Below are 57,671 nucleotides of genomic sequence, written 5' to 3'. Positions count from 1 at the left end.
GCCGACAGTGCCTCCCCAACCTGTAACCAGACAGAGCGCTGTGGAAAAGGGGCAACTCTACTCAAGAGACCCTCAGCTACAGAATGAACAGGCTGAAGTTCGTCCGGTCCCGTCTCAGTTGGCGCTTGAGCCAGATGACGTTGCGAAGCAAGACGATATTGCAGCCAGAGGGGCTGAACTTGCCGGGCAGGCTAGTCGGACAGAGAATGGGTATCCGGGATTATCGGCAGCGCGTCGTTATTCAGACTATTCTCGGGAGCCTGGAACAACGTCTCAGACGACTGATGCAGCGAGAGGGCAGTCGGGGCGACGTGTTGATGTGCATGCGCAGACGGCGCTCCGATTTCGCGCCATTGAGAATAGGGCCGAAGCAGAATGCCAGCGGGCAGGGTACAACCTGCAGAATGGATCTGATGCTTTTTTGCGATGCATGAGCCTTCGTGTTCAGTCTTATGTTTATACGAGCGGTGACCAGGCGTTGATGGATTATTTTAACAGCCTGCTGCGCTAGTTTCCAAAGCTGCGACTCTTCTGATAAGTGACACGGACAGAAAAGGCCGTAAGTCAGTCTCCATGTTCACAAAAGTCCCTCTGAAGCAGTCTCTGAATTTCCTTAAGCAGAATAAAGAGCGCATGTTCTGGGCCTGGATGGCATATCAGGCCATCAAAGGCACGATCACGCTGACGGTGATCTGGATTCCGTTGTTTCTAGTCTGGAAAAATCATGGCGGCCTTAAGCAACTGGTTCCGGATTGGGGCCATTTCATGCTGGCCAATTTTCTATTCTTTGCTGGCCACATTGTCCTGCTCCAAAGGGGAGCAAGACGCTGGCTGACGACTCGGATCGGGCACAGCGGCTTCTGGTCGCTCTTTACGGTTATTTCGGCCTGCCTGTTTGGCTGGTCTGTCTATGAAGCATTACATGCCCCGAGAGTTGTATTGTGGGCTCCGCAGGTCTGGCAGGTGATCATAGCGCTCATACTAATCTTTGCAGGTGTCTGGATCGCGGCTCTAGGCTGCAAAATAGCAAATCCGCTTTCTGCCTTCGGAAGAGATGATGCGTTTGATCCCGAGCAGCCCGGTATTCTAGCGATCACACGCCATCCTGTTCTCTGGGGGATTTGGCTCTGGGGTGTTGGCCATGTGCTGGCAAACGGTGAATTGCCCTTCGTGATTTTCTTCGGTGCTCAGGCGCTGTTCGCGTTCTTTGGCATCCGGATCATCGATTGGCGCAAGAAAAAGCAGCTCGGGGGTGAGCGCTGGCATGAACTTGCTCAGCACACATCGTTTCTATTCAATCCTTTTGCGCTGTTCTTTCCTAGGTTTCGCCTAGGACAGTCGTCGTCCTATTGGCTTAAACGAACGGGTATTGCAGTTGCCATCTTCCTGTTCGTTCTGATCCTGCATCCGGTTCTGATTGGGATTTCCCCACTTATGCAGCTGGGCTGGGCACCATGATATGACGCAGGGCATGGTCCGCATTTTCTGGCTATTGGGGGGCTTCCTTTTCACAGGGCTCGCCTTTATCGGAGTTGCGCTTCCCCTGGTTCCGACAACACCGTTTCTGTTGTTAGCTGCGTTCTGTTTTTCCCGGTCATCCAAGCGGTTCAATGACTGGCTCTATAACCATCGGATGTTTGGCCCATTGCTGGTTAACTGGAACCGATACGGGGCGATCGGTCCACGCGCAAAAATCAGCGCCATTGCCTGCATGATCGCAACGCCGGTGCTGAGCTATTTCCTTGGAGCAAAATTGTGGGTGGTGGCATGTCAGATCCCAGTTTTGCTGGGATCTGCAATCTTTATTCTGACGCGCCCAAACGGGCCCTCGCCCGGCGCCGAAGCGCCGGACGAAGTTGACTAGGCCTCAGGTGTTTCGTGCGGCTCGGCTTCATGTGAATCCGTCGACGCAATCATGTCCCGCTGCAGGGTCCGACCTGCGATGAGGTAATGAATTCCAGCCCATGCGTAACCACAACAGAAGATAATCAGTGACCACTGCAGTCCACGTGCATTCGATGTGTCACATGCTGCAATCTCAGCAGCGGTTAGGTCGCCGACGGCCTTACAGGCATCGAGCGTTAGGCCGAGATCAGACCATGACAGGAACATGCCTTTCAGCCAGGTTGACAGCAAACCGATCAGAAGCGGTCCGAGGCCGTATCCAAGCAGGTTGACGATGAAGAGGGCGATCGCCACAGAGGTTGCCCGCGTACGGCTATCTACGACACCGCCAGCGACAGCATAGAGTGGCCCCAGATAGAAGTAATGGAGAACTGCAGCAGCCATCAGCGGTGGCAGCGCCAACCAGACATTGCCGGCCAGAAAGCCCATGGCATAAAGCGGAACAGACGCAGTCATGCCAAGTGCTGGCAGCCAGGCGAGGGCCGTCGGGTGACGCTTTGCCATCTTATCGGCAAGGAAGCCTGAACTGAAAACGCCAATCGAGGCCATCAGGCCGACCACAATACCAAAAAGCAGCGCGGCGGTTTGTAATGACATATCATGCGTTCGCACAAAGAATGATGTGCTGAACTGCGCTACGCCGTAACCAACGAAGGATGCAATGGTCGCGCCGATCACGACGTGCCAGTAGGTGGGTTTGCTGCCAAGGAGTTTGAGTGCAGCAGAGAAGGGCACCGGATCCAGCTTCTGCATGCTGGGTGGGTCCGTGTATCCGCGTGGTGGCTCTTTAACTGTTGTCCGTACGAGCAGGGCAACCAAGAGACCTGGAAGGCCAACGAGAACGAATGCGGCGCGCCAACCTTCAAAATTCTGCCAGTCAAAACCGTTTGCGAGCCCGGTCATGCCCCAGCTTGTTAGCGCGGCCTGAATGTTCGGACCATCAAGCTGCTCAGCGATTGAGCCGCCAAAGATGGCGGCGAGCATGCCCCCAAATGGAACGCCCAGCGCATAGACCGAAACCGCGGTGGCGCGACTGCTGGGGCGATAATAGTCGGCGATAAGGGATTGTGCTGGTGGTGTGCAGCCCGCTTCACCAATGCCCACGCCGATGCGGAACACCATCATCATGATGAAAGTTGGTGCAATACCACACAGGGCTGTCATCAAACTCCAGAGGGCGACAGAGCCGGTAATGATCCAGACGCGGTTAAAGCGTTCAGCAACGCGCGCGAGAGGAATACCAAGCACTGTGTAAAGGATGGCGAACATCGGCCCGCCCAGAAGCCCCATCTGCCAGTCTTCAACCTGAAAGCTTTCTTTGATGGGCTCGGTCAGGATGTTGATGATCGAGCGATCAATGAAGTTGAAGACGTAGACGAGCAGCAGTGCGCTCATCACATAGGATCGGTAGCCCTTCGAGCCGAAGCCAGAGTTGACGTCGACCGCCGGACCAGCCGAAGCTGCCGTTACAGTGCTCATATTTCCCTCCCCGGGAGTTTTGTATTTGTTTTTATTCTTTTATTTTTATTTTATTTCGGAGTCGCGCCGGTATGTGAGGCCCGCAAGCAGATAGCATATACCACCAACAGCAAAGAGGAAGGTAGCGCTTGCATTCGCCAGTCTGACGCCATGGGCCTTTGCTTCCAGGCAGACGCTACGGAAGGTTTCGCTCATCTCCGGATCAGCGAGACTGCAGCTTGCGCTCAGCTGGCCCGCGAGTTCGCTGGAATCCAGATAACCGGCGGTGAAGACATCAGCGAGAATACCCAGCACAGCCGGTCCGCCGCCATAGCCAATGATGTTTGCAATGAAGAGCATGATGGCGACGGATGTGGCGCGTGCGCGAACACTTACGACCGCCTGTGCGATATTATACTGAGCGCTCAGATAGAAGTATTGCAGGATCGCGCCCAGCGCCATCAGCACATACATCAAGGTCAGATTGCCGGTGAAATAGGCATACGCCTGCACCGGTGCTGCGAGCAAAAGGCCAATACCCGGAACCCAACAAGCTGCGGTCGGAGAGAATTTCGTGCCTTTCTCGGTGAGATATCCACCCAGAAAAGTGCCGATCGTTCCGAACAGAGCGAACACCGACATGAAGATCAGTGCTGTGTCGCCTGGCGAGAAGCCTTTGGCATATTGAATGAACAGTGGCTGGAAGCCGATCATGCCGTAACCAGCAAAGGCGACGATGGTCGCGCCAGCAGTCATCGTCCAGAATGTCGGCTTGCTCGCGATCTCTTTCAGGGCTTCGCCGATACCGGCTTTTTCCTGTTTCTTCGTACCTGGAGGGTCTGAATACCCGCGTGGAGGTTCTTTCACGGTGAAAAGCACCAGAAGACCGATCAGAATGCCGGGAGCGCCAACAAAGATGAAAGCCTCGCGCCAGGATACAAACTTCAGTAATGAGCCGCCAAAAATCTGTGCCAGCATGCCGCCAGCAGTCACGCCCATGGAATATATGCCGAGCGCTGTCGGGCGCGAAACCGGCTTGTAATAGTCAGAAATCAGGGAGTTAGCCGGCGGTGTACAACCTGCTTCACCAATACCCACGGCCATGCGGGCAAGCAGCAAGGTCATGAAGCCGACGGTAAAACCGCAAAGAACCGTCGCAAGCGACCAGAGGATGATACAAACGCCGATAATCTTTACGCGGTTGGCGCGTTCGGAGAAGCTCGCGATCGGAATGCCCAGAAGCGTGTAGAAGAGGGCGAAACCGAACCCAGACAGGATGCCGAACTGGAAATTCGAGAGCTGGAATTCGTCGATAATCGGGCGGCCGACAACACTGATCAGAATGCGATCAATGAAGTTCAGCGTATAGGTCAGCGTAAGTGTAAGAAGGACGTAACTCCGGTATCCCTTGGATCCAAAGCCCGTCAAATGTCCAGCGTTTGCAGCCGCAGTTGCGCCACCCATACAATACCTCCCTTGGCTGTAAAACGGTTTGTGATACCCGACTATTTTTGTACGTACGTTATCGGGTGTGACCTGTTTGGCAAGCGGTTTCAGGCTGCTTACGAAAACTTGATCAGATGAGGCCTGCAGCCTTCATGCTGGTGATCCCCTGACGCCCGACAATGAGATGGTCGTGTACGGTAATCTCAAGCGAATCCATCACATCGATAATCTCGCGCGTCATGGAAATATCTGCTCGGGAGGGCGTCGGATCACCACTCGGGTGATTGTGAACCAGAATGATGGACGAGGCCGAAAGTTCAAGTGCACGTTTCGCGATTTCCCGAGGATAAACAGGGGCGTGGTCAACTGTCCCTTTGCCCATCTCTTCGTCAGCCATCAGGCCGTTCTTGCGATCCAGAAACAGCACGTGAAAGAATTCTGTGTCCCGGTGCTGTAGGCGGAGTTTGACGTATTCCAGCACGGCAGACCATGATGAGAGGGACTGACGCTTGCCAACCAGCTCCTTAGATGTACGCACGTGTAATTCATACACGGCTTTCAGATAGACAGACAGCGTTTCGCCGACGCCATCAACAGCCTGAAGGGCCTTTGGTGTGGCAGCGAATATACCGGAAAGTCCGCCGAATCTGTCGATCAGAGCTTTCGCGAGTGGTTTGACATCTCTTCGTGGGAGAAAGCCGCATAACAGAAGTTCCAGCACTTCATAGTCTGCGAGCCCGGTGCCGGATGTTTCCAGGAATTTCTGGCGCAGTCGTTCCCGGTGTCCATGGTAATGCGGTTTCGACTGCGCGGTCTTGTCGGACGCAACCTCAGAATTGAACAGGGAAGGAGGCTGCGCTTCCTTCATTATTGGCCCGGGATCGGGATTTTTGCTCCGAGGTCCGGATTGTGCGGTGTATGCTGGCCAGTTGGAGAGAGCGTGAAGATTTCAACTCCGTTTTCGGTGACTGCCAGACTGTGCTCGAACTGCGCAGACAACGAACGGTCTCGTGTGGTCGCCGTCCAGCCGTCCGACAGGACGCCGCAATCTTTCTTTCCGAGGTTCAACATTGGCTCGATCGTGAAGAACATGCCGGGTTCCAGAACCGGCCCGGTTCCAGCCTTTGCAGAATGGACCACATTAGGTTCGTCGTGGAAGACTTGGCCGAGCCCGTGTCCGCAGAACATGTCCACGACGGAAACCCGGTTTCGCGCCGCTACTGCAGAGATGGCGCCGCCAATATCGCCGACGCGGGCGCCTGGCTTTACCGTTGCGATTCCCGCCATCAGGGATTCATAGGTCACGTCCATCAGACGCTCAGCTTTGCGCTTTACGTCGCCAAGGCCATACATGCGCGAAGAATCGCCATGCCACCCGTCAACGACGACGGTGACGTCGATATTGGCGATGTCGCCATTCTTGAAGCGTCGCTCACTTGGAATGCCGTGGCAGACGACATGATTGACGGAAATACAGCTTGCATGGCGGTACCCGTGATAGCCGATTGTCGCCGAAGAGGCGCCATTATCCATCACGAATTCGTAGATCAGTTTATCGACAGACTCGGTCGTGACGTCCGGAACCACATAAGGGATGATCATATCGAGGCATTCTGCGACAACGCGGCCTGCTTTGCGCATGCCTTCAAAACCCGCTTCATCATGAATGCGAATTTTGCCTGTGCGTGTGATGACCTCGGTGTCGGATGTCACGAAAAATACTCCTGATACTGGTTTTGCTTCTTATAACATGTCCCTCGTAAATGTCTTCCGGCCAGAAGAAAACAAGCTGTCGGATGAAAAATCGGGTGCTTTTCGACATATCAGTCTTTATGCCTGTAGGGGGATGAATTCTGTGGGGTGAGGCTTGACCACATCCTGCTTTCAGTCGGAAACACGCTGCATGAGTGATATTAAGACTGCTGCTGTTTTGTTGATCGGGGACGAATTGCTTTCGGGGCGGACCCGCGACATCAATCTGAAAAATATTGCAGAGTTTTTGGCGCCGCTTGGCATTCAGGTGCGTGAGGCGCGAATTGTGCCGGACATTCAGGAGAAGATCGTCGAGGCGCTCAACGCGCTCAGGGCGGAATATTCCTATGTGTTCACCACGGGCGGCATCGGCCCGACACATGATGATATCACGGCAGATGCCGTTGCGGCGGCATTTGGTGATCATATCGATGTGCGCCAGGATGCGCTCGCGATCATTCAGAAGCGTTATGAAGAAACCGGCGTTGAATTGACACCTGCTCGCCTTCGCATGGCACGCATTCCAGACAGTGCCAAACTGGTTGCCAACCCTGTTTCCGGTGCGCCGGGATTTCAGATCGACAATGTGTTCGTGATGGCCGGTGTGCCATCCATCGCTCGAGCAATGCTGGAAGACATCGAGCCACGCCTTGAAACCGGACAGGTCATCAAGACCGCTCATGTGCGGGGCGTGGGCTTGCGGGAAGGCGATCTGGCTGGTGCTTTGGCAGACATTGCAGAAAAACATGCGACGCTCTCTATTGGATCTTATCCCTGGTATGGCAGCCCGACCGATAGCGGTGTGAACATTGTCGTTCGAGGCGCTGATGAAGAGGAAATCCAGACCGCGATTGTTGATGTCAGTGCTCTGGTAAGGGCGCAGGGCGTCGAACCGGAGGTGCATGACATCAGTTAGAGGCCCCGGTTCGAACTGATGCATGCGTACAAAATATAAAGGGAGGAAACATTGTCAGAAGATTTGGTACTCGTTGAGAAGAAGGGGGCAGTTGCGCTCGTTACGCTTAATCGCCCGGATGCGCTCAACGCGCTGAGCCATGCGCTCCGCAAAGCCATTTGTCGTGCATTCGTGGAATTGAAAGATGACCCGGATGTGCGTGCGGTTGTCCTGACCGGTGCCGGCCGTGCGTTTACGGCTGGAGTCGACCTTAAGGAAGCAGGTGAGAAGGGCTTTGCGCTCGGCGTTGAAGACAAGGAAATCGACCTTGCTGAAGCACTGGCTGCTTATCCATGGCCAATCATTGGTGCAATCAATGGCTACGCCATCACCGGTGGTTTTGAACTCGCGCTCTGCTGCGATGTGCTTCTTGCGTCGACAAATGCGAAATTCGCCGACACGCATGCTCTGGTGGGCATTGTGCCTGGATGGGGGCTTAGCCAGAAGCTGTCTCGCTTGGTTGGTATTTTGCGTGCAAAAGAGATTTCCCTCTCCGGCAATTTCGTGGATGCCGATCAAGCCGAGCGCTGGGGGCTGGTCAATCACGTCTACGCGCCTGATGAACTTGTCCCGGCGGCCTTGAAGCTTGCTGAAGATATGACCAAGACGCAGCCTGTTCTCCTGAAAACCTATAAGGAGATTATTGATGATGGCTTTGCGACGACCTTTGGTGAAGGCCTGAAACTCGAGATCCGCAAGTCAGTCGAGCACGCAAAATCCGTGACGGCTGAGAGCGTGGAAGAAGCAAGAAAAGCGGTCACGCAGCGCGGCCGTACAATAAACAACTAAATCACGGAGAAACTATGAGAGACGTTGTAATCTGCGAACCATTGCGTACCGCTGTCGGTGGTTTCGGTGGAAGTTTCAAAACGGTTTCCGTCGACACGCTCGGAACCGCCGTCGTGAAAGAACTCATGTCGCGCACGAAACTTTCGGGCGACCTGGTTGAGGATGTGATTTTCGGTAATTGCTATCCGAGCATGGACACGCCTGCGCTTGGCCGTGTTGTAGCCCTGAATGCGGGACTTCCGGTCACGGCAAATGGTTATCAGATCGACCGTCGCTGCGGCTCTGGCCTCCAGTCTGTGATCAACGCGGTCATGCAGGTCAGCTCCGGCGCCATGGATTGTGTCATTGCAGGTGGCGCAGAGTCTATGAGCAACGCGCCTTTCTTCAGCACGACTATGCGCTGGGGTGCAGGTGACCCTGGTGTTTTATTCCATGATGGACTGACACGTGGCCGCTATACAGCTGGTGGCGTCAATCATCCGGTTCCGGGTGGCATGATCGAGACCGCTGAAAACCTTCGCAAAGAGTATTCCGTTACTCGTGAGGAACAGGACGCATTGGCCGTGCGCTCTCATATGCGCGCCAGCGAGGCTCAGAAGTCTGGAAAGTTCGCCAAGGAGATCGTGCCGGTGACCGTTTCGCACCGCAAGGGTGATGTCGTCGTTTCTGAAGACGAACACATCCGTCACGATTCCAGCATGGAAAAGCTCGCAAAGCTGCGCCCGCTACGTCAGAAAGTAGATCCGGACGCGACGGTAACGGCGGGCAATGCAAGTGGCCAGAATGATGGTGCAGCCGCTTGTCTCGTTGTGACGCGGGAGTTTGCCGAAAAGCACGGCCTGAAGCCAATGGCGCGTCTCAAAATGTGGGGACTGTCTGGTTGCGGTCCAGAGGTGATGGGCATCGGACCTGTGGTATCGACGCAAAAAGCTCTGGAGAAGGCGGGGCTGACTTTGGCAGATCTCGATCTCATTGAGCTGAATGAAGCCTTTGCCGCTCAGGCGCTCGCTTGCACCAAAGCGCTGGGCCTGACCGATGAGGACCATGAGCGTATTAATGTGAACGGGTCCGGTATTTCGCTTGGTCACCCGGTTGGTGCGACCGGAGTTCGGATTCTCACGAATCTCCTGAACGAGATGGAGCGCCGCGAAGCCAAATACGGTCTTGAAACCATGTGTATTGGCGGTGGTCAGGGCTTGGCTGCGATCTTCGAACGTATCGCATCTTAAGTGATAAGGCTGCGGAGCAAAAAAAGTGCTGCGCAGCCTAACCGACTCCGCTAAGAGGAGTTTTGTTGCGGGCATGGCGGAATTGGTAGACGCAACGGATTTAAAATCCGTCGACCGTTAGGTCGTGCCGGTTCAAGTCCGGCTGTCCGCACCAGTTAATTTCAGCAATCCATAATCTCACCGGCGTATCAGCGCTGATCAGCAAGGCAGCACGTTCAGGGCTTCCAGCCGGTTACCGAGCGGAATGCGTTTCCATTCTGCATGGCGGTTTCTCTTGCATCGAGCGCTTTCATGGCCATTTCGCGCGGATCGGTGCCAGATTCACAGTTCGCTTCGACGGCGGGCGGCAACGGATAGTAAGTCCGATCGAGTGACTCGACCTTTTTCATGAAAGCCGCGGCAAGCGCGTTTTCTGTTGCTCCGGCCGGGCCCTCGATCATTTCTGAAAAATAAGACACGCCGTCACCTGTGACATCACAGACAAAGAAAACCGTCGGTCCGCTCTGTGCTTTTGGCGCTTTCTTCGTGTTCTCGGTTTCTTCGTCGCCGCAGGCGGTAAGCATGCAGAGGCTGGCAACCAGCAGAGCAATTCGGTTCATTCTGAGACTTCCTTATGTTCGTCAAAAGGATCACGCCGAAAACGAACCGATATGGACATGAGAGCGAACAAAGAAGCGCCCGGTTATTGAGCGGGCGCCTTGGGAAGCTTGGTTTATGGTTTCGATCAATAACCGTTGGCGGATCCATCCTTGCGCAGTTCGGTCGCGGCAATCCAGGTGCCGTGCTCGAAATCGCGCATGATGGCTTGATAGCCTCCATAGCCGCCATCCGCCGTGTATTTCACTTCATGGCCACGTTTGCGAAGTTCATCGGCGATGGATTGCGGAATGCCGCTTTCCAGATTGACGGTACCAAGAGACGCCTCACATGAACCGCCTTCCAGTGCGTCGGTTGGCTGACATGAACCATCATGGCGCCAGCGTGCAGCGTCACCCGCTTCCTGCAGCCCCATATCGTAGTCTACCAGGTTCAGAATGATCTGTGTCTGGCCTTGCGGCTGCATGCCGCCGCCCATAACGCCGAAGGAGAGCCATGGGGCATCTCTGCACGTCTGTTCGTCCTCGCAGACTTCCCTGAAAGCGAAACCGGGAATGATCGTATGGAAGGGCCGCTTGCCTGGTTCAAAGACGTTGGGATGTGCAGGATCCAGTGAAAAGAGCTGTCCGCGGTCCTGAAACATGAAACCAAGGCCATCTGCGACCAGACCAGACCCCATGCCGCGATAGTTCGACTGAATAAGAGACACCATCATGCCGTTCTTATCTGCGACCGTCAGATAGGTTGTATCACCTTCCTTAAGCTTCGCTTCGGCGTCGTTAATCAAATCGCGGAGCGTTTTCTGTTCGCAATTTTGGCCATCGTCCGTGCAGACATTGAGGTCCATGCTGATATTGTCGCCGGTGAGCTTTTCCAGTGTATCGAGCAGAACCGGCATGCATTGTTCGGAGCCTTCACATTCCACATTGATGTTTTTATCTAGCGCATTGATTTCTTTGTTATTCGCAGCTTGCTCTTCGCCAAGCGCCTTCCATTTGTCCCCAAGCGGATTGAGGGAGCTGGCTTTCGAGATATCGATCTTTTCAATATATTCCGCAGCGAGTCTCGGTTCGATGAAGGCTTCGGGCGGAACATTTGAGAATGCAGGATCAGCATAGCCGCGCGCACGATCTTCAAAGGCAAGGCGTTTGGCTTCAATCTGCGCCATCAGGCTGTCAGCGCTGCCAAATCCATATTCGCGCATGGGGAAAGCCTCGAGCATTTGCAGCATCTGAAGTGTTGCTACGCCCTGTGTATTGGGAGGAAGTCCGCAGACTTTTGTCTCACGATATGGGACGCATAGTGGTTCGACCCATTCGCCATGATGTGCAGCGAGATCCTCATATCGAAGATAGCCACCAATTCGTTTGAAGTAAGCGTCTATTGTTTCGGCGATCTCGCCTTCATAGAAGGCCTCCCGGCCGCCTTCCGCAATCAGGCGAAATGTGTTGGCGAGATCGGGATTCTTGATCAATGCTCCTTCTGATGGGGGGGGAGAGAAATAGGTTTCCCTCGCATTATCGAATTCCTCGAGAATGCCCTCTTCATAGACCTGCTGGAAACGTTCCGCAGAACGTTGCCAATAATATGAGATGACCTGTGGGATCGGCGCGCCGTTCTCTGCATAGGATATGGCGGGTGCCAGTATTTCTGACATCGGTGTTTTGCCGAATTTGTCATGCATCATGAACCAGCCGTCGACAGCGCCGGGTACGGACACGGGCGCGGAGCCATATGCAGGAATTTCCTTTCCGTCCATATGCTCATCAGCCTCGGCCTGCATATCAGCGAGTGTCGCGCCGAGCGGAGAGCGACCTGATGCGTTCAGGCCATAGAGCTTCTCTGTTTCCGGGTCCCAGATGAGTGCGAAAAGATCACCACCCATGCCATTGCCGACCGGCTCGACAAGGCCGAGCATCGCATTCGCTGCAATTGCCGCATCAACAGCACTTCCACCCGCCTTGAGGATCTCCAGCGCTGTAGAGGTCGCTAATGGATGGGCTGTAGCCGCAGCGCCGTTTGGTGCAACGACAGCGCTTCGACCCGCAAAGTTCAGGCCTGGACCAACCCGGTCACCGCGCATGGATTCGATGGATATTTCAGGCGCTGTCTCTTGTGCGAGCGCGGGTGAGGTGCTGATCAGGCAAGTGGCAGCAAAGACCTGGCTCAATAACCGGATATGCATTGCGAATTCCTCTCTTCAACTTTTCACCTGAGCATTGCATTTCAGTCGGAAAAGGAAAGAGCCGCACCGCGATAAATGAAAGGGTGTTCTAATCTTGTGGGGTATTGAGTGCAGACAGGTTGTCGGCGAGTTCACGCCCCCGCTTCGTTAATTCGCTGAGCTCTATCTGAGCGGGCTGATTGCAAAAGGAGAAGCGAGCCTGTTCGCCTGTATAGCCTGCATTGAAGGCTTCAACGAGGCTGTTGCGTCGCGGGCCTGGCTCGCTCGCTTCAAGCTCCAGAAGCACCCACATATAGTCGCGCCAGTACTGATCTTTCTGGCCATTGCAGATGACATGAATGGCATGGGACTGCCCCAAAACGCCAGCAAGCTCCGATAATGTAGATTCGTACATTGGCGCATCCGGATCGAACTGCGCCTGGGCCGCCAACCATGATGGGACCGTTAGTGCAGACAGGAGGAGAGTTCGAATCAAGTTCATTGCGATCGTTGGTGATTGAAATGCAGGCACCTATTATACGGGGAGTGAGTTTCGCATCAAACAGAAAGGGCGCCTCATGCGAGACGCCCCTTTTAGTGAATATGTTCGACTGAAATATTGAACTTCAAATTGGTTGGATCTGGTCTCGATTAGCTGCGGCGGCTGCCAACTTTTCCGAGACCAATCTGCTTCGCGAAATCCGAGCGTTTCTTCGTGTAGCTAGGCGCAACCATTGGATAGTCGGCAGGCAGGCCCCAGCGTTTGCGATATTCGTCAGGTGTCATGCCGAAGTGCGAACGCAAATAGCGTTTCAGCATTTTCAGCTTCTTACCATCTTCCAGGCAAACAATGTGGTCATCCGTGATGGATCGGCTGACAGGAACAGCTGGTTTCGGGCGTTCTGACGTCTGTGCTGGTTCAGGGGATGCCAAAGAAGACACAGTTTTATGTACAGAAACAATAAGTTCTGACAACGAATCGCTAGGAACTGGATTGTTGGCGACGAATGAAGACACAATATCTGTCGTCATTCTCATGATTTCGTCTGCTTCTAGAACATTCGTTGGGTTTTCAGTATTCATTATACCCTCGGATAAATTGGATAATCGACGAGCGTATTGCAAAGCTTTTCTCGAAGTTCAAGTATAAACAAAAAAAAGAACAGTGAATCTAAATTGCGTTGAATAAATTGCTCAACGCGTCATTCAACTTGCCTCAAATCTGTCAGATGGTTACACCCGTCAAAAAAACCAACGGAGTTTGAAAAATGGCAGGTGCGTTTGAAGGTGTGACCGATACAAGCGCTTTCTTTTCCACGCCACTTTCGGAAGCAGATCCAGACATTGCTAAGTTCATTCGTCAGGAATTGCTTCGTCAGTCGCAGAAGATTGAGCTGATTGCATCAGAGAATATTGTTTCGCAAGCGGTAAAATCGGCGCAGGGCTCTGTGCTGACCAACAAATATGCCGAAGGCTATCCTGGCCGTCGCTATTATGGTGGCTGCGAGATTGTCGACGAGATCGAAACGCTGGCGATTGAGCGCGCGAAAGCACTTTATAACTGCCAGTTCGCGAACGTTCAGCCTCACTCAGGAAGTCAGGCTAACCAGGCTGCCTTCATGGCGATGATGAAGCCGGGCGATACATTCCTCGGCATGGGGCTTTCCGAAGGTGGTCACCTGACACACGGTGCGACCGTGAACCAGTCAGGTAAGTGGTTCAACCCTGTCCATTATGGTGTGACACCGGATACGCACCGCATTGACATGGATAATGTGCGTGACCTCGCAAAAGAGCATCAGCCGAAAGTCATCATCGCAGGTGGTTCGGCTTATTCCCGCATCATCGACTTCAAGGCATTCCGTGAGATTGCTGATGAAGTTGGTGCGCGCCTTATGGTGGATATGGCGCACTTCGCTGGCCTCGTTGCTGGCGGCGAGTATCCGAACCCGCTAGAGTATGCCGACGTGGTCACCACTACAACTCACAAGACGCTGCGCGGACCTCGCGGTGGTATGGTTCTCACGAATGATGAGAAGCTGGCGAAGAAAATCAATTCAGCGGTTTTCCCGGGTCTGCAGGGTGGTCCACTTATGCATGTCATTGCAGCAAAAGCGGTCGCATTTGGCGAGGCGCTTCAGCCTGCTTACAAGCAGTATGCCAAGCGTGTTGTTGCGAACGCCAAAGCGCTTGCGGGTGCAATTCAAGACAGCGGCCTCGACGTGGTTTCCGGCGGTACCGATACGCATGTTATGCTGATCGACCTTCGTCCAAAAGGTGTGAAAGGCAATGCAACTGAGAATGCGCTCGGTCGTGCCAACATCACCTGCAACAAGAACGGTATTCCTGCCGATCCGGAAAAGCCGGCGATTACATCCGGTATCCGCGTCGGTTCTCCTGCCTGCACGACGCGTGGTTTCGGTGAAAACGAATTCCGTCAGGTCGGCGGCTGGATTGCCGAAATCGTTGACGCGCTTGCATCGGGCGAAAGCACTGAAGCTGCAGAAGCCAAAGTGAAAGAGGAAGTCGTCGCTCTGACTGGCGAGTTCCCGATCTATCCTGGCGTGGAAGGTCTCTAAACTTGCGCTGCCCGTTCTGTGGATCTGAGGAAACGGCTGTTCGGGACTCGCGTCCGGCAGAAGATAACACCGTTGTTCGTCGTCGCCGGTCGTGCGGGGAGTGCGGTGCGCGTTTCACAACCTTTGAGCGGGTTCAGTTGCGGGAGATAACTGTGGTGAAGCGGGACGGTAAGCGCGTCCCGTTCATCCGCGAAAAACTGCTGCGATCCGTTCAGATTGCATTGCGCAAGCGCCCCTTCGAATCCGAGCAGATCGATCAGCTTGTCTCAGGAATCGTAAGACGGCTTGAGAGCAAGGGAGACGCTGAAGTGCATTCTGCTGAAATAGGTGGAATGATCATGGAGGCGCTCGCAAATCTCGATCCCGTCGCTTACGTGCGATATGCTTCGGTTTATCAGGATTTCCGTGACGCGAATGATTTCGCGCACTTTATAGAAGACTTCTCGCAGGACCATGCGGGCGATGCCGCAAACAAGCTCGACGACTAAGCCATTTGTGACGTTAAAGCTTGCGACCACCCTCGATGGTCGTATTGCGACGCGTACCGGAGAATCGCAATGGATCACCGGCGCGGAGTCGCGCCTTTCGGTTCATGGTTTGCGTGCTCAGCATGACGGTGTTCTGGTCGGAATCGGAACTGCGCTTGCGGATGACCCGCAACTGACCGTGCGTGGCCTGGCTTTGCCGGGCAATAGTCAGCCTCATCGCATTATTCTCGACACGCATTTGCGTCTTCCTCCTCATGCTCAGGTTTTTGAGCCCGATAGTGGCTCGGTATTTGTATTGTGTGGATTGGAAGCGGCTGCGAGTGAGAGACGACGCGTGCTCGAACAATCCGGTGCCGTCATTCTGTCCTGTCAGCTCGATGCGGATGGGCATGTGGAAATTGAAAGCGCCCTGGCGCAGTTGGCCGCGCAGAGGCTGACGTCCATATTTGTTGAAGGTGGTGGCTCTGTCGCATCAGCGTTCTTGCGCGCAAGACTGGTCGATCGGCTAGAATGGTTCCGCGCGCCACTGATCATTGGCGGCGATGGTCTGGCCGCTGTGTCTTCCCTGGGTGTTGATCAACTCTTGGACGGCATTCGTTTCAAACGGATGGGTGTACGAAACTCGGGTGCTGATATATGGGAAACGTACGAATTGGAGGCGTAACGCATGTTTACTGGACTTGTTCGAGATTTTGGAACCATAGAGGCACTTACGGATGATAATGGTGTTCGTCGGCTGACTGTGTCTGGAAATATGGCTGAACAAGATCTGACTCTTGGTGCATCTGTCTGTCATTCCGGCGTTTGTCTGACGGTGGTTTCGTCAGACTTGTCCGGCGATAAGCCGACATGGGATGTTGAGGCTGTTCCTGAAACGCTCAAACTCACGAGCCTGGGTGCGCTCAAGGCCGGAGATCGTGTCAATCTTGAGCCGTCTCTTCGATTGGGTGACGAGCTCGGCGGACACCTTGTTTTTGGTCATGTTGATGGACTTGCTGAGATCGTTGCAATCGAACCGGAAGGCGATAGCAAGCGGGTCACCATTCGTCCGCCGAAAGACCTTGTGCCGCTGATCGCGCTGAAGGGGTCTATTTGCGTTGATGGTATCTCATTGACGGTCGCGGGAACGCTTGAGAATGGCGATTTTCAGATAGCTGTCATTCCCCACACATGGGACGTGACCTCCCTCGGATACTCAAAGGTCGGCGATAAGGTGAACCTCGAAGTCGATATGCTGGCGCGTTATGTCGCCCGCCAGATGCAGTTTGCGAAAACCGATCATTGACGCCGTACGAAAAGTTCGTACATTCCGCCCATGAGTACGATCACTAAAATCGTTGATGCGTTTGGCGGCGTCCGGCCTTTTGCGCGCGCCCTCAACAAATCTCCATCAACGGTTCAATACTGGATCGAAAAAGGTGGCTTGCCGCGCAATGCCGGTGACCTGGTCATCAAGGCAGCCGAAGAGCTGGGCGCGGGAATTTCCCGCGATCAGATCCGCAGTGCCATTCTTTCACCCCAGACAGATAACGAAAGCAGTATCAGCATGAGTGAGGACTGGAGCGACGCGATTTCCCCAATCGAGGAAATCGTCGAAGATGCGCGTAACGGCAAAATGTATATTCTTGTCGATGCGGAAGATCGCGAGAATGAGGGTGACCTGATCATTCCGGCTCAATTTGCCACGCCATCAGCGGTGAACTTCATGGCGACGCATGGTCGTGGGCTCATCTGCCTGTCCATGACGGCAGAGCGTGCCTCGACGCTGAACCTCGAGCCAATGACGCGCAACAATCGTGAAAGCATGAGTACGGCGTTCACTGTTTCGATTGAAGCTAAAGATGGCGTGACCACCGGTATTTCTGCTCAGGACCGTGCGCGGACCGTGGCTGTAGCAATTGATCCGACCAAGAATGAGAATGATATCGTTTCTCCGGGACACGTCTTCCCGCTGGTTGCGCGCGATGGTGGTGTTCTTGTCCGCGCTGGTCACACGGAGGCCGCTGTCGACATTTCACGCATGGCGGGTCTCTATCCGGCTGGCGTGATCTGCGAGATCATGAAAGATGATGGCACGATGGCCCGGCTGCCAGACCTCGTTTCTTTCGCGCAGCTGCACAATCTGAAGATTGGAACGATTGCAGACCTCATCGCATATCGTCGTCGTAATGACCGTTTCCTTGAGCGTCGTATCGATGTGCCTTTCAAGAGCGATTTTGGTGAGGGTTTCCGTGCGATCGTCTTCAAGAACGCCATTGATGGCGCTGAGCATATGGCTCTCGTGCATGGCAAGATCCACGCAGATGAGCCAGTTCTGATGCGTGTGCACCGCGTTGATTTCATGAGTGACTTTCTCGGTGAGACTGGCAATCGGTCTGGTTTGATCAAGTCTGCTATGCAAGCTATTGCGGAAGCAGACGAGGCCGGCGTTATCGTGCTCGTTAACACGATGCGAAAAGACGTGCTCGCGGAAAGTCTCGGGGCCGTATCCAGTATGCCGGCTGACCCGTCGGCGCCGCTTCGTGAATACGGCGTGGGCGCGCAGATCCTGAAGGATCTCGGTGTCCGCAAAATGATCGTTCTTTCAACCAGCAAACCAACACGTCTGGCTGGCCTTGATGGCTATGGACTGAGTGTTGAGGGCTGGCGCCAGCTAAAAAAGGATAATTAGGGATGGGCTTGCGAGTATTGTTGATTACGTCTCGTTACTACGAGAAAATTTCACTCGAGCTGGAAGCTGGTGCGATGGAAGTGCTTGAGGCGGCGGGCGCCGAAGTCACCTTGCGTGAAGTTCCTGGCGCGTTTGAAATTCCCGCAGCGGTCGCAATTGCCGCTGATAGCGACACATTTGACGCCTATGTCACGCTCGGTTGCGTCATTCGCGGCGAAACCACACACTATGATTATGTTTGCGGAGAGTCTGCTCGTGGTCTAATGGACCTGACAGTTCAGCGACGGGTGCCAATCGGATACGGTATTCTGACCGTGGAGAATGAGGCGCAAGCCTGGGTTCGAGCTGACCGTAAACAGAAAAACAAAGGCGCAGACGCAGCGAATGCTGCACTTCAAATGCACGCCTTTCGAAAGGAATTGCTTCGCGGATGACGTCGAAACAGAAACTGCCACCTGAAGTATTACGCGCGCGCCGTTCGGGTGCGCGTCTGGCGGCTGTTCAGGCCCTTTATCAAATGGAAGTGACCGAGCGTAGCGCGAAGAGCGTCATACGTGAATTTATGGAAGACCGTCTCGGATTGGATGACGACGGTATGCCGGTAGAAGACGCGGACCCGGATTTGTTCAAGGCAATCGTGAATGGAGTTGTCGAGCGTCAGGCTCTGATCGATGACGCGATCAAGGCCCGCCTGGCAGACAACTGGCGGCTTGACCGGATCGATTCCACATCGCGCGCCGTGTTGCGATGCGCTACACAGGAACTGGCAACACGTGCCGACCTCTCGAATGCTGTGATCATCGAAGAATATGTCGGCATCGCGCACGCTTTTTTTGAGGACAAAGAGCCGAAATTCATCAACGGCGTTCTGGATAAAATTGCGCAGGATGTTCGCCCCGATGGCGTGCCGATTGGTTTTCTCGATCAGTGAATGAGTTCGACTTCATCGCGACACATCTGAGGCCTCTGGTCAAAGCGCCGGAAGCAGATGGGCTTCGCGATGATGTCGCTATTCTGCCAAGTCGCGTCAGGCCAGCCATCGTCACGACCGACACAATTGTTGAGCGCGTGCATTTTCGAGCGGAAGATCCGCTCGATACGGTCGCTAAAAAGCTCATCCGAACAAATGTATCCGACTGCCTAGCAAAGGGCGCCAAACCCTTTGCGGCGACGCTGAACATAGTCTGGTCGCGCGGGCGTTCTGAGGCGGATCTGATGACTTTCGTTTCGGGCATGTCGGAAGATCTTGAAACGTTTCAGATCGATCTCCTGGGTGGCGATACGACCTCGACACTGGGTGGGCTGGTCTTTTCCCTGACCCTTTACGGTGAGTGCGTATCCGAAAGCGGCCCCGTCCGGCGCTCAGGAGCTCAGGTAAATGATGATGTCTGGGTGACAGGAAGCATTGGTGATGCGGCGCTCGGCCTCAAAATGCTGAAACAATCTACGGATAGCGCCGAAAGCTGGCTGTGTAATGCCTATCTGGTGCCAAATCTGCCGGCCGAAGGTGTGGCCGATCTGGTCAATGCGTATGCAAATGCGTCCATGGACGTCTCTGACGGCCTGATCGCTGATGCTACGCATCTTGTGGAAGCGTCTGAGAAGGGCATTGAGCTCACATTGGAGCGGGTTCCTGTTTCGGAGGCGGCGAAAAGCGTTCTCCAGCAACCGATGTCTGCTGAGAATCTATTGAAGTTGTGTGCTGGTGGGGACGACTATCAGGCGCTGTTTACAGCACCCCTGGCTCATCGTGAGGCTGTTCTTAAAAAGGCGCTGGCTGACGGTATTGCGCTGACGCGTATCGGATCTGTCGTAAACGGTCCTGCAGAACTTTTGCTAACGTTTGAAGGAAGGCGCGTGGAACCACCTCAGGCGGGTTGGCAACATTTCATGTTTTCATAAACTTTCCAAAAACAAGTTCCGCATAAAATGGCAGGCATGAAACTGTCTTCTGTCCTGCTGTCCTGTCTTGCTTCCACTATCTTTACGGTGGGCTCGCCTGCATTTGCCGCTGAGGAAGCTGCTGCCGAGGCTGGTTCCCCCAGCGATGACAATCGCACGCTGGATATGACCGGGCTTGTCATTCCGGTTAGCGATAGTGAAGGCCATCTCATCAATTATCTGTTTGTGAGTGTGCTGGTTACACTGTCAGAAGGCGTGGACCATTGGGATGTCCGTGAGCATGGCCATGTCTATCGCGATCTGGTTCTGAAGGAAGCTCACCGAACCAATGTCGGGATAGCAACCGATCCTATGAAGTTGAACAAGGAAGAGTTTGAGGCTCTGATCCATCGTGTTTTCGACAAGGAGCTCGGCGCTCATTCTGTCAAAGCGCTTCAAATCATGGGTGTTGATTCACAAAAGCTTTTCGTGGACGGGTAATCGGGCGGACGCCTTTACGTCACCTTGAAAGAATTCAGAAATCCAGTCCCGAAGGGGCTGGCTTTTTTATTTCAGAAAAAATCACTTTGATTTTGTTCGCAAACTGTCCTTTGCTTGCATTCGTCCAGTTTTGTTTTGCTGTCCCTTTGAGTTGGGGGGAGCTGTTCAGAGCGGGACTCTCAGGGAGGCTGTGAAAAGACCGGAAATTGGCAGTTCACAGGCAAAAAATAAAATAAGGGGCATCAAATGGATATGATCATTGTCCTTGTTGCAGTCGCGGCCATTGCCGCCATCATTTTCGGTTTTATTCAAAGTCGCGCCATTGCGTCCGCTTCGCCTGGCAATGAGCGAATGCAGGAAATCGCGCGGGCGATTCAAGAGGGCGCGGATGCGTATTTGCGTCGCCAATACACAACCATTGCTATTGTCGGGGTTCTGATCGCCATCGCGATCCTGATTGCTTTCAAATTCAACATAGTCATTGTTGCAGGCTTTCTGATTGGAGCCATTCTGTCTGGCGCTGCGGGCTTTGTCGGTATGAAAGTCTCGGTTCAGGCCAATGTTCGGACAACAGAAGCATCCAGAACCGGTGGGCTCGGTGCCGGGCTCAATATGGCGTTCAAATCCGGCGCTGTGACAGGCCTTCTGGTCGTCGGTCTCGCATTGCTCGGAACGGTCGGTTACTACGCAGTTCTGACCGGTCCGTTGGGCTTCGCCACCACAGACCGGACGGTCATAGACGGGCTCGTGTCGCTTGGATTCGGAGCGTCTCTGATTTCCATTTTCGCGCGCTTGGGCGGCGGCATTTTCACGAAAGGTGCCGACGTCGGAGGCGATATGGTCGGAAAGGTCGAAGCAGGTATTCCAGAAGACGATCCGCGAAATGCAGCGACGATCGCAGACAATGTTGGCGATAATGTTGGCGACTGTGCAGGTATGGCTGCAGATCTTTTCGAAACCTATGCGGTTACGCTCGTGGCGACGATGGTGCTCGCCTCCATATTCTTCTCGGCCGAGGCCGTAACGCAGATGATGACATTGCCGCTCGCGATTGGAGGGATTTGTATTATCGCTTCCATTCTTGGGACGTTTTTTGTCCGACTTGGAAAAAGCAACAATGTCATGGGCGCACTCTATAAGGGCTTTATTGCCACGGCTTTGTTTTCAGCCATGGGACTGGCCGCAACCATCTTTATTGTCATGGGGAGCTTCGAAGCGGTCGTCGTATCTGCCGCCGGTCTGGAGATTTCTGCCCTCGACCTTCTGCTTTGCGGTTTGACGGGACTGGTTGTGACGGGCCTGATCGTCTGGATCACTGAATATTACACCGGGACCGATCACCGACCAGTAAAATCCGTGGCACAAGCTTCGGTTTCAGGTCATGGCACGAACGTTATTCAGGGACTGGCGGTTTCATTGGAAGCCTGCGCCTTACCGGCGCTCGTGATTATTGCAGGCATTATTCTCACGTTTAATTTCGCGGGTCTGTTTGGCATTGCCATTGCGACGACAACGATGCTCGCACTTGCTGGCATGGTGGTTGCGCTGGATGCATTTGGACCTGTCACCGACAATGCCGGCGGCATTGCTGAAATGGCAGGGCTCGATGATAGCGTCCGAAGCACGACGGATACGCTGGATGCTGTTGGCAACACCACAAAAGCGGTGACGAAGGGGTATGCAATCGGTTCGGCTGGTCTGGGGGCTTTGGTCCTTTTCGCAGCTTACACGGAGGATCTGAAATATTTCGTCGCTCGGGCGGAAGAGGGCACGTTCTTCTATGGCGTTGTGGCCGACTTCTCGCTGTCAAACCCTTATGTGGTGGTCGGTCTGCTGTTCGGCGGTTTGTTGCCATTCCTCTTTGGCGGCATGTCAATGATGTCAGTCGGACGGGCCGCTCAGGATGTTGTTGAGGAAGTGCGTCGCCAGTTCCGGGAAATGCCCGGGCTCATGACGTTTGATCAGCGTCCGGATTACGGACGAGCCGTAGACATTCTTACGCGGGCGGCCATTCGGGAAATGATTGTGCCATCGCTGTTGCCGGTGCTGTCGCCGATCGTTCTGTTTTTTGTGATTCTCTTGATCGCGGGCAAAGCTGCAGCCTTCTCGGCAGTCGGTGCCATGTTGCTTGGGGTTATCGTTACCGGTCTCTATGTCGCGATCAGCATGACGTCTGGCGGCGGCGCCTGGGACAATGCGAAAAAGTCTTTTGAGGATGGTTTCATCGACAAAGATGGTGTGACGCATGAGAAGGGATCTGATGCGCACAAAGCTAGTGTGACGGGTGATACCGTTGGTGACCCTTACAAGGACACTTCTGGGCCGGCGGTAAATCCGATGATCAAGATCACCAATATCGTGGCACTTTTGATGCTGGCAGTGATGGCGCACTGAGCCAGTAGATATCCGAATAGAAAGCCGCAGTCCGGCAAGGCTGCGGCTTTTCAGCTTTGGTGAGTATCCGGAAATGTTTTATCACTAGGCTGACTCCCGATAACATTTCAGACGAATCAAATCGGGCAGGGTCTCATGACACGTAAAAAGGCGATGATAACCGGGGTGACGGGCCAGGATGGCGCTCACCTTGCGCGGCTTTTGCTCGACAAGGGCTATGAAGTGCATGGCGTGAAGCGCCGTTCATCCTCCTTCAATACCGAGCGAATTGACGAACTGTATGTCGATACACATGAGAGTGAGACCTGCTTTTTCATGCATTTCGGTGACATGACCGATTCAACGAACATGATCCGACTTGTTCAGACCATTCAGCCCGATGAGATTTACAATTTGGCGGCACAAAGCCACGTCGCTGTGTCCTTCGAGACGCCAGAATACACGGCGAATGCTGATGCAATCGGTCCATTGCGTTTGCTGGAAGCAATCAGACTGCTCGGTCTGACTGAGTCCATTCGATTCTATCAGGCATCGACCTCTGAGCTATTCGGCAAGGCGCAGGAAGTGCCGCAAACAGAAACAACGCCATTCTACCCGCGCTCGCCATATGGTGTGTCCAAACTGTTTGGCTACTGGGCAACGGTGAACTATCGCGAGGCTTACGGCATGTATGCCTGCAATGGCATTCTCTTCAATCATGAAGGGCCAATGCGCGGAGAAACCTTCGTAACACGCAAGATTACGCGCGCGGTGTCCGCCATTCACCACAGGCTGCAAAAGACACTTTATCTTGGCAATCTCGATGCGCAGCGAGACTGGGGTTATGCCGGTGATTATGTCGAGGGCATGTATCTCATGCTTCAACAGGAGGTGCCGGAAGATTTCGTGCTTGCGACGGGTGAGACGCATTCTGTTCGGGAGTTTGTTGAGCGGGCCTTCTCAGAAGTCGATATTGAAATCGCGTGGCGCGGTCAGGGCGTTGAAGAGGAAGGGATCAACGTTAAAACCGGTGATGTCCTGGTGAAGATCGATCCCCACTATTTCCGCCCGACCGAGGTCGATCTGTTGCTCGGAGATCCGAGCAAAGCGCGAGAGAAATTGGGCTGGAAACACAAGACCAGCTTCGAAGAGCTGGTCTCAATGATGGTTCAAAGTGATTTGAAGCAGATCAAGGTGGAAGAAACTTACCGAAAGAACATCTTCACCTGATTGGACTAATCGCGGCCGATATCACCCGGTGCGCGCGTGTCCTGAGGAAGGGCGACGCGTCCGACATTGCCAAAGATCTGCTCGAGCAAGCCAAGTTCACGGCCACGCGTTGGTGTTTCGCGTGATGCGTATTGAATCACCCGGCCTTGAGTCTCATCGTATTCGAGCACTTCTTCGACGATATCATCTTCGCCGAATCGAATCGCGACAATCGTGCGATCAACGACTTTCGGGCGATAGAAGGCAAAACGCTCACGAGTGGAGCTCATATAAATCCATGTCTCATCACCAAACACACTGCTGGTCGATGGGGAGCCGAGCGTAGTGAGTACAGAAGAGCGTGTGTCTTCGCCTGGTTTTACATCTGCTGGTGCCGCATCATCGACGACATAGCCCTGAAAATCACGGCTGGCACTTGCGCATGCAGACAAAAGCGCAGCAGAAGCGATAACAGTAAGGAATTTGCGCGCCATGTGTCCTCTCCTAGGTTGACGACTGAACTAACGGGTCAATGGTGCATTTGGCAAGCGGGGACCGCAAACATGTTGTTTTTGTCACGAATATTCGGGCGAAAAAAGCAGTTGAGACAGGCTGCTGAAAACTGGCTGTCTTCAATCATCGGCCAGTCCCGATTGCCGGTTTTCTATTCCGAGCGCGGCGTGCCTGATACACTAGATGGGCGATTCGAGCTGATGACGCTGCATGCGGTTCTTGTTCTTCGCAGGTTGCGCGACCTCGAGCCAGATGGTGCGAAGCTCAGTGAAAGACTGTTTGATCGCTTGTTTTCGAATTTTGATTACGCCCTTCGTGAAAGCGGTGTCGGCGATCTTATGGTCGGAAAGCGCATGCGTCTGTTGGGAGAAGCCTATCTGGGACGCGCCCGGGCCTATGATGAGGCTTTGCAAAAGAGCCCGGAGGCCTTAGAGGCTGCCATTCATCGTAATTTGCTGGATGAGCGGGATGGCACAATCAGCACACAACTCACTGAATATGTCCTCCATCTAGTTCAGGAACTGGACAAAACGCCGGATACGTCCTTGATGGAGGCAGATATAAACTGGCCGGATGCGACGAAGTTTTTGTCATAATCATATCATAGCCAACAGGTTACACTCTGTGATGCGCACATGTACAACGCGCCAGAATAAGTTTCGAGGATAGTCTATGTCCCCCGATGAACCCCTAGTTCTCTCCATTGATGCGATGGGTGGAGACCACGCACCGGATTCGGTGCTGGGTGGTCTGGCGCTGATCGCGAAGGATGGTTTCAATCTTCGCTTCCTGATTCACGGCGACGAGGCGAAAATTCAGCCCTGGCTAGATCAGCATCCGGACGTCAAGGCCATCACCGAGCTACGTCATACGGATAAAGCCATCGCCATGGACGCCAAGCCCAGCCAGGCTGTTCGCTCCGGTAAGAGTAGTAGCATGTGGAACACACTCGCTGCCGTAAAATCCGGTGAAGCAGCGGTTGCGGTTTCTGCGGGGAATACGGGGGCGTTGATGGCCATGTCGAAGCTGGTTCTGCGAACCGTTGAAGGTGTACACCGTCCTGCAATTGCCGCGAGCTGGCCAACGCCGCAGGGCCATTGTGTGGTTCTTGATGTCGGCGCCAATGTGGAAGCAGATGCCGAGCAACTCGTTGAGTTTGCGATCATGGGCGAGGCGTATTCGCGTGCGATTCACGACAAGGCAGCGCCATCAGTTGGACTTTTGAACATTGGTTCAGAGGAGCTGAAAGGCGTTGAGTACGTTCGTCAGGCTGCCGATCTTCTGAAGAAGGACGAGCTTGGCCTGAATTATATCGGTTTTGTCGAAGGCAATGACATTTCGATGGGCACGTCGGACGTGGTGGTTACGGACGGATACACCGGCAATATCGCACTGAAGACAGCCGAAGGTACAGCGCGCCTCGTATCCGGGTTCGTGAAGGATGCGCTGACATCGAGCCTCCTGGCTAAGCTCGGTGCCTTGCTCGCCATGAATGGCCTTAAGTCCCTGAAGACCCGCATGGACCCACGCACGGTCAATGGTGGGGTCTTTCTCGGTCTGAACGGCATTGTTCTGAAAAGTCATGGTGGCACCGATGCGACTGGGTTTGCGTCGACTTTACGGCTTGCGCGCCAGGTCGGACGAAGCCATTTTGGTGAAGACGTGACGAAAAATCTAAAGCGTTTGCGGGCACTGCAAGAAAAATCAGAAGGAATTCCCGCCCAATGAAACAAGTAATTCGGGTGACGGGCGTTGGTAGCTATCTTCCAGAAAAGATACTGACCAATGATGATCTGGGGCGCATGGTCGATACCAGCGACGAATGGATCACCTCCCGTTCGGGCATTAAACAAAGACACATTGCTGCGGAAGGTGAGTTTACATCTGACCTAGGTACGGCCGCAGCAAAGGCTGCTCTCGAAAATGCCGACATTCGTGCAGACGAGATTGATCTCATCGTGCTGGCGACCGCTACGCCGGACCAGACGTTTCCAGCCACAGCAACCACCGTTCAGCACAAGCTGGGTATGACGGGTGGCGCCGCTTTCGATGTCGCTGCGGTGTGTTCCGGCTTTATCTTTGCGCTCGCGACGGCTGATGGCCTGATGCGCAATTCCGGGTTTAAAAAAGCACTGGTGATTGGCGCGGAGACGTTTTCACGCATTCTGGACTGGTCCGACCGCGGTACCTGCGTTCTCTTCGGCGACGGTGCAGGCGCGGTGGTACTGGAAGCAGACCAAGTGGATACGGACGAGCCGATGGGGTTGATCGCACATAAGCTGCGCACCGATGGGTCTCACAACGAACTTCTGTATGTCGATGGCGGCCCGTCAACGACTCAGACAGTCGGTCATCTTCGGATGAACGGTAAACAGGTCTTCAAGCACGCCGTTACGAATATCTCTGATGCAGTTGTCGATCTGCTGGACACAGCAGGCTTCAGTCATGAGGATGTAAACTGGTTTGTTCCGCACCAGGCCAACCAGCGAATTCTCGATGGCGTGGCAAAACGACTAAAAATCGATCAATCGAGAATAATTTCAACGGTTTCCATGCATGCAAACACGTCTGCGGCCTCTGTTCCACTTGCGTTAAGTCAAGCAGTCTGTGATGGTCGTATCAAGCACGGGGACGTTGTGCTGACCGAAGCCATGGGCGGCGGTTTTGCATGGGGCGCAAATTTGTTCCGCTTGTAAGAGTTTCGTTAAGGTTTGGGGAGTGTTCTGTTAACGCTGTCAAGGAGGTGGGAGTGCAGCAAGACAAGGCCGTGACGCGTTCGGAGATTATGGATTCGATCGTTCGTGAGATTGGTTTGACCCGTCAGGACTCCGGTGAATTGCTGGAGCGAGTTCTTGAGCTGATTTCTGACGAGTTGACCGAAGGCAAAACTGTGAAGCTCGCGAGGTTCGGCAATTTTGTCGTGCGTGAGAAGCGGGCGCGCATGGGGCGCAACCCTAAGACCAAGGTTGCCGCCGAAATCTCGGCTCGCCGTGTTGTTGCATTCCGTCCATCACCTCTTTTGAAACAGCGCGTGGATACACTGACAGAAAAATAAGGACGTCCCCATGACCACCGCACGCCAGGCTTCAAGCGCGAAAAAGTCCCATCAGGCATTTCGTTCGATCGGTGAAGCGGCGAAAGATATGGAGCTTCCGACTCATGTGCTCCGTTTCTGGGAAACAAAGTTCGCAGCATTAAAACCCGTAAAGCGTCCGGATGGGCGTCGCATGTATCGTCCTGATGATATGCGTACGCTTCGTGCCATCCAAATTCTGCTGCACGAACAAGGTATGACGATCAAAGGTGCTCAGAAACTTTTGAAAAGCCAGGGCATCGACGCTGTGCTTGAGGGTGATGTACGCTTGGCATCCGTTGCAGTTCGTGAAGTCATTGATCCGTCTGAATTCACAAGCCCTGCAGCCAACCCTGTCCAGCGTTTGCAGCAGACTGTAAATGATGTGGTTGAGACAGGTGTTTTCTCCAACACAGCCTCTTCTGCCTCTGACCGACTGAGCACACTCCTTGCGGAGCTGAACTCAGTGAAATCGCGCCTCGACGCGGTTTTGGTTAAAGACGCGGCCTGAAAATTCGAATAATTCTTGAAAGCCATATAGAGGGCGATTATACCTTCGCCCTCTCTGTCGGAGCGTGGCGCAGCCCGGTTAGCGCACCGGTCTGGGGGACCGGGGGTCGGAGGTTCGAATCCTCTCGCTCCGACCAGAGATCACCCCTGACACCCTAGTTATCCCGTCCACCAAAGATGCCCCGCAGAATCTGTTCTGCAGGATCTTCCTCGGTCTGACGTTCGGCGCTGTCGTCTTCATTCTCGGGTGATGGGGATTGAGGGCGAGGATTATTTCCGCCACCAAAAATGCCGTCGATCAATCCACCGGTGTCACCGCCCAGTCGTTTGCTCAATTCATCTTTGATACGGTCCTGCGCCTGTTCTGCGGCCAACTGGCCAAGGTATTCTGTATCCAGACCGCCCTTGATGTTGCTCCAGCTGCCAGAGACGCGCAGCGGTATTCCGAACCCTTTGACGGCACCGGAGCCATCCTCTGCGGCTTTTGGAAGTGCTTTCGGGAGAATACGGATGTCGAGGGTCTGATCGTGCAGATTCACCGTACCGGTCGCATCTGCACGCAGAAGCGGGTTGAGCAATTCGAAAAGCGTGATTTCAGCAACCCCAGAATTCAGATCCCCTTCCAGGGTTAGTGACGTAAAATCCGTCTTTTCACCCGGGGAGAGCGCTGCAGGCAATTTGCCTGTTGTGAGCGCTTCCTGTGCGCTTCGGAGAAGCTGAGGCAGGTTGATGCCCAGAATGGCGCCGTCGTCGATACCAGCGGCGTATGAGCCGGAGAGGTTGCCAACAATGTCATCCATGCTGCGGCCATAACTTTTCGCATTGGCATCAATGGATGCTACGCCTTGAAGAACGTCCTGGCCGGTAAAGAATTTCACAAGCGCAGCGGCGGCAATGCCCGATCCTTCTGCGTCAAATACAAGGTAGTTCTGACCATTTTCCCGCGACTGAAGAGTGAGGTCGCTCACAAGGCTGCCTGAGTAAAGAGGGTTTAGTGCTTTTGGCGTGCCGGAACGCCCCCCTTCGGGGGCAGACGATTGCAGGCGCCCTGTAAGCTTCCCATTCTCAAGCTTGCCGGTGAAAACGACGTCCAGGATTTCTGCACGATCATTTGCAAGTCGTCCGATTTCCAGGTTCAGATCAGCGTTGATCGCACGAAGGGCGGAGAGGTCGATCGGTTCTTCACTCCAACCATCTGTCGGATCGCTGGCGTCATTTCCTTCGGTGCCTTCGGCGAGATAGGGCGTGACGATCAATTCCGGGATTGTCAGGTCCAGATCGAGATATGGCGTGGTTGTAGATAGGTCGACCCCGATGGAGCCAGTCGCTGTGATATCATCGAATGTCAGTTCATTGATGATCATACGAGTCAGGTCGCCTTCTGACGAAAGCGAAAGGTCTGCCGACAGAGCTTTGAAGGCATTGCCAGACGATGCCGGTAGCTGAATTTCAAAGATATTTGCGAGATCGCTCAGCTTATTGGTGCTGATACTCAGATTGCCAGTGGGTTGAATGCTTTGCGCAATCTCCACACCGCCGTCGAAGGAGATCTGACCATAGTCAGAATCGAGCCTCACATCTGTTTCAAACGGCATGCTCTCCATCACGCTTCTCAGTGAGCTGATATCAGCGCGGATGCGAATGGTCTCTCCATTCAAGGCAAGGCTACCATTCAGGCTGGCAGGCGCATCCATCCCGGTAAGGCTTGCTTCCATATTGATTTCGGAAATGTCGTAGACAACGCCTTCAGCATCGTTTGAGTACTTTATCCGGCTATTGCTAAGACTTGCCTTGGGGATGATGGCTTCGAAGTCTGAGCCAGAATCTGGGCCGGCTTCATTGCCAGGCCCGTTGGCATCATCTGTGTTGGGTTCAGCCGAGGTGAAGGTCCAGTTGTTCTCACCGTTCGCCAGCTCTTCGAGTAAAATTTCAGCGCCCTGGAAATCAGCTGCCGCGATTTCGACTCGCTTGGAGAAGAGGGGGATCAGCTTTACAGCGACATCCAGTTTGTCCGCCTTGGCGAAATAGGGTTCGCTGAAGCCGTCGGCATTTTCGATTCTCACGCCTTCGAGGGAAACACCCAGTTGAGGAAAGAATTTGATCTGCGGATCGCTTTCAAAGGTAACTTCCCGTCCCAGAGCATCTTCCAGCCGTGCTTCAATGACGTTCTTGTATGTAGAGGCCGGAATCAAAAACGGTAATGCGGCCAGACCAATCAAAGCGATGACCAAAACGCCCACCAACAGAAGAATTATCTTACGCATTTTTGCCCTCGCTCCACATGCTGTCGCCTTATAACACACAGCAGAAAACGATTGGACAGCCTGTTTTCGGCCATTCTGGGGCTGGCCTGAAAATAAGTGCAAATGAATTGAACTTTTATGCTTGACGCAGCCAACTCAGGAACGTAAACAGCCGCTTCCCAAGTGGTGAGCGGGTGTAGCTCAGTTGGTTAGAGTACCGGCCTGTCACGCCGGGGGTCGCGGGTTCGAGCCCCGTCACTCGCGCCACTTGGGACTAATTTTTTTCTGGCCTTGCGGCCAAAACTTCCAAGAAAATCAAGTTGTTCAGTTCTGCGGGTTTTTCCTCGCAGGCCCAACACAAAAAAAAACGCGCCCCGAAGGACGCGCTTTCTGCGACAGCAAAATGTTGATTAACGTGAGTTAGAAGCGGCGCGCTGGCCTGTTGCATCTTTCATGAAGTCGCGTGTTTCACGGTCCATGATATCCCATTCTTCCTGGGTGCCGCAAACCTCGGTAAATTTCACGCGAGAGCCTGTCTCATAATCGCGACGACAGATGATTTCATCTCCGTTTTCATCCTCACCTTTCGTGGTGCCGATTTTGGTTGATGGCGCGCTTGCAACCTGCTGAGGACCGGTTGACGGTGTCGTGCACGCGGACATGGCGATGCAAGCGCCCGAAATGCCTAAAACTAAAAATAGGTTTCGCATAATTCCCTCCATTGCCAGCTGAATGAAATGGCTCTGCTATTAGTCGTCAACCAAAATAACGTCCAGGCACGCGAAATTAGATGGAAATGCCATCTGTCGCATTTCCATCAATTTGCGGGCGCTATTGGCTCCCGCCGTCGACGCGGATCAGGGAGCCCGTTGCGAAGCTTGATGAATCGCTTGCCAGGTAGAGCGCAGCAGAGACAATTTCCTCTGGCTTTCCCGGGCGCCCCAGAGCGTTGGGGGCGGACTGCCGCATATCTTCGCTCCACGCCTTGGAGATATCGGTCAGGAATGGACCTGCTGCGATACAGTTCACTCGTACCTTTGGGCCGTACTCGTGTGCCAACGACACCGTCATAGCGTTGAGTGCAGCCTTGGCTGAGCCGTAGGGTACGACCTCAGGAAGCGGATTCAGGCTGCCCGTTGACGAGATATTGATAATGCTGCCGCCACCTGATTGGCTCATACGATGACCGACCTGCGCGGCCAGATAAAAAGGACCCTTGAAGTTCAGGTTCAGAACGCTGTCAAAAAGCTGTTCATTGACCTCATGGCTCGGAACGCGCGGTCCCATGCCGGCATTGTTGACGAGAATATCGATTTTACCGAATGCGTCATAGCTCGCCTCGATGAGCTTATCGAGATCGTCCCATTTTCCGCAGTGTGCTGCAACGGCAAGCGCTTTTCGGCCAAGCTTTCGGACTTCTTCTGCAACTTCCTCACAAGCCTCAAGCTTTCGGCTCGCAATGATGACGTCAGCGCCGCGCTCTGCAAATGCCTTGACCATCTGGTAGCCGAGCCCCCGGCTGCCTCCGGTAACGAGCGCAGTTTTACCGCTCAGATCGAATAACGGGTCACTCATTGGATCCTCCCTCAGGATGTTTTTCGTCGATTGTCTTCGCTCTGTGGGCGAAGTTGTGTGCTTACTTAAAAACTTTTCGTGGCTTCGTCATGCGAGCTGCCGTCATAGCGACGTTTCCGAAGGGTGTTCCGGCAGGGACGGCGACATAGGGCACACCATCGCGCATTTCCGTCACGGGGATGACCGGCGTAATCGTGCGATTGCGCGCATCGGTTATCGCGCCTTCGACTGTGTCTGACCTGACAAGAAGCTGCAGGTTGCCGAGTGTGGGCAAAAGCAAGTCGATGTCTTCGCGCTCGTGACGTGCAAGCAGGTCGTGTGGGCACTGCCAGGTCAGGTGAGTTGTTTCGACACCATCGGAAATACCGCGATGGGAGCCGGCGAAATGCACGAGAAAGAAATGCGTGTCATAGCGTTTTGGGGCACCCGGTGGGGTGATCCAGTTGGAAAAGGGCGTGACCGCATCAAGGTCGAGCGTCAGTCCTTGGGACTGTACCAGCGCCTTGAAAGCGCCCGCCTCATTGCTGGGCGTGGTTGGTGGGCAGGTCTCGTCCTCGTCACACAGCAAAATGCCTGTCTCTTCCCAGACTTCTCTTATGGCGGAGATGCGAAGGCTGCGCGCTTTCGGATCAAGCGGCTCTGAATGGGATAGCAAATGCTCCCAGGAGGCAGCGGAATCTTCCTGCTCCAGCATACCGCCGGGAAAGACGAGCGCATTTGCGAACATACCACTGTTGGAGCGTTGTACCATCAGAACTTCGAGGCGAGGCTCTGAACGTACAACAATCACAGTCGCGGCCGGTTTGATCGGCGCGGCTGGCCTGGACGCTGGTGTTGGATCGTTTGTCTTCATAAGGGTAACAAAGAGGCCGCCCCGAAAGGCGGCCTGCTTCCACTAAACTATCGCCCAACCCATTTCGGAGCGCGCTTCTCCAGGAATGCGCGTGGGCCTTCTTTGGCATCTTCGCTTGCGAAGACGATTTTGGATTTTTCGGCAGACAGCTTGCGAAGGTCGGCATCCGTCATCTCTTGCGCGAGACGAGCGACGTTCAGGCTTTCGCGAACTGACATAGGCGCGTTGACGGAGATTTCCTGTGCGAGCTTTTTCGCTGCGTCCATTGTTTCTGCCAGTGGCACAACACGGTTCACGAGGCCGAGCGCATAAGCGCGATCAACACCGAGCGGATCCCCCGTCGCGACGAGTTCAAGCGCGATGTGGCGTGGAATCGCGCGCACAAGGCGGTGAACGCCACCCGCGCCAGCGAACAGGCCTCGCTTCACTTCTGGTAGACCGAAGCGGGAATCGTCAGATGCAACAATCATATCGCAAGCAAGTGACAGCTCGCAGCCACCAGCAAGCGCGTTGCCGCGAACCGCTGCAATCCATGGCTTGGATTTCTTGGCGTCTACGAAACCGGCGAATCCGCCATCCTTCGTGCCGAGCAGGTGACCATTGCCTTTGGAAATTTCACCAAGGTCAGCGCCCGCGCAGAACGTTGATTCCAGCGAAGATGTCAGGATCGCGACGCGAACGTCGTCGTTCGACTCAACATCTTTCACAATCCAGTCGAGCGCCTGAGCAACAGCTGGGCTTACAGCATTTCTTTTGTCTGGGCGGTTCAGCGTGACCACAGCGATATAATCGCTGACTTCATACAAAACTTCTTTGCCTACACCCTCTGGTTTGTCTGACATCTGGGCTCCCTTTCCCTTTTCTAAACTTCGTACCGAATTCGGCCGTGTCATGTGTCTGTCGCTGAATTTTGGTGCACTCTGACCGTGTGGTGCAGGCTGCCAAAACTGCGAACTGACACAGTGTTTGCGATGTAATTTTCACGATGGCAAGCTGCCCTTGGGGCAAGCCAAACACAGCCTTTTGCGCTTGATCAGGTGCGTTTTTCCAGAAAGTCTTCCACGAACAGAATAAAACGTGGGAGGAGCGGTATGAGCCGCAAATATGATTACCTTGTTCCCGATTCTCTGAGGGAGATTTTTGAGGCAACGGATGGACCGCCGATCACGGTAGAGACCCTGCCAAAGCGACGTACTGCTATGGCCGAACTTTTTGCCAGTCTGGCGCCGCCAGCTAAGCCAGCGCGGACGATCCAGGTTCCCACAGGCGACGAGGGACGAACGGTCGAGCTGAGAGTGCTGGAGCCAGAATCCAGAAAGACTGACGGTGCCATATATGCGATTCATGGTGGCGGTTATGTGGTTGGGACCGCCGAGATGATGGACAATCTCAATCAACAGCTGGCGAACAATATTGGTTGTGTTGTGATTGCCGTCGATTACCGACTGGCGCCAGAAACACCGTTTCCGGGGCCCTTGCAGGACTGTTTCGATGGCTTTCAATATGTGGCTGAGAATGCAGATGCGCTTGGCATAAATGCCGCCAAACTCATTATTGAGGGTGAAAGTGCAGGCGGTGGTCTCGCCGCAGCACTTTGCCTGATGTGCCGGGACAGGAAGGCACACGAAGCGGTGGGGCAGGCGCTGGTATATCCAATGCTGGATCATCGAACGGCCACGCCAGATGATCCGGACCCGAATCCAACTGTTGCTCACTATTCCTGGTCACGCGAAAACAATGTTTTCGGTTGGTCTGCGATGCGGGGAGGTTACCAGCTCGATGATGCGCGAATCGGACACTTCTCGCCTGCGCGTGCCGCGGACCTCTCCGGTTTGCCGCCCGCGTTCATCGGAACCGGGGCGCTCGATCTGTTCCTAAATGAGGATATCGACTATGCGCGGCGGCTCTCTATTGCCGGTGTCCCGGTGGAGTTGCACGTCTACCCTGGCGGACCGCATGGCTTCCAGCGCATCAGCGATTTGCCTGCGGCTCGCGGGTTTCGGAGGGATCATCTGAACGCGATGCGGAGCTGGCTCGGAATCGAGCCAGATATCTGATGTTCAGAGGAAATCCTGCATCTCCTGCATGAATCTCTCAAACTGGTCGTGATGTAACCAGTGACCAGCATTTTCATACGATTTGACGGTCGCATTCTTAAAGTGGCGGATGCGACCGTCCTCTGCAGGGTTAGAGGCCCAGCTGTCCTTACCGTACAATAGAAGCGTCGGGCACGTGATGCGCCCCCACAACAGCTCGATATCCGCTTGCTGCATATCGAATGGCGGCCAGACGCGGAAATAATTATCGAATTTCCATGAATAAGTGCCGTCTTCATTCTGGGCGATGCCATGAATTGTTAGATGACGAGCCTGCTCATCGTTAAGATAGCTGTTTTCTTCCTTCATGCGTTTGTACGCATCTTCAAGAGTTGGGTATTTACGTGGTGTGCGTCCAGCGGCAGCGCGCTTGTCGTCAATCCACTTGCGTGCGCGCTCGTCGATGGGCACGGAAAGACGTTCCTCTAATGCCTTTGGTGATGGGCCGAGCCCTTCTATCGAAACGACTTTTCGAACGTTTTCGGGATAAAGCCCTGTGTAACGTAGTGAGATATTGCCGCCATAGGAGTGTGCAACGATCGTTACCGGGGCCAGTTTCTTCTGATGAATGAGTTGCGCCAGATCATAGACGCACGCGTCGGGCGTGTAGTGTCCGTCCGTTGACCATTCACTATCACCGTGTCCTCGTAGATCCGGCGCTATGACATGCCAGTCTTTACTCAGTTTTTCCGCGACCCAGTCCCAGCTGCGGCAATGGTCTCGCCCGCCGTGCAAAAGGATAAGGGGAGGGGCTGTCGGATTACCCCAGTCTACGTAATGCAGACGCATACGCTGGGAGTAAAAGCTATGAGACGTTGGTCCTGTGATCATGCTCATTTGTTTGTGCAATCTGATTCAACTTGTCCATAGGCAATTGTCTAAACGCCTGTTTCCTTCTATCAGGCGGCGAAGAAGGACAATTTCCTTCCAATCAGTCACGTGCAGGCCGTGGACACCTGCTTTTCCATGTGACATACACCGCCGCTGATTTAGACGTTGACAGGGACCGTCCCAGTCAGCGATCTCCTGATGATTTGACGCAATAGGCCGAATGTCGGCCATGAAGGAACACCCGATGGACGTCACAGAAACCAAGACCGAAGGCTTAAGTCGCTCTTTTTCGATCCGTGTAGCTGCCAGCGCGCTTGCGGAGAAACTTGAAGCGAAGATTGAAGAAATCCGTCCGCAAATGCAATTGAAGGGCTTCCGCCCTGGCAAAGTGCCTGCTTCTCACGTGAAGCGCATGTACGGCAAGTCCATCATGGGCGACATCATTCAGGAAGTCGTGACCCAAACGAGCCAGGAGGCGCTGGACGAGCGTTCTCTGCGTCCTGCTCAGCAACCAGATATCAAAGTCGATACTGACATTGAAAAAGTCGCTTCCGGTGACGACGACCTTATCTACACGATGGATGTGGAAGTCATGCCGGAATTCGAGCCAGCTGACGTCAGCGAACTCGAGCTTGAGCGCCCGACTGCGCCTGTCAGCGATGAGCAGGTTGACGAAGCGGTTCAGCGCCTTGCTGACAACAACAAGAAATACGACGCAAAAGCCGAAGATGCGAAAGCTGAAGACGGCGATGCGGTTGTGATCGATTTCGTCGGTAAGATCGACGGCGAAGCTTTTGAGGGTGGTTCTGCAGAAGGCCAGGCTGTTGTGATCGGCGAAGGTCGCTTCATCCCGGGTTTCGAAGAGCAGCTCCTTGGCGTGAAAGCCGGCGATGAAACTGAGCTGAACGTGAAATTCCCGGATGACTATCCATCCGAGAACCTGAAGGGTAAAGACGCCGTCTTCGAAGTGAAGGTTCAGGAAGTTCGCGCGCCTGCGACGCCTGATGTTGATGACGAGTTCGCTCAGAACTTCGGTCTCGAAGATCTGGAAGCCCTGAAAAAGGTTGTTCGCGAGCAGATCGAGAACGAGCACAAAAGTCTCACAAGAAACAAAGTGAAGCGCTCGCTTCTCGATAAACTGGACGAGCTTCACAGCTTCGACCTGCCTCCAGGCATGGTTGACGCCGAGTTCAATCAGATCTGGGCTCAGTTTGAGCGCGAGAAAGAAGCTGGCCGCCTTGACGACGAAGACAAGGATAAGTCTGAAGACGAACTCAAGGAAGAGTATCGCAAGATTTCAGAACGCCGCGTCCGTCTTGGTCTGGTGCTCGCAGAAATCGGTCGTGACGCAAATGTCGTTGTGACGGAAGAAGAAGTGGCTCGTGCCCTCAACCAGGAAGCTTCAAACTATCCTGGCCAGGAACGTCAGATCATCGAGTTCTACCAACGTACACCAGGCGCAATGGCTCAGCTTCGTGCGCCGATCTTCGAGGAAAAGGTCGTCGACTACATCCTCGAACGTGCGAAAGTTACGGACGTTGAAACGACACGCGAAGAACTTGAAGCTGAACCAGAGATGTAAGCTTCGACGCTTCGTCGACTAAAAAGAGGGGCGAAATCGGCCAGACGGCAGATTTCGCCTTTTTTATGTGAAACTGAGACAGGTCCTTTTAATCTTCTGCCAATCATGCTCTGAAATTGTGGAACACATTCCACAGCAGGATTGCTGAAAGTTTGAACGCGTCACTTGCACAAACCGAAATCCTGCTCAGATATAGAGATCACCAGATCAGAAATGATAACGGGAAAGACAAAAGAGATGCTAAAGTCGGCTGAAACCGGTCTGATTATCAATCCGACGATTTACGATCAAAGCAGCCGGGGCACTCTCGGATACGATATTTTCTCTCGGCTTTTGAAAGAGCGGATCGTCTTCATCGCAGGGCCGATTGATGACTCGCTGGCAACCACTGTCATCGCGCAGCTGCTGTTCCTTGAGTCCGAGAATCCGAAAAAAGAGATTTCGATCTATATCAACTCTCCGGGCGGCATCGTGTCGTCAGGTCTCGCGATTTATGACACCCTGCAATACATCCGTTCACCAATCACGACGGTGTGTATTGGACAGGCGGCGAGCATGGGTTCTCTGCTGCTTGCTGCTGGTGACAAAGGTTCACGCATTGCGCTGCCGAATGCGCGCGTCATGGTACACCAGCCGTCGGGCGGGTATAGCGGTGTCGCTTCGGACATTGAGCGCCATGCTGAGGAAATCATCGAACTGAAGCGTCGCCTCAACGATATTTACGTGAAGCATACCGGTCAGCCTTATGAGAAGATCGAGAAGACACTTGATCGTGATTCCTTCATGACGGCTGAAGAAGCTAAGGAATTCGGAATCGTCGACAAAGTGTTTGAGCGTCGCGAAGGTGAAGACGCTTAATCGGCGTGAATTAACGGCAGGAAGCCGCATTCTGCGGCCGAGTGCCAGACAAATTGGCTTGCGAGGCTTAATGCCTTATGCTGGTTTAAATGTCTGAGGGAACTACTCGTAAACCCTCTTGCGCTTAGAACAGTTGCCTGAACAGGCGGTAAGCCAGATAGAACGAAGTGCGGAGCCAGGCTCCTTGAGGTCTTGATGAACAAACCACCCCAGTCGACCGATAGCAAAAATACGTTGTATTGTTCTTTCTGTGGAAAGAGCCAGCATGAAGTGAAAAAGCTGATTGCCGGGCCGACAGTGTTTATCTGCGATGAGTGCGTTGAACTCTGCATGGACATCATCCGTGAAGAGAACAAGACGGCCATGGTTCGCTCTCGAGAGGGCGTGCCGACACCACAGGAAATCTGCGATGTTCTCGATGACTATGTCATCGGCCAGGAACATGCCAAGCGGGTTCTGTCTGTGGCGGTGCATAACCACTACAAACGTCTTGCACACAGCTCTAAAAGTCCTGACGTCGAGCTGGCGAAATCCAACATTCTGCTCGTCGGTCCAACCGGTTGCGGCAAAACGCTTCTCGCGCAAACGCTGGCGCGCATTCTCGATGTGCCGTTCACAATGGCTGACGCAACGACGCTGACGGAAGCAGGTTATGTCGGTGAAGACGTTGAGAATATTGTTCTGAAGCTGCTTCAGTCTGCCGATTACAATGTCGAACGTGCACAGCGCGGTATCGTTTACATCGATGAGATCGACAAGATCAGTCGCAAGTCTGACAATCCATCCATAACACGTGACGTGTCGGGTGAGGGCGTTCAGCAGGCGCTCCTCAAGATTATGGAAGGCACGGTTGCATCTGTTCCACCTCAGGGCGGCCGTAAGCATCCGCAGCAGGAATTCCTGCAAGTTGATACAACCAATATCCTCTTCATCTGCGGCGGCGCGTTCGCTGGCCTCGATAAGCTGATTTCAAACCGTGGCGAAGGGTCATCGATTGGCTTTGGCGCAACCGTCAAAGGTCCGGATGACCGTCGTACCGGCGCGATTCTGCGTGAAGTCGAGCCAGAAGATCTGCAGCGCTTCGGCCTGATCCCTGAGTTCATTGGCCGTCTGCCTGTCATCGCAACGCTGGAAGATCTGGACGAAGATGCGCTGGTCACGATCCTGACCGGGCCGAAAAACGCTCTGGTCAAGCAGTATCAGCGTTTGTTCGAGATGGAAGACGTACAGCTTACCTTCCGCGAAGACGCGCTCATGGCTATCGCCAAGCGTGCGATTGAGCGTAAAACAGGTGCGCGTGGTCTGCGTTCGATCATGGAGGGCATCCTGCTGGATACGATGTTCGAGCTGCCGAACCTGCACGGCGTGGAAGAAGTCGTGGTCAATGCTGAGAGTGTGGAAAAGGGCGCAGCGCCTCTTTATGTCCACTCTAAGCGCGAACCTGATCAAGGCGAAGCATCCTAAAGACTTATGCAGTCTGCTCACGGAAGTTTCTGCTGAGGGTGCTTGAACCCTCTCAGTCCGAGTTCCACATTAAACGGTGAAAGCGAGTCGGCTGGCCTCCCGATAAACGGGAAAGGTGCCGCCGGCTCAGTATTGTTCAAGCCGGAGAAAACCATGGCACAAACAAAAAAACTGCCGGTTCTGCCTCTGCGAGATATCGTGGTGTTCCCAAGCATGGTGGCGCCACTATTCGTGGGGCGTGACAAATCCGTTCGGGCGCTTGATGTCGTTGAAGATGGCGAAAATGAAATCATGCTCATCGCTCAGCGCGATGCGACCATTGATGAGCCTACTGCCGAAGACGTCTATCCCGTTGGTACGGTGGCGACCATCCTGCAGCTCCTGAAGCTCCCTGACGGTACCGTAAAAGTCCTCGTCGAGGGTAAAGAGCGGGCTCGCCTGCAAGCGCTTCACGACCGCGGAGAATATTTCGAAGCAGACGTCGAAACTATCGAAGAAGACGATACCAATGACTCAGATGCGGCATCTCTGTCGCGTGCGGTCATTGAGCAATTCGAAGGCTATGTGAAACTGAACCGCAAGATTCCGCCGGAAGCGGTCTCTACTGTCTCGGAGATCACGGAGCCAGGTCGTCTTGCCGATTCTGTTGCGGCTCAGCTCTCTATCAAGCTTTCTGACAAACAATCTCTGCTCGAGATTGAGAATGTCGGGGAGCGCCTGGAGCGTGTCTACGCTTTGATGGAAGGTGAGATCGGGATGCTCCAGATGGAGCGGAAGATTAAAAACCGCGTCAAACGTCAGATGGAAAAAACCCAGCGCGAATACTATCTGAATGAGCAAATGAAGGCCATTCAGAAGGAGCTCGGCGACCAGGATGATGGCGGCGATGAGCTGGCAGAACTTGAGCAGAAAATCGCTGAGAAACCGCTGAGCGAAGAAGCGCGTGCGAAAGCGGACGCTGAGCTGAAGAAGCTGCGCCAGATGAGCCCTATGTCGGCAGAATCGACCGTGGTTCGTAACTATCTCGACTGGATCCTTGCACTCCCTTGGGGTGAGCAAAAAGAGATCGATACGAATCTTCAGAAAGCGGAAGATACGCTCGAGGAAGACCATTACGGTCTTGAGAAGGTCAAGGAACGCATCCTTGAATATCTCGCAGTTCAGACGCGTACCAATAAGGTGAAAGGTCCGATCCTTTGTCTCGTTGGCCCACCGGGTGTCGGTAAGACGTCGCTTGGTCGTTCGATCGCGGAAGCGACGGGTCGCGAATTTGTTCGCGTTTCCCTGGGCGGCGTACGTGATGAAGCGGAGATCCGCGGCCACCGTCGTACCTATATTGGATCGATGCCAGGCCGGATCATTCAGTCTCTGAAAAAAGCCAAGTCGAGCAATCCGCTCTTCCTGCTGGATGAGATCGACAAGCTCGGTATGGACTATCGCGGCGACCCGGCGTCTGCACTTCTTGAAGTGCTGGACCCTGAGCAGAACTCGACCTTCAATGACCATTATCTGGAAGTCGACTACGACCTTTCCGATATCATGTTCGTGACAACAGCGAACTCGCTCAACATGCCTCAGCCTTTGCTGGACCGGATGGAGATCATTCGGATCGCTGGTTATACAGAGGACGAGAAACTGGAAATCGCGAAGCGTCACCTGCTTCCGAAGATCGCAGAGAATCATGGCTTGAAGGATGGGGAGTGGATCGTATCTGACTCAGCCATTCGCGATGAGATTCGCTACTACACACGGGAAGCCGGTGTTCGGAATCTTGAGCGGGAGCTGTCTAAGCTCGCACGCAAAGCGGTTCGTCAGATTGCGCAGAATGATGTGAAATCAGTTCATATAACGCCTGAAAATCTGGACGATTATGCGGGTGTTCGTCAGTTCCGTTATGGGCTTGCTGACAAGGAAGATCAGATTGGCGCGGTCACAGGTCTCGCCTGGACAGAGAGCGGCGGAGATCTCTTGACGATTGAAGCTGTTCAGATGCCAGGACGTGGTCGTATGACTGTGACGGGTAATCTGCGCGATGTGATGAAAGAATCCATCTCGGCAGCCAACAGTCTGGTTCGAGCACGGGCGGTTTCGCTCGGTATTCGTCCTGACGTCTTCAATTCGACCGATATTCACGTTCACGTGCCGGAGGGGGCAACACCGAAAGACGGCCCGTCTGCAGGCATCGCCATGACAACGGCCATTGTGTCGCTGCTGACCAACAATCCAATCTCCAAGGATGTTGCGATGACAGGTGAGGTGACCTTGCGTGGCCGCGTATTGCCGATCGGTGGTCTGAAGGAGAAACTACTTGCTGCGTTGCGCGGTGGTATCCGGACCGTTCTGATCCCGCAGGAGAATGAGAAGGACCTTGCTGACATTCCTGACAATGTGAAGGAGGGGCTCAAGATCATTCCAGTGAGCGAGATCAATGAAGTCCTGGCACATGCGCTGAAGCGATCTCTGCAGGAGATTGAATGGAGCGAAGCCGACCAGGCTGCGCTACAGGCTAGTCTCTCGGGGCAGCCGCAAAGCTCGGGTTCACAGGGGACGCTTCCGCACTGAACTGAAAACTGGAACGCATTTACGCCGGCAGGGCTTTTCACCTGCCGGCGTATTTGTTGAAATGGATCGAACATTGTGGAGTTTATGCGTGACGTTGCAATCGAACATTTTTCATGGACGTTTGCTTAAGAATAAGCTAGTCACCCCAACTTCGCAGAAAAAGAGAAGCTGAGCTGATGTCGGAGAAGAAACCGCGTACAGGACCGATGACGTTCCTGAAACAGGTACGCGCCGAAGGAAACAAAGTCACCTGGACGACCCGCCAGGAAACCGTGGCAGCGACCATCATGGTTTTGATCATGGTTGTGATTGCGGCAGCATTCCTTTTCGCAGTCGACAGCATCTGGTCGATCCTGATCCCGATGATTACCGGCGCAAGTTCAAGCTAGGAGATTGGCTGGAATGAGCCAGAAGACACTGAAAGCACGCTGGTACATCGTGCACGCATATTCAAACTTCGAAAAGAAGGTTGCCGCGTCCATTCGTGAGCAAGCGCGGATCAATGATCTCGAAGACCTGATCGAACAGATCGAAGTTCCAACTGAGGAAGTTGTTGAAGTCGTTCGCGGCCGCAAGCGGACGCGCGAACAGCGCTACTTCCCAGGTTATGTTCTGATGAAAGCGGTTCTGACAGATGATATCTATCACATCGTCAAGAACACGCCGAAGGTAACGGGCTTTCTCGGAGCAGAGGGGGGCAAGAAGCCTCTGCCGGTTTCCGAGCGTGAAGTTCAGCGTATCCTTGGTGAAGCTGAAGAGGCGCATGAGCGTCCGCGTCCAACGATCAGCTTTGAAGTTGGTGAGCAGGTCCGCGTCAACGACGGTCCTTTCCAGTCTTTCGAAGGTTCGGTCGAGGAAGTCGACGAAGACAATGGTCGCCTGAAAGTTATGGTGTCGATCTTCGGACGTGCGACACCGGTAGATCTGGAATACGGTCAGGTCGACAAGGTCTGATCCTTGCAGAAAGCAGAATCGAAGAGGGCGCATCAGGCGCCCTTTTTTGTTGTTGCGGTGTGGGGTTGAACTCTTTGGGGCTTTCCTGTAATAGCCGCAGCTTCGTGTGGGAGCTGGCCCGTAAGTCCATGGGTTAAGTGCACCACGCGGTCCCAATCCGGTCGTTTCAATGATGGTCGGCAAGTTAAATCGAGGGAAGTATGGCTAAGAAACTTCTGGGGCAGCTCAAGCTCCAAATTCCGGCCGGCTCAGCAGCTCCGTCACCGCCAGTCGGTCCGGCGCTCGGTCAGCGCGGTATCAACATCATGGAATTCTGTAAGGCCTTCAACGCGAAGACCGCTCAGATGGAAAAAGGTCTGCCGATTCCAGTCGTCATCGACTATTATCAGGACAAGTCCTTTACCTTCGTCACAAAGACGCCTCCAGCTTCTATCCTTCTCATGAAGGCGGCTGGTCTGAAAAAAGGTTCTCAGAAGCCTGCTTTCGAAAAAGCTGGTACGGTGACCATGGCGCAATGCCGTGAGATCGCTGAAGTGAAAATGGCTGACCTGAACGCAAACGACCTCGATGCGGCTGCTCGCATCATCGCTGGTTCTGCGCGCTCTATGGGTCTTGAGGTAACGGAGTAAACCATGGCTGGAAAACGTATGGCCGCGGCGCTTCAAACCGTAGACCGCAATAAGGCTTATTCTGTTCGTGAGGCTGTCGAGCTTGTTCAGTCTAACGCAAAAGCGAAATTCGACGAAACGATCGATATTTCCGTTAATCTCGGTGTAGACCCGAAATATGCTGACCAGATGGTCCGCGGCGTCTGCAACCTGCCAGCTGGCACGGGTCGCACGATCCGCGTTGCTGTCTTTGCTCGCGATGCGAAAGCGGAAGAAGCAAAAGAAGCGGGTGCTGATATCGTTGGCGCTGAAGATCTCATGGAAGAGATCCAGGGCGGCAAGATGGATTTCGACCGCGTCATCGCGACACCAGACATGATGTCTGTTGTTGGTCGTCTTGGTAAGGTTCTGGGTCCACGCGGCCTGATGCCAAACCCAAAGGTTGGCACGGTTACGCCGAACGTTGCTCAGGCTGTTAAAGATGCCAAAGGCGGCGCAGTCGAGTTCCGTGTTGAGAAGGCTGGCATTGTCCACGCGGGCGTTGGTAAGGCGAGCTTCTCGAGCGACGACCTCGAAACAAACATCAATGCTTTCGTATCTGCTATCGTGAAGGCGAAGCCTTCTGGCGCGAAAGGCACGTATGTCAAAAAGATCTCCCTGTCCTCTACAATGGGGCCGGGCGTTCTGATTGATGCATCCCAGGCTATTGCAGCAACGCAATAAACGCGCTATGGGACGCGACTCTGGTTGGTGAATCATGTGGTTCGCCAACTGGAACCTGTCCGAGACCATAGGTCGGGAAACCGGTAAGTCCTATGATAGACGGGGAGAGGCAGAATTGAATCCTTGGAATCATTCCTTGCGTTTCGGTCTCTGCATGATCCCTGGGCAGGCGCACTTTAGGTAACTGAAGTGCAGACACCAGGGCTCTGCGGATGGTCCGGGAGCCTCAATTGGAGACCGTAATGGATAGAGCTGGAAAAGCCGAGTCTATGGAAGTGCTGAAAAGCATTTTCGACGAGTCGGGTGTGGTCGTTGTGACTCACTATTCAGGACTGACCGTTGCGGAAATGACGGACCTTCGCGGCAAACTGCGTGAGCAGGGTGGCGCGTTGAAGGTTATCAAAAACCGTATCGCTAAAAAGGCGCTTGAAGGTCTTGGAGACAAAGGTGGTGATGACGCGAAAGGACTGTTTTCTGGTCCTGTAGCTATCGCTTACTCTCCAGACCCTGTTGCAGCGTCTAAAGCGGCTGTCGATTTCGCCAAGGACAACGACAAGCTCGTTATCATTGGTGCGATGATGGAAGAAAAAGTGCTCGGCGCCGACGGCGTTCAGGCGCTTGCGAAGCTTCCTTCTCTCGATCAGCTGCGTGGCAAACTTGTTGGCCTTATTCAGGCTCCTGCGACGAAAGTTGCCGGCGTCCTTCAGGCTCCTGCAGGTCAGCTGGCACGCGTCGTGTCGGCTTACGCAAACAAGGATGCGGCTTAAACCTCCGTCAAATCTGGCAACGATCCAGACTGAGATCTAAATTCGTAAGGAATACAAAATGTCTAAACTTGAGCAAATCGTTGAGGACCTTTCCTCTCTGACCGTTCTTGAAGCTGCTGAACTGGCTACGCTTCTCGAAGAAAAATGGGGCGTTTCTGCTGCTGCTCCTGTCGCTATGGCTGCTATGCCAGCTGGTGGTGACGCTGGTGGCGCTGCTGCAGAAGAGAAAACTGAATTTGACGTCATTCTCACCGACGCTGGTGCGAAGAAAATCAACGTCATTAAAGTTGTCCGTGAAGTTGTTTCCGGCTTGGGCCTGAAAGAAGCTAAAGAGCTCGTTGAAGCAGCTCCTAAGCCAATCAAAGAAGGCGCTACGAAAGAAGAAGCCGAAGACATCAAGAAAAAGTTCGAAGAAGCTGGCGCGAAAGTGGAAATCAAGTAACGCTGGTGCCTTCGGGCATTCCTTATGTGGGTGTTTTCTGCGCGGAGCACCCACTTGTTTGTGTCACGCGGCGGGCTCTCTTCAGGAGTCCGCCGCGACCGCGCTTCTAGCGAACGCCGCTTAGCGGCCCTGGATCAGGAACGAAGATGGCACTGTCCCTCACCGAAAAAAAGCGAATTCGCAAATCCTTTGGACGCCTTCCGGCAGTTGTCGACATGCCGAACCTCATCGAGGTTCAGCGCGCATCCTACGAGACATTTCTTCAAATGGGACCGCTCGAAGAGCGTCATCCGGACGAAGGTCTCGGTGCGGTATTCAAGTCGGTATTTCCAATCAAGGATTTTGCTGAACGATCTGTCCTTGAATACGTATCCTTCGAGTATGAGCCGCCTAAGTTCGATGTAGAGGAATGCCAGCAGCGCGATCTCACATTCGCCGCGCCGCTGAAAGTGAAGCTTCGCCTCATCGTTTTTGATGTCGATGAGGAAACTCAGGCAAAATCAGTTCGCGATATTAAAGAGCAAGACGTCTATCTCGGTGACATTCCGCTGATGACGGAAAAGGGTACCTTCATTGTGAACGGTACTGAGCGCGTGATCGTTTCTCAGATGCACCGCTCTCCAGGTGTTTTCTTCGACCACGACAAAGGTAAGACGCACGCGTCTGGCAAGCTGCTGTTTGCTGCGCGCGTCATTCCATACCGCGGCTCGTGGCTCGATTTTGAATTCGACGCCAAAGACATTCTGAACGTCCGTATCGACCGTAAGCGTAAGCTGCCTGCAACAACTATGTTGATGGCGCTGGGCATGGGCGGTGAGGACATTCTCCACACCTTCTACACTTACTCTGTCTATCGCCTCCACAAATCCGGTTGGACGACAGCGTACAATCCTGATCGCTGGCGCGGTGTGAAGCCGGACTTCGACCTGGTCGATGCAAACACCGGTGAAGCACTTGTGGCTGCTGGTAAGAAGATTTCGGCCGTCAAAGCGCGAAAACTCGGTGAAGGCGGTCTGGAAGACATTCTGGTACCAAGCACATCGCTCGAAGGCCGTTTCGTAGCTTACGACATCGTCAATCCAGAAACCGGTGAGATCTATGTCGAGGCTGGCGAGGAACTGACGGAAGAGATCGTCGCAGAACTGCGTGATGCGGGTGTTGATGAGCTCGAGCTGCTTGACGTTGACAATGGCGCGCGCGGCCCTTGGCTGCGGAACACGCTGTCTGCAGATAAAAACCAGACTCGCTTTGAAGCTCTGTCTGATATTTATCGCGTCATGCGTCCTGGTGAGCCGCCGACTCAGGAAGCAGCGGAAACACTGTTCAATCAACTGTTCTTTGACTCTGAGCGCTACGACCTCTCTGCGGTTGGTCGCGTGAAGATGAACATGCGCCTCGACCTGGACTGCCCAGACGATATGCGCGTGCTGCGTCAGGAAGACATTGTGGCGGTCATGAAAACCATCCTCGACCTGAAAGATGGTCGTGGTGACGTTGATGACATCGACAACCTTGGTAACCGCCGTGTGCGTTCCGTTGGCGAGCTGATGGAAAACCAGTACCGCGTTGGTCTGGTTCGCATGGAACGTGCGATCAAGGAACGTATGTCCTCTGTTGATATCGACACAGTGATGCCGCATGACCTGATCAACGCGAAGCCTGTTGTGGCTGCGATCCGCGAATTCTTTGGTTCGTCTCAGCTGTCTCAGTTCATGGACCAGACAAACCCGCTGTCCGAGATTACGCACAAGCGTCGTCTCTCTGCGCTCGGCCCGGGTGGTCTGACGCGTGAGCGTGCGGGCTTTGAGGTTCGCGACGTTCACCCGACACACTATGGTCGTATGTGTCCGATTGAGACACCGGAGGGACCAAACATTGGTCTGATCAACTCTCTGGCAACCCACGCTCGTATCAACAAGTATGGCTTTATCGAAAGCCCATACCGTAAGGTTGAGAACGGTCAGCTGACTGATGAGGTTCGCTATCTTTCCGCTATGGAAGAGCAGCGATACTCAATCGCTCAGGCGAACGCGCAGATCGATGAAAATGGCATGCTGATGAACGAGTTCGTCAACGCGCGTGTCGGTTCGGCACGTGACGCCATGCTCGTTCCGCGTGAAGAGGTCGACTATATCGACGTTTCTCCGAAGCAGGTCGTTTCCGTTGCTGCCTCGCTCATTCCGTTCCTCGAGAACGATGACGCGAACCGCGCGCTCATGGGATCGAACATGCAACGTCAGGCGGTGCCTCTGGTTCAAACAGATGCGCCACTCGTTGGTACAGGCATGGAAGCCGTGGTTGCGCGTGATTCACGTGCTGCACTGGTTGCCCGCCGCTCGGGTGTTGTCGAGCAGGTAGACGCCGAGCGTATCGTCATTCGTGCGACGGAAGACATCGATGCGGCCCGTTCGGGTGTCGATATTTACCGCCTCGTGAAGTTCCGTCGTTCCAATCAGAATTCCTGCATCAACCAGCGCCCAATCGTAAAAGTTGGCGACACGGTAGTGAAGGGCGACATCATCGCTGACGGTCCATCTACGGACCTCGGTGAGCTCGCACTCGGCCGAAACGTTCGCGTGGCGTTCATGCCGTGGAACGGTTACAACTATGAGGACTCCATCCTCATCTCAGAACGTATCGTTCGCGATGACGTCTTCACGTCGATCCACATCGAGGAATTCGAGATTTCAGCTCGTGATACGAAGCTGGGTCCGGAAGAAATCACGCGTGATATTCCGAACGTCGGTGAGGAAGCTCTGCGTAACCTCGACGAAGCGGGTATCGTTGCTGTCGGTGCCGAGGTTAAAGCTGGTGACATTCTCGTCGGTAAGGTGACACCGAAAGGTGAGAGCCCAATGACGCCGGAAGAGAAGCTTCTCCGTGCGATCTTTGGTGAGAAAGCCTCTGACGTACGTGATACGTCTCTGCGTGTGCCGCCTGGCGATGCAGGTACGGTCGTGGAAGTCCGTATCTTTAACCGTCACGGCGTCGACAAGGACCAACGTGCCATTCAGATTGAACGCGAGCAGATCGAGCTTCTTCAGGAAGACCGTCAGGACGAGCAATCAATCCTTGAGCGCAACACCTTCTCTCGCCTTGTGGACCTGCTGATCGGCAAAAGCGCGATTGCTGGCCCGAAAGGCTTCAAGAAAGGCGACATCAGCCTTGATCAGCTGGAATCTATTCCACGTTCACAGTGGTGGCAGATCCAGCTCGAGGACGAGTCTGCTCAAGCTGAAGTCGACAATCTGAAAGCAGCGTTCGACGATTCAATTCGTGCACTGGAAGCTCGCTTCAACGACAAGGTTGAGAAGATCCAGCGCGGCGATGATCTGCCTCCTGGCGTGATGAAAGTCGTCAAAGTCTTCCTCGCGGTGAAGCGTAAGCTTCAGCCGGGTGACAAGATGGCTGGTCGTCACGGTAACAAGGGTGTCATCTCCAAGATCAATCCACTGGAAGACATGCCATTTACAGAAGACGGCACACCCGTGGACATTGTTCTGAACCCGCTCGGCGTTCCATCACGTATGAACGTCGGTCAGATTCTTGAGACACACCTTGGTTGGGCATGTGCTGGTCTTGGCCGCCTGATTGAGAACAGTCTTGAGGTCTATAAGCGTAATCTGGATATCGGTAAGCTGCGTGAGACGCTTCAGAAGGCATATGGTGACGATGTCACACTGCCGTCAGAAGATGATGCGATTGTGGAGCTGGCTGGCAACCTGACGAAAGGCGTGCCGATTGGTACACCGGTATTTGATGGTGCCAACCAGGACGATATCGTTGAAATGCTGGAACGTGCCGGTCTGGATTCTTCCGGTCAGGTTACGCTCTATGATGGTCGTACCGGTGAGGCGTTTGCACGTCCGGTGACAGTCGGTTACAAATACCTTCTGAAACTGCACCACCTCGTGGACGAGAAAATCCACGCGCGTTCGACTGGTCCTTACTCGCTCGTCACGCAACAGCCTCTGGGCGGTAAAGCTCAGTTCGGTGGTCAGCGCTTCGGTGAGATGGAGGTCTGGGCATTGGAAGCTTACGGCGCAGCATACACCTTGCAGGAAATGCTCACCGTCAAGTCGGACGATACCGCAGGTCGTGCGAAGGTTTATGAGTCGATCGTACGTGGTGAAGACAACTTCGAAGCCGGTATTCCGGAAAGCTTCAACGTCCTCATCAAAGAGATGCGTTCACTTGGTCTCAATATCGAGTTGATCGAAACGGAAGACGAAGACGACGAATAGAGTGTTCCTCCAACCGAGTATTCATCTTTTCTGGGCGTCCGGTTCTAATGCCGGCGCCCAATCAACCGCCAGGGAGCGGCATATATGAGCCAGGAAGTCACCAACCTGTTCAATCCTAATACTCCGGCCCCAAGTTTTGAGGCCATCAAGATCACCATTGCCAGCCCGGAGAAGATCCGGTCCTGGTCACATGGCGAGATCAAGAAGCCGGAGACCATCAACTATCGTACGTTCAAACCAGAACGCGACGGTCTGTTCTGTGCGCGCATCTTCGGCCCGACAAAGGACTATGAGTGCCTTTGTGGTAAATATAAGCGCATCAAATACCGCGGCATCACATGTGAGAAATGCGGCGTTGAAGTGACACTTGCTCGCGTTCGCCGTGAGCGTATGGGACACATTGAGCTTGCTGCGCCGGTCGCGCACATCTGGTTCCTGAAATCACTTCCATCCCGTATTGCGCTCATGCTCGATATGACGCTGAAAGATGTGGAGCGCGTGCTCTACTTCGAAAGCTACGTCGTCACTGAGCCGTCTCTGACACCGTTTGAGCCAAAACAGCTTCTTTCCGAAGAAGAGTATATGGACGCGTGTGACGAGTATGGTGAAGACGCATTCACGGCAATGATTGGTGCGGAAGCGGTTTTCGAATTGCTTAAGGACATCGACCTTGAAGCGACAACCAACCAGCTTCGCGACGATCTCGCAGAAGCAACAGGTGAGCTGAAGCCTAAGAAGATTGCCAAGCGCCTGAAGGTTATGGAATCCTTCCTGCATTCCGGTTGCCGTCCTGAGTGGATGATCATGACCGTTGTGCCGGTTATTCCTCCGGATCTTCGTCCGCTGGTTCCACTCGATGGCGGTCGTTTTGCGACGTCTGACCTGAACGACCTTTATCGCCGTGTGATCAACCGTAACAACCGTCTGAAGCGCCTGATGGAGCTTCGTGCGCCGGATATCATTATCCGTAACGAGAAGCGTATGCTTCAGGAATCGGTTGATGCGCTGTTCGACAATGGTCGTCGCGGTCGTGTCATCACGGGTACGAACAAGCGTCCTCTGAAATCGCTTTCAGACATGCTGAAAGGTAAGCAGGGTCGTTTCCGTCAGAACCTTCTCGGTAAACGCGTCGACTATTCTGGTCGTTCGGTCATCGTGACTGGTCCAACTCTGAAGCTCCACCAGTGTGGTCTGCCGAAGAAGATGGCGCTCGAGCTGTTCAAGCCATTTATCTATGCGCGTCTCGACGCGAAAGGTCTGGCAGGTACGGTCAAAGCGGCGAAGAAGCTGGTCGAGAAAGAGAAGCCGGAGGTCTGGGATATCCTCGAAGAGGTTATCCGCGAACACCCAATTATGCTGAACCGTGCGCCAACGCTTCACCGTCTCGGTATTCAGGCGTTCGAACCACGTCTGATCGAAGGCAAGGCGATCCAGCTGCACCCACTCGTTTGTACAGCCTTCAACGCTGACTTCGACGGTGACCAGATGGCTGTTCACGTTCCGCTATCTCTGGAAGCGCAGCTCGAAGCTCGCGTCCTGATGATGTCGACCAACAACATTCTGTCACCAGCAAATGGTCGCCCGATTATCGTTCCGTCTCAGGACATGGTCCTTGGTCTCTATTATCTTTCGCTCGCGAAAGACAAAGAGCCGGGTGAGGGCATGTGTTTTGCCGACATGGGCGAAATCGAGCATGCGCTTCATAACAAGGAAGTGACGCTTCACGCAAAGGTGAAAGTGGCATTCGATGCGGTTCAGGAAGATGGTTCAACCATCCGTCAGGTCTTTGACACGACACCTGGTCGCTACATGATTGCTGACTGTCTGCCGAAAGTTCCTGGCATGACACCGGACGCCGTCAACGAACTGATGGTTAAGAAAGCCATTGGTCGAATGATCGACTATGTCTACCGTAACTGCGGTCAGAAGGCGACGGTTATCTTCTGTGACCAGATCATGAGCCTTGGTTTCCGTGAAGCTGCGAAAGCTGGCATTTCGTTCGGTAAAGACGACATGGTTATCCCGGACGCGAAGCACAAACTCGTTGAGGCGACGCGTACACAGGCTGCTGAATACGAGCGTCAATATGCTGACGGTCTCATCACGCGTGGTGAGAAGTACAACAAGGTTGTCGATGCCTGGTCGACCTGTACGGACAAAGTGGCTGACGCCATGATGGACGTTGCTGGTGAGACACATATCGATCCGGAGACAGGTCGCGAAACCGAAACCAACTCGGTCTTCATGATGGCGCACTCCGGTGCCCGTGGTTCCAAGAACCAGATGAAGCAGCTGGCTGGTATGCGTGGTCTGATGGCCAAGCCATCGGGTGAGATCATCGAGACGCCGATTGTCTCGAACTTCAAGGAAGGTCTGACCGTCCTTGAGTACTTTAACTCTACCCACGGTGCTCGTAAGGGTCTGGCCGATACGGCTCTGAAAACTGCGAACTCCGGTTATCTGACGCGTCGTCTGGTTGACGTTGCTCAGGACAGCATCATCACCGAAGATGATTGCGGTACGGATAAGGGCATCACTCTGCGTGCTGTCATGGACGGTGCGGAAGTGATCGTGTCTCTCGAAGACCGCATTCTGGGCCGGACAACGGCGGAAGACGTCATGGCGCCAGGCTCAGGTGAACTGGTTGTTCCAGCCAACACATATCTGGATGAAGCGCTTTCGAAGAAAGTTGATCAGTCTGGTATCGACAAGGTTCTGGTACGCTCTGTTCTGACCTGCGAAACTCGTAACGGTTGCTGTGCATCCTGCTATGGTCGTGATCTGGCGCGTGGTGAGCGCGTCAATATCGGTGAAGCGGTTGGTGTTATCGCCGCTCAGTCAATTGGTGAGCCGGGTACACAGCTGACCATGCGTACGTTCCACATTGGTGGTGCGGCGCAGGTTGCTGACCAATCCGGTGTTGAAGCAGCATATGACGGTAAGGTTGTCTTCCGCGAAGGTAACGTTGTTGAGCGTGCCGATGGTCGTCAGATCGTTGTTGGCCGTCACATGGAAGTCGATACAGTGGACGAAGACGGCCGAGTCCGTCAGACGTTCAAGGCGGGCTACGGTACGCAGCTCTTCATCAAGGAAGGCCAGATGGTCAAACGCGGCGACAAGCTCGCTGACTGGGACCCGTTTGCGCAGCCGATCATTACGGAAGTTGCCGGTTCAATCCGTCTCGAAGACGTGATTGATGGCCTGACGTCCCGTGAAGAAACGGACGAAGCGACCGGAATTTCATCCCGGATGATGGTTGACTGGCGTTCAACTGCGAAGAATGCAGACCTGCGTCCAGCCATTGTCGTTGTCGACGACAATGGCGATCCAATGACGCTGCCAAACGGTATGCCTGCTCGCTATCTTCTGTCTTCTGGTGCGATCCTGTCCGTCAATGACGGCGACAAGATCGGCCCAGGTGATACGCTTGCTCGTATCATGACAGGTGGTGCGAAAACCAAGGACATCACCGGTGGTCTGCCACGTGTTGCGGAACTGTTCGAAGCACGTCGTCCGAAAGATCACGCGATCATCGCAGAGATTGATGGCCGCGTTGAATTCGGCCGCGACTACAAGAACAAGCGTCGTATTCGCATCGTTCCCGAAGATGAGAGCATCGAGCCAATCGAATACCTCATTCCGAAGGGCAAACACCTGTCGATCCAGGAAGGCGATTCGATCCGTCGTGGCGACTATCTGATGGATGGTAACCCGGCTCCGCAGGACATCCTGACGGTTCTTGGTGTGGAAGCGCTGGCTGACTATCTCGTTGATGAGATCCAGAAAGTGTATCGTCTGCAGGGCGTTCCGATTAACGACAAGCACATTGAAGTGATCGTGCGTCAGATGCTACAGAAAATCGAGATCACGGATGGCGGTGAAACGTCTCTGCTCAAGGGCGAGACCGTTGAACTGATGGATTTCGAAGATGCCAACTCGGCTGCTCGCAAGGCAAACCGTCGTGAAGCTGTGGGGACGCCAGTGCTTCTCGGTATCACGAAGGCATCTCTGCAAACACGTTCGTTCATCTCGGCTGCGTCGTTCCAGGAAACGACACGCGTTCTCACCGAAGCCTCTATTCAGGGTAAGGTGGATACGCTGGAAGGTCTGAAAGAGAACGTTATTGTCGGTCGTCTGATCCCAGCCGGTACAGGTGGCCAACTGCGTCGCTACCGTCGCCTGGCGAACGATCGCGATGTGAAGCTCAAGGCACAGCGTGAGAAAGCTGCAGCAGCTGCTGCAACTCCTGCGCTGCCATCACCAGAGGCGGCGGAATAGTCCGCCGCTTGCCAGACAGTTTCGTCTGAATTAAAAGCGGCCATTCTGGTTTCCGGAAGTGGCCGCTTTCTTTTATGGGAAGGTCGTTAAGTTTGTACGGCGTGTATGTGTGTCAAACCTATCGAAAGGGTTGACCTTGGTCCAATCAAGGACTATTAGCGCCGCTCCAAGTGCAGGTTGCCGCGGTCGATTTCCGCGCCACCGCCCGGAAGATTTACGGGGCCAACGCCTCCCCAATCAGGAAATGCCCGAGGAGATGGAAGACGTCCCCTCGGTTTTGGATATGGAAGTGGGTGTTTGGTACCCAGCAAAAAGGATAGAAGACTAGGTCTATGCCGACGATTAATCAGCTGATCCGCAAGCCTCGGGCGCCTCGTCCGAAGCGCAATAAAGTTCCCGCCCTCAAGGCGTGCCCGCAACGTCGCGGCGTTTGTACGCGTGTTTACACGACGACGCCTAAAAAGCCGAACTCTGCTTTGCGTAAGGTTGCTAAGGTTCGCCTGACGTCTGGTTACGAATCTATCTGTTACATTCCGGGCGAAGGCCACAACCTTCAGGAACACTCTGTTGTTCTGATTCGTGGCGGTCGTGTTCGCGACCTTCCGGGTGTTCGCTACCACGTGCTCCGTGGTGTGCTTGATACACAGGGCGTTAAAGACCGTAAGCAACGCCGTTCTCATTATGGCGTGAAACGCCCGAAATAGGATATAAAACATGTCTCGTCGTCACCGCGCTGAAAAACGTGAAGTGCTTCCCGATCCAAAATTCGGGGACATCGTACTCTCTAAATTCATGAACCAGATCATGGTCGATGGTAAGAAATCGACTGCTGAGCGCATCGTTTATGGTGCTCTGGATATCGTGGAAGCCCGTGCGAAACGCGAACCAGTTGAGCTCTTCCATGATGCCCTGGACAACGTTTCTCCGGCTGTGGAAGTGCGTTCCCGTCGTGTTGGTGGTGCGACGTATCAGGTTCCTGTCGAAGTGCGTCCGGAGCGCCGTCAAGCGCTGGCCATTCGCTGGCTCGTTGGTGCGGCTCGCGCTCGTAACGAAAACACCATGCGTGAGCGTCTCGCAGGTGAGTTGCTTGATGCCTCTAACGGTCGTGGTAACGCTGTGAAGAAGCGTGAAGACACGCACCGCATGGCTGAAGCCAACCGCGCATTCTCGCACTATCGCTGGTAATCTCTTTAAAATCTGAACATCTGAGGCTTTCTCATGGCTCGCGACTATCCGCTCGAACGCTACCGTAATTTCGGTATCATGGCGCACATTGACGCCGGTAAAACGACCACAACCGAGCGTATCCTGTTCTACACAGGTAAATCTCACAAAATCGGTGAGGTTCATGATGGCGCGGCCACCATGGACTGGATGGAGCAGGAACAAGAACGTGGCATCACGATCACGTCTGCTGCGACCACGACTTTCTGGGAACGTACAGAAGACGGTGAGACGCCACAAACACCGAAGCACCGCTTCAACATTATTGACACTCCAGGACACGTTGACTTCACGATTGAAGTAGAGCGCTCTCTGGCGGTCCTCGATGGCGCGGTTTGCGTTCTCGACGCGAACGCGGGTGTTGAGCCTCAGACAGAAACTGTCTGGCGTCAGGCTGACCGCTACAAAGTTCCGCGGATCGTCTACGTCAACAAAATGGACAAGCTGGGTGCTGACTTCTTCAACTGCGTGAAGATGATCAAAGAGCGCACAGGTGCGACTCCTCTGCCAGTTCAGTTCCCGATCGGTGCTGAGACAGAGCTCGAAGGCCTCGTCGATCTCCTGACCATGAAAGAGTGGGTTTGGGAAGGTTCGGACCTTGGCGCGAGCTGGGTTGTCCAGGACATCCGTGACAGTCTGAAAGACAAAGCCGAAGAAATGCGCAGCGAACTCGTTGAGATTGCTGTGGAGCAAGACGAAGAAGCAATGGAAGCGTATCTGGAAGGCGAAGAGCCAACCATCGAAACGCTCCGTAAGCTGATCCGTAAGGGTACGCTGTCTATGTCCTTCGTTCCTGTTCTTTGCGGCTCTGCATTCAAGAACAAAGGTGTTCAGCCAATGCTGAACGCTGTGATCGACTATCTTCCAAGCCCACTTGATGTCCCTGCTTACATGGGCTTCAAACCAGGCGACGAAGAAGAGGTTCGTAACATTGCTCGTTCTGCTGACGATGAGCAGCCATTTGCTGGTCTGGCATTCAAGATCATGAACGACCCATTCGTTGGTTCTCTGACGTTCGTTCGTATCTATTCCGGTACACTGACCAAAGGTGGTTCTATGCTGAACTCCACCAAAGGTAAGAACGAGCGCATCGGTCGTATGATGATGATGCACTCCAACAACCGTGAAGAGATTGAAGAAGCGTTTGCTGGCGACATTATCGCTCTCGCAGGCCTCAAAGACACGACGACGGGTGACACGCTCTGCGACAAGTCTGGTCCAGTTGTTCTGGAGACGATGAACTTCCCAGATCCGGTTATCGAGATTGCGGTTGAGCCGAAATCTAAAGCCGACCAGGAAAAAATGTCTGTTGGTCTGCAACGTCTCGCAGCTGAAGATCCATCTTTCCGCGTCGAAACAGACATCGAGTCTGGTCAGACGATCATGAAAGGCATGGGCGAGCTTCACCTTGACGTTCTGGTTGACCGTCTGAAGCGTGAGTTCAAGGTTGAAGCGAACATTGGTGCGCCACAGGTTGCTTACCGCGAGGCGATCTCCAAGCCAGCAGAAGTCGACTACACCCACAAGAAACAGTCTGGTGGTTCGGGTCAGTTTGCTCGCGTCAAGATCCAGTTCGAGCCAGGTGAAGCAGGTACAGGTTTCGTCTTCGAATCTAAGATCGTCGGTGGTTCTGTACCGAAAGAGTACATCCCAGGCGTTGAAAAAGGCCTGGCAAGCGCAATGACCAATGGTCTGATCGCTGGCTACCCGGTTAGCGACCTGAAAGCGACTCTGATCGACGGCGCGTACCACGATGTTGACTCGAGCGTTCTTGCGTTCGAAATCGCGGGTCGTGCGGCTTTCCGTGAGCTGAAATCACAAGGTGCACCGCGTCTGATGGAGCCAGTGATGAAGGTTGAAGTCATCACGCCTGAGGACTATATGGGCGACATCATTGGTGACCTGAACTCCCGTCGCGGTCAGATTCAGGGTTCTGAACCTCGTGGCAATGTAACGGCTATTAATGCCTTTGTTCCGCTGGCCAACATGTTTGGTTATGTCGGTAACCTGCGTGGCATGTCTCAGGGCCGTGCGCAGTTCACGATGATTTTCGACCACTATGAAGAAGTGCCACGTGCCGAGAGCGACAAGATCATCGCTCAGGTAGCTGGTTAATTTAGACGCAAGACGACAGAATTCTTAGGAGTAGGACATGTCCAAGGCAAAGTTTGAGCGCAACAAGCCTCACGTCAACATCGGTACGATTGGTCACGTAGACCACGGTAAGACCACGCTGACTGCGGCGATCACGATGGTTCTTGCAGAAGTGACGGG

Annotated in this window: 54 protein-coding genes and 3 tRNA genes; 42 read left to right on the top strand and 15 right to left on the bottom strand. The window is 53.9% G+C overall.

What is annotated here, in order from left to right; genetic code table 11:
• Positions 1-40 precede the first annotated feature (40 nt).
• The 3 genes from ACFQDM_RS12100 to ACFQDM_RS12090 all read left to right on the top strand — a co-directional run bounded on the left by ACFQDM_RS12100 (position 41) and on the right by ACFQDM_RS12090 (position 1,864).
• On the top strand, positions 41-511 hold the full coding sequence (locus ACFQDM_RS12100) for a hypothetical protein (protein ID WP_377379391.1): 471 nt from the start codon (positions 41-43) through the stop codon (positions 509-511).
• Positions 512-573: 62 nt separating this feature from the next.
• Positions 574-1,458 (top strand): NnrU family protein, encoded by an 885-nt coding sequence (locus tag ACFQDM_RS12095; protein WP_377379389.1) that lies wholly within the window; start codon positions 574-576, stop codon positions 1,456-1,458.
• A 1-nt stretch (position 1,459) separates the two neighbouring features.
• Complete coding sequence (locus ACFQDM_RS12090; protein ID WP_377379387.1) at positions 1,460-1,864, top strand: YbaN family protein; 405 nt, start codon at positions 1,460-1,462, stop codon at positions 1,862-1,864.
• On the opposite strand, the gene ACFQDM_RS12085 is transcribed toward ACFQDM_RS12090, so the two are convergent.
• The 4 genes from ACFQDM_RS12085 to map all read right to left on the bottom strand — a co-directional run bounded on the left by ACFQDM_RS12085 (position 1,861) and on the right by map (position 6,522).
• Positions 1,861-3,384: a spinster family MFS transporter gene (locus ACFQDM_RS12085; protein WP_377379385.1), complete on the bottom strand. Its 1,524-nt coding sequence runs from the start codon at positions 3,382-3,384 to the stop codon at positions 1,861-1,863. The genes ACFQDM_RS12090 and ACFQDM_RS12085 overlap by 4 nt on opposite strands.
• A gap of 45 nt (positions 3,385-3,429) precedes the next feature.
• Positions 3,430-4,827: a spinster family MFS transporter gene (locus ACFQDM_RS12080; protein WP_377379384.1), complete on the bottom strand. Its 1,398-nt coding sequence runs from the start codon at positions 4,825-4,827 to the stop codon at positions 3,430-3,432.
• A 112-nt stretch (positions 4,828-4,939) separates the two neighbouring features.
• Positions 4,940-5,677: a RadC family protein gene (gene radC, locus ACFQDM_RS12075; RefSeq protein ID WP_377379382.1), complete on the bottom strand. Its 738-nt coding sequence runs from the start codon at positions 5,675-5,677 to the stop codon at positions 4,940-4,942.
• On the bottom strand, positions 5,677-6,522 hold the full coding sequence (gene map, locus ACFQDM_RS12070) for a type I methionyl aminopeptidase (protein ID WP_377379380.1): 846 nt from the start codon (positions 6,520-6,522) through the stop codon (positions 5,677-5,679). The genes radC and map overlap by 1 nt, the downstream gene beginning before the upstream one ends.
• A gap of 190 nt (positions 6,523-6,712) precedes the next feature.
• Between map and ACFQDM_RS12065 the strand changes: the two genes are divergently transcribed.
• The 4 genes from ACFQDM_RS12065 (at position 6,713) to ACFQDM_RS12050 (ending at position 9,688) form a co-directional block, all read left to right on the top strand.
• Positions 6,713-7,477, top strand: coding sequence for a competence/damage-inducible protein A (locus tag ACFQDM_RS12065; RefSeq protein WP_377379378.1), 765 nt, complete (start codon positions 6,713-6,715; stop codon positions 7,475-7,477).
• A gap of 51 nt (positions 7,478-7,528) precedes the next feature.
• A complete protein-coding gene (locus ACFQDM_RS12060; protein WP_377379376.1) occupies positions 7,529-8,305 on the top strand; it encodes an enoyl-CoA hydratase in 777 nt (258 codons plus the stop codon).
• Positions 8,306-8,319: 14 nt separating this feature from the next.
• Positions 8,320-9,534, top strand: a complete 1,215-nt coding sequence (locus ACFQDM_RS12055) for an acetyl-CoA C-acetyltransferase (protein WP_377379374.1) — start codon at positions 8,320-8,322, stop codon at positions 9,532-9,534.
• A gap of 67 nt (positions 9,535-9,601) precedes the next feature.
• Positions 9,602-9,688, top strand: a tRNA-Leu gene (locus tag ACFQDM_RS12050).
• Positions 9,689-9,749: 61 nt separating this feature from the next.
• Here ACFQDM_RS12050 and ACFQDM_RS12045 read toward each other — a convergent pair.
• The 4 genes from ACFQDM_RS12045 to ACFQDM_RS12030 all read right to left on the bottom strand — a co-directional run bounded on the left by ACFQDM_RS12045 (position 9,750) and on the right by ACFQDM_RS12030 (position 13,378).
• Complete coding sequence (locus tag ACFQDM_RS12045) at positions 9,750-10,133, bottom strand: hypothetical protein (RefSeq protein ID WP_377379372.1); 384 nt, start codon at positions 10,131-10,133, stop codon at positions 9,750-9,752.
• 125 nt (positions 10,134-10,258) lie between these two features.
• Positions 10,259-12,316 carry a gamma-glutamyltransferase family protein gene (locus ACFQDM_RS12040; RefSeq protein ID WP_377379370.1) on the bottom strand — a complete coding sequence of 686 codons (2,058 nt, stop codon included), beginning with the start codon at positions 12,314-12,316 and terminating at the stop codon, positions 10,259-10,261.
• 88 nt (positions 12,317-12,404) lie between these two features.
• Positions 12,405-12,797 carry a TIGR02301 family protein gene (locus ACFQDM_RS12035; protein ID WP_377379368.1) on the bottom strand — a complete coding sequence of 131 codons (393 nt, stop codon included), beginning with the start codon at positions 12,795-12,797 and terminating at the stop codon, positions 12,405-12,407.
• A gap of 149 nt (positions 12,798-12,946) precedes the next feature.
• Positions 12,947-13,378, bottom strand: coding sequence for a MucR family transcriptional regulator (locus ACFQDM_RS12030; RefSeq protein WP_377379399.1), 432 nt, complete (start codon positions 13,376-13,378; stop codon positions 12,947-12,949).
• Positions 13,379-13,563: 185 nt separating this feature from the next.
• Between ACFQDM_RS12030 and glyA the strand changes: the two genes are divergently transcribed.
• From glyA to gmd, 11 genes are all read left to right on the top strand, one after another.
• Positions 13,564-14,874: a serine hydroxymethyltransferase gene (gene glyA / locus ACFQDM_RS12025; protein WP_377379366.1), complete on the top strand. Its 1,311-nt coding sequence runs from the start codon at positions 13,564-13,566 to the stop codon at positions 14,872-14,874.
• A gap of 2 nt (positions 14,875-14,876) precedes the next feature.
• On the top strand, positions 14,877-15,362 hold the full coding sequence (gene nrdR / locus ACFQDM_RS12020; RefSeq protein WP_377379364.1) for a transcriptional regulator NrdR: 486 nt from the start codon (positions 14,877-14,879) through the stop codon (positions 15,360-15,362).
• On the top strand, positions 15,337-16,026 hold the full coding sequence (locus ACFQDM_RS12015) for a RibD family protein (protein WP_377379362.1): 690 nt from the start codon (positions 15,337-15,339) through the stop codon (positions 16,024-16,026). Before nrdR ends, ACFQDM_RS12015 begins: the two co-directional genes overlap by 26 nt.
• A gap of 3 nt (positions 16,027-16,029) precedes the next feature.
• Complete coding sequence (locus tag ACFQDM_RS12010) at positions 16,030-16,647, top strand: riboflavin synthase (RefSeq protein WP_377379360.1); 618 nt, start codon at positions 16,030-16,032, stop codon at positions 16,645-16,647.
• A 30-nt stretch (positions 16,648-16,677) separates the two neighbouring features.
• Positions 16,678-18,033: a 3,4-dihydroxy-2-butanone-4-phosphate synthase gene (gene ribB / locus ACFQDM_RS12005; RefSeq protein ID WP_377379358.1), complete on the top strand. Its 1,356-nt coding sequence runs from the start codon at positions 16,678-16,680 to the stop codon at positions 18,031-18,033.
• 2 nt (positions 18,034-18,035) lie between these two features.
• Positions 18,036-18,467 carry a 6,7-dimethyl-8-ribityllumazine synthase gene (gene ribH / locus ACFQDM_RS12000; protein WP_377379357.1) on the top strand — a complete coding sequence of 144 codons (432 nt, stop codon included), beginning with the start codon at positions 18,036-18,038 and terminating at the stop codon, positions 18,465-18,467.
• On the top strand, positions 18,464-18,964 hold the full coding sequence (gene nusB / locus ACFQDM_RS11995) for a transcription antitermination factor NusB (RefSeq protein WP_377379355.1): 501 nt from the start codon (positions 18,464-18,466) through the stop codon (positions 18,962-18,964). Before ribH ends, nusB begins: the two co-directional genes overlap by 4 nt.
• Positions 18,961-19,935 (top strand): thiamine-phosphate kinase, encoded by a 975-nt coding sequence (gene thiL, locus ACFQDM_RS11990; RefSeq protein ID WP_377379353.1) that lies wholly within the window; start codon positions 18,961-18,963, stop codon positions 19,933-19,935. Before nusB ends, thiL begins: the two co-directional genes overlap by 4 nt.
• 36 nt (positions 19,936-19,971) lie before the next feature.
• The gene (locus ACFQDM_RS11985; protein WP_377379351.1) at positions 19,972-20,415 is read left to right on the top strand and encodes a hypothetical protein; all 444 of its coding nucleotides are present in this window, start codon (positions 19,972-19,974) and stop codon (positions 20,413-20,415) included.
• A 252-nt stretch (positions 20,416-20,667) separates the two neighbouring features.
• The gene (locus tag ACFQDM_RS11980) at positions 20,668-22,809 is read left to right on the top strand and encodes a sodium-translocating pyrophosphatase (protein ID WP_377379397.1); all 2,142 of its coding nucleotides are present in this window, start codon (positions 20,668-20,670) and stop codon (positions 22,807-22,809) included.
• Between the two features lie 135 nt (positions 22,810-22,944).
• Positions 22,945-24,018 carry a GDP-mannose 4,6-dehydratase gene (gmd, locus tag ACFQDM_RS11975; protein WP_377379349.1) on the top strand — a complete coding sequence of 358 codons (1,074 nt, stop codon included), beginning with the start codon at positions 22,945-22,947 and terminating at the stop codon, positions 24,016-24,018.
• A 5-nt stretch (positions 24,019-24,023) separates the two neighbouring features.
• Here gmd and ACFQDM_RS11970 read toward each other — a convergent pair whose 3' ends face one another.
• The gene (locus ACFQDM_RS11970; RefSeq protein WP_377379347.1) at positions 24,024-24,491 is read right to left on the bottom strand and encodes an outer membrane protein assembly factor BamE; all 468 of its coding nucleotides are present in this window, start codon (positions 24,489-24,491) and stop codon (positions 24,024-24,026) included.
• A gap of 108 nt (positions 24,492-24,599) precedes the next feature.
• Between ACFQDM_RS11970 and ACFQDM_RS11965 the strand changes: the two genes are divergently transcribed.
• The 6 genes from ACFQDM_RS11965 (at position 24,600) to ACFQDM_RS11940 (ending at position 28,230) form a co-directional block, all read left to right on the top strand.
• Complete coding sequence (locus ACFQDM_RS11965; protein WP_377379345.1) at positions 24,600-25,106, top strand: ubiquinol-cytochrome C chaperone family protein; 507 nt, start codon at positions 24,600-24,602, stop codon at positions 25,104-25,106.
• A gap of 76 nt (positions 25,107-25,182) precedes the next feature.
• Entirely contained in the window at positions 25,183-26,238 is a 1,056-nt protein-coding gene (gene plsX, locus ACFQDM_RS11960) for a phosphate acyltransferase PlsX (RefSeq protein ID WP_377379343.1), read from the top strand.
• On the top strand, positions 26,235-27,206 hold the full coding sequence (locus ACFQDM_RS11955; RefSeq protein WP_377379341.1) for a beta-ketoacyl-ACP synthase III: 972 nt from the start codon (positions 26,235-26,237) through the stop codon (positions 27,204-27,206). Before plsX ends, ACFQDM_RS11955 begins: the two co-directional genes overlap by 4 nt.
• Positions 27,207-27,259: 53 nt before the next feature.
• Entirely contained in the window at positions 27,260-27,565 is a 306-nt protein-coding gene (locus ACFQDM_RS11950; RefSeq protein WP_377379339.1) for an integration host factor subunit alpha, read from the top strand.
• Between the two features lie 10 nt (positions 27,566-27,575).
• A complete protein-coding gene (locus ACFQDM_RS11945; RefSeq protein WP_377379338.1) occupies positions 27,576-28,094 on the top strand; it encodes a MerR family transcriptional regulator in 519 nt (172 codons plus the stop codon).
• Positions 28,095-28,152: 58 nt separating this feature from the next.
• Positions 28,153-28,230 (top strand) — tRNA-Pro (locus tag ACFQDM_RS11940).
• Between the two features lie 18 nt (positions 28,231-28,248).
• On the opposite strand, the gene ACFQDM_RS11935 is transcribed toward ACFQDM_RS11940, so the two are convergent.
• Positions 28,249-30,357, bottom strand: a complete 2,109-nt coding sequence (locus tag ACFQDM_RS11935; RefSeq protein ID WP_377379336.1) for an AsmA family protein — start codon at positions 30,355-30,357, stop codon at positions 28,249-28,251.
• 169 nt (positions 30,358-30,526) lie between these two features.
• Here ACFQDM_RS11935 and ACFQDM_RS11930 point away from each other — a divergent pair.
• Positions 30,527-30,603 (top strand) — tRNA-Asp (locus tag ACFQDM_RS11930).
• A gap of 143 nt (positions 30,604-30,746) precedes the next feature.
• On the opposite strand, the gene ACFQDM_RS11925 is transcribed toward ACFQDM_RS11930, so the two are convergent.
• From ACFQDM_RS11925 to ACFQDM_RS11910, 4 genes are all read right to left on the bottom strand, one after another.
• A complete protein-coding gene (locus tag ACFQDM_RS11925; RefSeq protein ID WP_377379334.1) occupies positions 30,747-30,998 on the bottom strand; it encodes a hypothetical protein in 252 nt (83 codons plus the stop codon).
• Between the two features lie 169 nt (positions 30,999-31,167).
• Positions 31,168-31,911, bottom strand: a complete 744-nt coding sequence (locus ACFQDM_RS11920; protein ID WP_377379332.1) for an SDR family NAD(P)-dependent oxidoreductase — start codon at positions 31,909-31,911, stop codon at positions 31,168-31,170.
• A 61-nt stretch (positions 31,912-31,972) separates the two neighbouring features.
• On the bottom strand, positions 31,973-32,764 hold the full coding sequence (locus ACFQDM_RS11915; protein ID WP_377379330.1) for an NUDIX hydrolase: 792 nt from the start codon (positions 32,762-32,764) through the stop codon (positions 31,973-31,975).
• Positions 32,765-32,811: 47 nt separating this feature from the next.
• Positions 32,812-33,606: an enoyl-CoA hydratase-related protein gene (locus ACFQDM_RS11910; protein WP_377379328.1), complete on the bottom strand. Its 795-nt coding sequence runs from the start codon at positions 33,604-33,606 to the stop codon at positions 32,812-32,814.
• Positions 33,607-33,855: 249 nt separating this feature from the next.
• On the opposite strand from ACFQDM_RS11910, the gene ACFQDM_RS11905 reads away from it, so the two are divergent.
• The gene (locus ACFQDM_RS11905; protein WP_377379326.1) at positions 33,856-34,821 is read left to right on the top strand and encodes an alpha/beta hydrolase; all 966 of its coding nucleotides are present in this window, start codon (positions 33,856-33,858) and stop codon (positions 34,819-34,821) included.
• 3 nt (positions 34,822-34,824) lie between these two features.
• On the opposite strand, the gene ACFQDM_RS11900 is transcribed toward ACFQDM_RS11905, so the two are convergent.
• On the bottom strand, positions 34,825-35,691 hold the full coding sequence (locus ACFQDM_RS11900) for an alpha/beta fold hydrolase (protein ID WP_377379395.1): 867 nt from the start codon (positions 35,689-35,691) through the stop codon (positions 34,825-34,827).
• A 229-nt stretch (positions 35,692-35,920) separates the two neighbouring features.
• On the opposite strand from ACFQDM_RS11900, the gene tig reads away from it, so the two are divergent.
• The 16 genes from tig to ACFQDM_RS11820 all read left to right on the top strand — a co-directional run.
• Positions 35,921-37,273: a trigger factor gene (gene tig / locus ACFQDM_RS11895; protein WP_377379324.1), complete on the top strand. Its 1,353-nt coding sequence runs from the start codon at positions 35,921-35,923 to the stop codon at positions 37,271-37,273.
• 237 nt (positions 37,274-37,510) lie between these two features.
• Entirely contained in the window at positions 37,511-38,131 is a 621-nt protein-coding gene (locus tag ACFQDM_RS11890) for an ATP-dependent Clp protease proteolytic subunit (protein WP_377379322.1), read from the top strand.
• 195 nt (positions 38,132-38,326) lie between these two features.
• On the top strand, positions 38,327-39,595 hold the full coding sequence (gene clpX, locus ACFQDM_RS11885) for an ATP-dependent Clp protease ATP-binding subunit ClpX (RefSeq protein ID WP_377379320.1): 1,269 nt from the start codon (positions 38,327-38,329) through the stop codon (positions 39,593-39,595).
• Positions 39,596-39,748: 153 nt separating this feature from the next.
• A complete protein-coding gene (gene lon, locus ACFQDM_RS11880) occupies positions 39,749-42,157 on the top strand; it encodes an endopeptidase La (protein WP_377379318.1) in 2,409 nt (802 codons plus the stop codon).
• A gap of 176 nt (positions 42,158-42,333) precedes the next feature.
• Positions 42,334-42,546, top strand: a complete 213-nt coding sequence (gene secE, locus ACFQDM_RS11875) for a preprotein translocase subunit SecE (RefSeq protein WP_377379316.1) — start codon at positions 42,334-42,336, stop codon at positions 42,544-42,546.
• 13 nt (positions 42,547-42,559) lie between these two features.
• The gene (gene nusG / locus ACFQDM_RS11870) at positions 42,560-43,111 is read left to right on the top strand and encodes a transcription termination/antitermination protein NusG (RefSeq protein ID WP_377379315.1); all 552 of its coding nucleotides are present in this window, start codon (positions 42,560-42,562) and stop codon (positions 43,109-43,111) included.
• A 200-nt stretch (positions 43,112-43,311) separates the two neighbouring features.
• The gene (gene rplK / locus ACFQDM_RS11865) at positions 43,312-43,740 is read left to right on the top strand and encodes a 50S ribosomal protein L11 (RefSeq protein WP_377379313.1); all 429 of its coding nucleotides are present in this window, start codon (positions 43,312-43,314) and stop codon (positions 43,738-43,740) included.
• A 3-nt stretch (positions 43,741-43,743) separates the two neighbouring features.
• Positions 43,744-44,442, top strand: coding sequence for a 50S ribosomal protein L1 (rplA, locus tag ACFQDM_RS11860; protein ID WP_377379311.1), 699 nt, complete (start codon positions 43,744-43,746; stop codon positions 44,440-44,442).
• Positions 44,443-44,684: 242 nt separating this feature from the next.
• Positions 44,685-45,209 carry a 50S ribosomal protein L10 gene (rplJ, locus tag ACFQDM_RS11855; protein WP_377379309.1) on the top strand — a complete coding sequence of 175 codons (525 nt, stop codon included), beginning with the start codon at positions 44,685-44,687 and terminating at the stop codon, positions 45,207-45,209.
• A gap of 58 nt (positions 45,210-45,267) precedes the next feature.
• A complete protein-coding gene (rplL, locus tag ACFQDM_RS11850; protein ID WP_377379308.1) occupies positions 45,268-45,651 on the top strand; it encodes a 50S ribosomal protein L7/L12 in 384 nt (127 codons plus the stop codon).
• A 146-nt stretch (positions 45,652-45,797) separates the two neighbouring features.
• Positions 45,798-49,895, top strand: coding sequence for a DNA-directed RNA polymerase subunit beta (gene rpoB, locus ACFQDM_RS11845; protein ID WP_377379306.1), 4,098 nt, complete (start codon positions 45,798-45,800; stop codon positions 49,893-49,895).
• Between the two features lie 84 nt (positions 49,896-49,979).
• A complete protein-coding gene (gene rpoC / locus ACFQDM_RS11840; RefSeq protein ID WP_377379304.1) occupies positions 49,980-54,173 on the top strand; it encodes a DNA-directed RNA polymerase subunit beta' in 4,194 nt (1,397 codons plus the stop codon).
• Between the two features lie 332 nt (positions 54,174-54,505).
• A complete protein-coding gene (gene rpsL / locus ACFQDM_RS11835) occupies positions 54,506-54,877 on the top strand; it encodes a 30S ribosomal protein S12 (protein WP_293613394.1) in 372 nt (123 codons plus the stop codon).
• 10 nt (positions 54,878-54,887) lie between these two features.
• A complete protein-coding gene (gene rpsG / locus ACFQDM_RS11830; RefSeq protein WP_377379302.1) occupies positions 54,888-55,358 on the top strand; it encodes a 30S ribosomal protein S7 in 471 nt (156 codons plus the stop codon).
• A gap of 33 nt (positions 55,359-55,391) precedes the next feature.
• Positions 55,392-57,512: an elongation factor G gene (fusA, locus tag ACFQDM_RS11825; RefSeq protein ID WP_377379300.1), complete on the top strand. Its 2,121-nt coding sequence runs from the start codon at positions 55,392-55,394 to the stop codon at positions 57,510-57,512.
• A 37-nt stretch (positions 57,513-57,549) separates the two neighbouring features.
• The coding region (locus ACFQDM_RS11820; RefSeq protein ID WP_377377500.1) for a GTP-binding protein at positions 57,550-57,671 on the top strand (122 nt) is incomplete at its 3' end.

Source organism: Ponticaulis profundi (assembly GCF_042659465.1).
Lineage (GTDB): Bacteria > Pseudomonadota > Alphaproteobacteria > Caulobacterales > Hyphomonadaceae > Ponticaulis > Ponticaulis profundi.
The sequence above is the reverse complement of the archived record's forward strand: the minus strand, read 5'-3'. Positions and strand labels throughout refer to the sequence as shown.

Coding starts and splice junctions, on each gene's coding strand:
- rpsL (WP_293613394.1), top strand. CDS start 54,506: ATGCCGACGATTAATCAGCTGATCCGCAAGCCTCGGGCGCCTCGTCCG.
- ACFQDM_RS11915 (WP_377379330.1), bottom strand. CDS start 32,764: ATGAAGACAAACGATCCAACACCAGCGTCCAGGCCAGCCGCGCCGATC.
- plsX (WP_377379343.1), top strand. CDS start 25,183: ATGTCCCCCGATGAACCCCTAGTTCTCTCCATTGATGCGATGGGTGGA.
- ACFQDM_RS11890 (WP_377379322.1), top strand. CDS start 37,511: ATGCTAAAGTCGGCTGAAACCGGTCTGATTATCAATCCGACGATTTAC.
- rplK (WP_377379313.1), top strand. CDS start 43,312: ATGGCTAAGAAACTTCTGGGGCAGCTCAAGCTCCAAATTCCGGCCGGC.
- ACFQDM_RS11970 (WP_377379347.1), bottom strand. CDS start 24,491: ATGGCGCGCAAATTCCTTACTGTTATCGCTTCTGCTGCGCTTTTGTCT.
- ACFQDM_RS12045 (WP_377379372.1), bottom strand. CDS start 10,133: ATGAACCGAATTGCTCTGCTGGTTGCCAGCCTCTGCATGCTTACCGCC.
- glyA (WP_377379366.1), top strand. CDS start 13,564: ATGGCAGGTGCGTTTGAAGGTGTGACCGATACAAGCGCTTTCTTTTCC.
- ACFQDM_RS11985 (WP_377379351.1), top strand. CDS start 19,972: ATGAAACTGTCTTCTGTCCTGCTGTCCTGTCTTGCTTCCACTATCTTT.
- ACFQDM_RS12065 (WP_377379378.1), top strand. CDS start 6,713: ATGAGTGATATTAAGACTGCTGCTGTTTTGTTGATCGGGGACGAATTG.
- rpsG (WP_377379302.1), top strand. CDS start 54,888: ATGTCTCGTCGTCACCGCGCTGAAAAACGTGAAGTGCTTCCCGATCCA.
- ACFQDM_RS11955 (WP_377379341.1), top strand. CDS start 26,235: ATGAAACAAGTAATTCGGGTGACGGGCGTTGGTAGCTATCTTCCAGAA.
- ACFQDM_RS12055 (WP_377379374.1), top strand. CDS start 8,320: ATGAGAGACGTTGTAATCTGCGAACCATTGCGTACCGCTGTCGGTGGT.
- ACFQDM_RS12015 (WP_377379362.1), top strand. CDS start 15,337: ATGCCGCAAACAAGCTCGACGACTAAGCCATTTGTGACGTTAAAGCTT.
- secE (WP_377379316.1), top strand. CDS start 42,334: ATGTCGGAGAAGAAACCGCGTACAGGACCGATGACGTTCCTGAAACAG.
- ribH (WP_377379357.1), top strand. CDS start 18,036: ATGGGCTTGCGAGTATTGTTGATTACGTCTCGTTACTACGAGAAAATT.
- clpX (WP_377379320.1), top strand. CDS start 38,327: ATGAACAAACCACCCCAGTCGACCGATAGCAAAAATACGTTGTATTGT.
- ACFQDM_RS11910 (WP_377379328.1), bottom strand. CDS start 33,606: ATGTCAGACAAACCAGAGGGTGTAGGCAAAGAAGTTTTGTATGAAGTC.
- ACFQDM_RS11905 (WP_377379326.1), top strand. CDS start 33,856: ATGAGCCGCAAATATGATTACCTTGTTCCCGATTCTCTGAGGGAGATT.
- ACFQDM_RS12030 (WP_377379399.1), bottom strand. CDS start 13,378: ATGAATACTGAAAACCCAACGAATGTTCTAGAAGCAGACGAAATCATG.
- ACFQDM_RS12035 (WP_377379368.1), bottom strand. CDS start 12,797: ATGAACTTGATTCGAACTCTCCTCCTGTCTGCACTAACGGTCCCATCA.
- rplL (WP_377379308.1), top strand. CDS start 45,268: ATGTCTAAACTTGAGCAAATCGTTGAGGACCTTTCCTCTCTGACCGTT.
- ACFQDM_RS11980 (WP_377379397.1), top strand. CDS start 20,668: ATGATCATTGTCCTTGTTGCAGTCGCGGCCATTGCCGCCATCATTTTC.
- rpoB (WP_377379306.1), top strand. CDS start 45,798: ATGGCACTGTCCCTCACCGAAAAAAAGCGAATTCGCAAATCCTTTGGA.
- ribB (WP_377379358.1), top strand. CDS start 16,678: ATGAGTACGATCACTAAAATCGTTGATGCGTTTGGCGGCGTCCGGCCT.
- ACFQDM_RS11920 (WP_377379332.1), bottom strand. CDS start 31,911: ATGAGTGACCCGTTATTCGATCTGAGCGGTAAAACTGCGCTCGTTACC.
- ACFQDM_RS11925 (WP_377379334.1), bottom strand. CDS start 30,998: ATGTCCGCGTGCACGACACCGTCAACCGGTCCTCAGCAGGTTGCAAGC.
- ACFQDM_RS11945 (WP_377379338.1), top strand. CDS start 27,576: ATGACCACCGCACGCCAGGCTTCAAGCGCGAAAAAGTCCCATCAGGCA.
- ACFQDM_RS11900 (WP_377379395.1), bottom strand. CDS start 35,691: ATGATCACAGGACCAACGTCTCATAGCTTTTACTCCCAGCGTATGCGT.
- ACFQDM_RS12040 (WP_377379370.1), bottom strand. CDS start 12,316: ATGCATATCCGGTTATTGAGCCAGGTCTTTGCTGCCACTTGCCTGATC.
- ACFQDM_RS12085 (WP_377379385.1), bottom strand. CDS start 3,384: ATGAGCACTGTAACGGCAGCTTCGGCTGGTCCGGCGGTCGACGTCAAC.
- ACFQDM_RS12080 (WP_377379384.1), bottom strand. CDS start 4,827: ATGGGTGGCGCAACTGCGGCTGCAAACGCTGGACATTTGACGGGCTTT.
- nusG (WP_377379315.1), top strand. CDS start 42,560: ATGAGCCAGAAGACACTGAAAGCACGCTGGTACATCGTGCACGCATAT.
- lon (WP_377379318.1), top strand. CDS start 39,749: ATGGCACAAACAAAAAAACTGCCGGTTCTGCCTCTGCGAGATATCGTG.
- gmd (WP_377379349.1), top strand. CDS start 22,945: ATGACACGTAAAAAGGCGATGATAACCGGGGTGACGGGCCAGGATGGC.
- tig (WP_377379324.1), top strand. CDS start 35,921: ATGAAGGAACACCCGATGGACGTCACAGAAACCAAGACCGAAGGCTTA.
- rplA (WP_377379311.1), top strand. CDS start 43,744: ATGGCTGGAAAACGTATGGCCGCGGCGCTTCAAACCGTAGACCGCAAT.
- fusA (WP_377379300.1), top strand. CDS start 55,392: ATGGCTCGCGACTATCCGCTCGAACGCTACCGTAATTTCGGTATCATG.
- radC (WP_377379382.1), bottom strand. CDS start 5,677: ATGAAGGAAGCGCAGCCTCCTTCCCTGTTCAATTCTGAGGTTGCGTCC.
- nusB (WP_377379355.1), top strand. CDS start 18,464: ATGACGTCGAAACAGAAACTGCCACCTGAAGTATTACGCGCGCGCCGT.
- rpoC (WP_377379304.1), top strand. CDS start 49,980: ATGAGCCAGGAAGTCACCAACCTGTTCAATCCTAATACTCCGGCCCCA.
- ACFQDM_RS12010 (WP_377379360.1), top strand. CDS start 16,030: ATGTTTACTGGACTTGTTCGAGATTTTGGAACCATAGAGGCACTTACG.
- ACFQDM_RS11935 (WP_377379336.1), bottom strand. CDS start 30,357: ATGCGTAAGATAATTCTTCTGTTGGTGGGCGTTTTGGTCATCGCTTTG.
- rplJ (WP_377379309.1), top strand. CDS start 44,685: ATGGATAGAGCTGGAAAAGCCGAGTCTATGGAAGTGCTGAAAAGCATT.
- ACFQDM_RS12090 (WP_377379387.1), top strand. CDS start 1,460: ATGACGCAGGGCATGGTCCGCATTTTCTGGCTATTGGGGGGCTTCCTT.
- ACFQDM_RS12095 (WP_377379389.1), top strand. CDS start 574: ATGTTCACAAAAGTCCCTCTGAAGCAGTCTCTGAATTTCCTTAAGCAG.